At 37.2% G+C, this 57671-nt stretch carries 51 protein-coding genes (1 of these 51 running past the window's edge); 50 read left to right on the forward strand and 1 reads right to left on the reverse strand.

From position 1 onward, the window contains the following. The first annotated feature begins 181 nt into the window (after window positions 1–181). From ribH to M0Q46_03125, 21 genes are all read left to right on the forward strand, one after another. Complete coding sequence (gene ribH / locus M0Q46_03025) at window positions 182–628, forward strand: 6,7-dimethyl-8-ribityllumazine synthase (GenBank protein MCK9582581.1); 447 nt, start codon at window positions 182–184, stop codon at window positions 626–628. A gap of 543 nt (window positions 629–1171) precedes the next feature. Beyond that, entirely contained in the window at window positions 1172–3790 is a 2619-nt protein-coding gene (gene secA, locus M0Q46_03030; protein MCK9582582.1) for a preprotein translocase subunit SecA, read from the forward strand. Next, complete coding sequence (locus tag M0Q46_03035; GenBank protein ID MCK9582583.1) at window positions 3791–5050, forward strand: GAF domain-containing protein; 1260 nt, start codon at window positions 3791–3793, stop codon at window positions 5048–5050. Window positions 5051–5058: 8 nt separating this feature from the next. Continuing rightward, window positions 5059–6579 carry an apolipoprotein N-acyltransferase gene (gene lnt, locus M0Q46_03040; GenBank protein MCK9582584.1) on the forward strand — a complete coding sequence of 507 codons (1521 nt, stop codon included), beginning with the start codon at window positions 5059–5061 and terminating at the stop codon, window positions 6577–6579. 42 nt (window positions 6580–6621) lie between these two features. Continuing rightward, window positions 6622–7668: a peptide chain release factor 2 gene (gene prfB, locus M0Q46_03045; protein ID MCK9582585.1), complete on the forward strand. Its 1047-nt coding sequence runs from the start codon at window positions 6622–6624 to the stop codon at window positions 7666–7668. 136 nt (window positions 7669–7804) lie between these two features. Further along, window positions 7805–9256, forward strand: a complete 1452-nt coding sequence (lysS, locus tag M0Q46_03050) for a lysine--tRNA ligase (GenBank protein MCK9582586.1) — start codon at window positions 7805–7807, stop codon at window positions 9254–9256. A 1-nt stretch (window position 9257) separates the two neighbouring features. Beyond that, window positions 9258–10466: an ABC transporter permease gene (locus M0Q46_03055; protein MCK9582587.1), complete on the forward strand. Its 1209-nt coding sequence runs from the start codon at window positions 9258–9260 to the stop codon at window positions 10464–10466. A 1-nt stretch (window position 10467) separates the two neighbouring features. Next, on the forward strand, window positions 10468–11148 hold the full coding sequence (locus M0Q46_03060) for an ABC transporter ATP-binding protein (protein ID MCK9582588.1): 681 nt from the start codon (window positions 10468–10470) through the stop codon (window positions 11146–11148). A gap of 20 nt (window positions 11149–11168) precedes the next feature. Continuing rightward, the gene (gene ilvE, locus M0Q46_03065) at window positions 11169–12047 is read left to right on the forward strand and encodes a branched-chain-amino-acid transaminase (protein ID MCK9582589.1); all 879 of its coding nucleotides are present in this window, start codon (window positions 11169–11171) and stop codon (window positions 12045–12047) included. Between the two features lie 43 nt (window positions 12048–12090). Next, entirely contained in the window at window positions 12091–16719 is a 4629-nt protein-coding gene (locus M0Q46_03070) for a translocation/assembly module TamB domain-containing protein (protein ID MCK9582590.1), read from the forward strand. Between the two features lie 111 nt (window positions 16720–16830). Continuing rightward, on the forward strand, window positions 16831–19095 hold the full coding sequence (gene bamA, locus M0Q46_03075; protein MCK9582591.1) for an outer membrane protein assembly factor BamA: 2265 nt from the start codon (window positions 16831–16833) through the stop codon (window positions 19093–19095). Then, window positions 19095–19838 (forward strand): OmpH family outer membrane protein, encoded by a 744-nt coding sequence (locus M0Q46_03080; GenBank protein ID MCK9582592.1) that lies wholly within the window; start codon window positions 19095–19097, stop codon window positions 19836–19838. The genes bamA and M0Q46_03080 overlap by 1 nt, the downstream gene beginning before the upstream one ends. Window position 19839: 1 nt before the next feature. After that, window positions 19840–20850: a UDP-3-O-(3-hydroxymyristoyl)glucosamine N-acyltransferase gene (gene lpxD / locus M0Q46_03085; GenBank protein MCK9582593.1), complete on the forward strand. Its 1011-nt coding sequence runs from the start codon at window positions 19840–19842 to the stop codon at window positions 20848–20850. A 10-nt stretch (window positions 20851–20860) separates the two neighbouring features. Then, window positions 20861–21697, forward strand: a complete 837-nt coding sequence (gene lpxC, locus M0Q46_03090) for a UDP-3-O-acyl-N-acetylglucosamine deacetylase (GenBank protein ID MCK9582594.1) — start codon at window positions 20861–20863, stop codon at window positions 21695–21697. 25 nt (window positions 21698–21722) lie between these two features. After that, window positions 21723–22202 carry a 3-hydroxyacyl-ACP dehydratase FabZ gene (gene fabZ / locus M0Q46_03095; GenBank protein ID MCK9582595.1) on the forward strand — a complete coding sequence of 160 codons (480 nt, stop codon included), beginning with the start codon at window positions 21723–21725 and terminating at the stop codon, window positions 22200–22202. Beyond that, the gene (gene lpxA / locus M0Q46_03100; GenBank protein MCK9582596.1) at window positions 22202–22993 is read left to right on the forward strand and encodes an acyl-ACP--UDP-N-acetylglucosamine O-acyltransferase; all 792 of its coding nucleotides are present in this window, start codon (window positions 22202–22204) and stop codon (window positions 22991–22993) included. The genes fabZ and lpxA overlap by 1 nt, the downstream gene beginning before the upstream one ends. Before the next feature lies 1 nt (window position 22994). Continuing rightward, on the forward strand, window positions 22995–23795 hold the full coding sequence (gene lpxI / locus M0Q46_03105; protein ID MCK9582597.1) for a UDP-2,3-diacylglucosamine diphosphatase LpxI: 801 nt from the start codon (window positions 22995–22997) through the stop codon (window positions 23793–23795). Beyond that, window positions 23792–24721, forward strand: coding sequence for a Gfo/Idh/MocA family oxidoreductase (locus M0Q46_03110; GenBank protein MCK9582598.1), 930 nt, complete (start codon window positions 23792–23794; stop codon window positions 24719–24721). The genes lpxI and M0Q46_03110 overlap by 4 nt, the downstream gene beginning before the upstream one ends. A 17-nt stretch (window positions 24722–24738) precedes the next feature. Further along, window positions 24739–25848 (forward strand): lipid-A-disaccharide synthase, encoded by a 1110-nt coding sequence (gene lpxB, locus M0Q46_03115; protein ID MCK9582599.1) that lies wholly within the window; start codon window positions 24739–24741, stop codon window positions 25846–25848. Then, window positions 25849–27624 carry a lipid A export permease/ATP-binding protein MsbA gene (gene msbA / locus M0Q46_03120; protein ID MCK9582600.1) on the forward strand — a complete coding sequence of 592 codons (1776 nt, stop codon included), beginning with the start codon at window positions 25849–25851 and terminating at the stop codon, window positions 27622–27624. It abuts the gene before it with no gap. After that, window positions 27624–29072 carry a RelA/SpoT family protein gene (locus M0Q46_03125; protein ID MCK9582601.1) on the forward strand — a complete coding sequence of 483 codons (1449 nt, stop codon included), beginning with the start codon at window positions 27624–27626 and terminating at the stop codon, window positions 29070–29072. The genes msbA and M0Q46_03125 overlap by 1 nt, the downstream gene beginning before the upstream one ends. Before the next feature lie 5 nt (window positions 29073–29077). Here M0Q46_03125 and rpmB read toward each other — a convergent pair whose 3' ends face one another. Next, window positions 29078–29272, reverse strand: a complete 195-nt coding sequence (gene rpmB, locus M0Q46_03130; protein MCK9582602.1) for a 50S ribosomal protein L28 — start codon at window positions 29270–29272, stop codon at window positions 29078–29080. A gap of 70 nt (window positions 29273–29342) precedes the next feature. Between rpmB and recG the strand changes: the two genes are divergently transcribed. The 29 genes from recG to deoC all read left to right on the forward strand — a co-directional run. After that, a complete protein-coding gene (gene recG, locus M0Q46_03135) occupies window positions 29343–31436 on the forward strand; it encodes an ATP-dependent DNA helicase RecG (protein MCK9582603.1) in 2094 nt (697 codons plus the stop codon). A gap of 363 nt (window positions 31437–31799) precedes the next feature. Further along, on the forward strand, window positions 31800–32288 hold the full coding sequence (coaD, locus tag M0Q46_03140; protein MCK9582604.1) for a pantetheine-phosphate adenylyltransferase: 489 nt from the start codon (window positions 31800–31802) through the stop codon (window positions 32286–32288). Further along, complete coding sequence (locus M0Q46_03145) at window positions 32278–32481, forward strand: hypothetical protein (GenBank protein MCK9582605.1); 204 nt, start codon at window positions 32278–32280, stop codon at window positions 32479–32481. Before coaD ends, M0Q46_03145 begins: the two co-directional genes overlap by 11 nt. Window positions 32482–32507: 26 nt before the next feature. Then, a complete protein-coding gene (locus tag M0Q46_03150; GenBank protein ID MCK9582606.1) occupies window positions 32508–33170 on the forward strand; it encodes an A24 family peptidase in 663 nt (220 codons plus the stop codon). Next, a complete protein-coding gene (locus M0Q46_03155) occupies window positions 33167–33748 on the forward strand; it encodes a septation protein SpoVG family protein (GenBank protein MCK9582607.1) in 582 nt (193 codons plus the stop codon). The genes M0Q46_03150 and M0Q46_03155 overlap by 4 nt, the downstream gene beginning before the upstream one ends. Window positions 33749–33967: 219 nt before the next feature. Beyond that, window positions 33968–34285, forward strand: coding sequence for a DUF1805 domain-containing protein (locus tag M0Q46_03160; GenBank protein MCK9582608.1), 318 nt, complete (start codon window positions 33968–33970; stop codon window positions 34283–34285). Between the two features lie 38 nt (window positions 34286–34323). Continuing rightward, window positions 34324–36318, forward strand: a complete 1995-nt coding sequence (locus M0Q46_03165; protein ID MCK9582609.1) for a VacB/RNase II family 3'-5' exoribonuclease — start codon at window positions 34324–34326, stop codon at window positions 36316–36318. A gap of 17 nt (window positions 36319–36335) precedes the next feature. Continuing rightward, the gene (locus tag M0Q46_03170) at window positions 36336–37838 is read left to right on the forward strand and encodes an ATP-binding cassette domain-containing protein (protein ID MCK9582610.1); all 1503 of its coding nucleotides are present in this window, start codon (window positions 36336–36338) and stop codon (window positions 37836–37838) included. A 416-nt stretch (window positions 37839–38254) separates the two neighbouring features. Further along, window positions 38255–39613 (forward strand): helix-turn-helix domain-containing protein, encoded by a 1359-nt coding sequence (locus M0Q46_03175; GenBank protein MCK9582611.1) that lies wholly within the window; start codon window positions 38255–38257, stop codon window positions 39611–39613. 247 nt (window positions 39614–39860) lie between these two features. Next, the gene (locus tag M0Q46_03180; protein MCK9582612.1) at window positions 39861–40916 is read left to right on the forward strand and encodes a Fic family protein; all 1056 of its coding nucleotides are present in this window, start codon (window positions 39861–39863) and stop codon (window positions 40914–40916) included. A gap of 920 nt (window positions 40917–41836) precedes the next feature. Continuing rightward, a complete protein-coding gene (locus tag M0Q46_03185; protein ID MCK9582613.1) occupies window positions 41837–42655 on the forward strand; it encodes a TdeIII family type II restriction endonuclease in 819 nt (272 codons plus the stop codon). Window positions 42656–42658: 3 nt separating this feature from the next. Next, window positions 42659–43789, forward strand: a complete 1131-nt coding sequence (locus M0Q46_03190) for a DNA adenine methylase (GenBank protein ID MCK9582614.1) — start codon at window positions 42659–42661, stop codon at window positions 43787–43789. After that, complete coding sequence (locus M0Q46_03195; GenBank protein ID MCK9582615.1) at window positions 43783–44568, forward strand: site-specific DNA-methyltransferase; 786 nt, start codon at window positions 43783–43785, stop codon at window positions 44566–44568. Before M0Q46_03190 ends, M0Q46_03195 begins: the two co-directional genes overlap by 7 nt. Window positions 44569–44887: 319 nt before the next feature. Further along, a complete protein-coding gene (locus M0Q46_03200; protein MCK9582616.1) occupies window positions 44888–46915 on the forward strand; it encodes a histidinol-phosphatase in 2028 nt (675 codons plus the stop codon). Then, window positions 46893–47210: a hypothetical protein gene (locus M0Q46_03205; protein MCK9582617.1), complete on the forward strand. Its 318-nt coding sequence runs from the start codon at window positions 46893–46895 to the stop codon at window positions 47208–47210. Before M0Q46_03200 ends, M0Q46_03205 begins: the two co-directional genes overlap by 23 nt. A 45-nt stretch (window positions 47211–47255) precedes the next feature. Further along, on the forward strand, window positions 47256–47783 hold the full coding sequence (locus M0Q46_03210; protein ID MCK9582618.1) for a hypothetical protein: 528 nt from the start codon (window positions 47256–47258) through the stop codon (window positions 47781–47783). 23 nt (window positions 47784–47806) lie between these two features. Further along, window positions 47807–48037: a hypothetical protein gene (locus tag M0Q46_03215; protein ID MCK9582619.1), complete on the forward strand. Its 231-nt coding sequence runs from the start codon at window positions 47807–47809 to the stop codon at window positions 48035–48037. Window positions 48038–48243: 206 nt separating this feature from the next. Beyond that, window positions 48244–49551, forward strand: coding sequence for a DUF2130 domain-containing protein (locus tag M0Q46_03220; GenBank protein MCK9582620.1), 1308 nt, complete (start codon window positions 48244–48246; stop codon window positions 49549–49551). Window positions 49552–50204: 653 nt separating this feature from the next. Continuing rightward, entirely contained in the window at window positions 50205–51533 is a 1329-nt protein-coding gene (locus M0Q46_03225; protein ID MCK9582621.1) for an ATP-binding protein, read from the forward strand. A 244-nt stretch (window positions 51534–51777) separates the two neighbouring features. Further along, the gene (locus tag M0Q46_03230) at window positions 51778–52308 is read left to right on the forward strand and encodes a flavin reductase family protein (GenBank protein MCK9582622.1); all 531 of its coding nucleotides are present in this window, start codon (window positions 51778–51780) and stop codon (window positions 52306–52308) included. Between the two features lie 480 nt (window positions 52309–52788). Then, window positions 52789–53367, forward strand: a complete 579-nt coding sequence (locus M0Q46_03235) for a nucleotidyltransferase domain-containing protein (protein ID MCK9582623.1) — start codon at window positions 52789–52791, stop codon at window positions 53365–53367. Further along, the gene (locus M0Q46_03240; GenBank protein MCK9582624.1) at window positions 53348–53488 is read left to right on the forward strand and encodes a hypothetical protein; all 141 of its coding nucleotides are present in this window, start codon (window positions 53348–53350) and stop codon (window positions 53486–53488) included. Before M0Q46_03235 ends, M0Q46_03240 begins: the two co-directional genes overlap by 20 nt. Before the next feature lie 84 nt (window positions 53489–53572). Continuing rightward, complete coding sequence (locus tag M0Q46_03245) at window positions 53573–53923, forward strand: GIY-YIG nuclease family protein (GenBank protein ID MCK9582625.1); 351 nt, start codon at window positions 53573–53575, stop codon at window positions 53921–53923. 119 nt (window positions 53924–54042) lie between these two features. Continuing rightward, window positions 54043–55230, forward strand: a complete 1188-nt coding sequence (locus tag M0Q46_03250) for an AAA family ATPase (GenBank protein MCK9582626.1) — start codon at window positions 54043–54045, stop codon at window positions 55228–55230. Between the two features lie 154 nt (window positions 55231–55384). Further along, window positions 55385–56134: a triose-phosphate isomerase gene (gene tpiA, locus M0Q46_03255; GenBank protein MCK9582627.1), complete on the forward strand. Its 750-nt coding sequence runs from the start codon at window positions 55385–55387 to the stop codon at window positions 56132–56134. A gap of 2 nt (window positions 56135–56136) precedes the next feature. Further along, window positions 56137–56577 carry a ribose 5-phosphate isomerase B gene (gene rpiB / locus M0Q46_03260; protein ID MCK9582628.1) on the forward strand — a complete coding sequence of 147 codons (441 nt, stop codon included), beginning with the start codon at window positions 56137–56139 and terminating at the stop codon, window positions 56575–56577. Next, on the forward strand, window positions 56577–57026 hold the full coding sequence (locus tag M0Q46_03265; protein ID MCK9582629.1) for a tetratricopeptide repeat protein: 450 nt from the start codon (window positions 56577–56579) through the stop codon (window positions 57024–57026). The genes rpiB and M0Q46_03265 overlap by 1 nt, the downstream gene beginning before the upstream one ends. Continuing rightward, window positions 57023–57607, forward strand: coding sequence for a hypothetical protein (locus tag M0Q46_03270; protein MCK9582630.1), 585 nt, complete (start codon window positions 57023–57025; stop codon window positions 57605–57607). Before M0Q46_03265 ends, M0Q46_03270 begins: the two co-directional genes overlap by 4 nt. Next, a protein-coding gene (gene deoC / locus M0Q46_03275; protein MCK9582631.1) for a deoxyribose-phosphate aldolase crosses the window boundary here: on the forward strand, window positions 57604–57671 show its 5' end (the start). It continues 610 nt past the right edge of the window; the window shows 68 of its 678 coding nt (coding positions 1–68); its start codon is at window positions 57604–57606; its stop codon lies off the right edge, out of view. Before M0Q46_03270 ends, deoC begins: the two co-directional genes overlap by 4 nt.

Here is a 57671-nt window from a genome sequence, read left to right on the forward strand (position 1 = left end):
TTAGTTACTTAAAATGGTTTTGCTACTTCAAAACTATCAAAAATAGCAACACTTTTTGAGTATTATGCCCGCAATGACACGGTTTTAGTTTTTAGTTTACATTTAATTGAGTAACTGTAATAAATATATAAGAAAAAACTTAGCACAAATGGGAGGCAGTATGGTTAAAACAACTGTAGGTATGTTGGATGCAAAAGGTAAAAAGTTTGGTGTTGTAATATCTCGCTTTAATGAGTTTATTACATCCAAATTACTTGGTGGCGCAATAGATTCTTTTGTGCGTCATGGCGGTAATGAAAGTGATTTAGAGGTGTTCTGGGTTCCGGGGTCATTTGAAATTCCTGCAACTGCAAAAAAAGTTGCCGAAAGTAAAAGGTTCAATGCAGTTATCTGTCTTGGGTGTGTAATAAGAGGGGAAACCCCGCATTTTGATTATGTTTCCTCAGAGGTTGCAAAAGGTGTTGCACAAGTTGGTATGGAAAGCAGTGTTCCTGTTATTTTTGGTGTACTTACAACAGATAACCTTGAGCAGTCAATTGAAAGAGCAGGCACAAAGTCGGGCAATAAAGGCGCTGAAGCGGTTGAAAGTGCAATTGAACTTTCAGATCTTTATAACAAAATAAAATAATTAAAGTTACAGTGTTTTATAGACAATAATTTAGTTGACAGAATAAATTATTATTTTGTGTAAAAGCGTTGCAATGCAAAGGTGTTGCAGAATAATTGTCCATCAAATAAATGGATATAAAATGAGAAAAAGGTGACACCGTTGAGTTTGATATAATTGAATCAGATAAAGGCCCAAAAGCATCTAATGTAAAAAAAATATAATATTCAAAATATCAGCAAAAGGAAGCTGTGCATTGCATTATGCCCAGCTTCTTTTTTTATTTATTACCCACTTTGGCTGATAATGAATAAGTATTTTGTGGGGATTTCGGCGAGGGCATGTCCTTGAGTGTCGTGGTCAAGGATGTCTGACCACCAAGGCCGGTGGGGCAGGATAGCCCCGCGGTTTAAATAAATCTGGATTTCAGCTAATCCCGCCCGATGGTGGGATGGGAATGAAAAAATATGGCGTAGCGTCGGAGAGATATTTGCGCCAGTTATTATAATTTAGTAGAATAGGCAAAATTTTAACTCGTATTTTGCAAAAGGAAAAAGATTATTTATGTTTAAAAAAATTATTTATGCACTTTTTGGCTCACCCAATGATCGCGTTGTAAAAAAATTATATCCGATTGTGGGTCAGGTAAATGTTTTTGAAGAGCAAATTACTGCACTTTCCGACGAAGCTTTAAAAGCAAAAACACAGGAGTTTCGTGATCGTATAAAACAAGGCCAAAAACTTGATGATATTTATCCTGAGGTGTTTGCCTGCGTGCGTGAGGCATCAAAAAGAACTATTGGCTTAAGGCATTTTGACACACAGCTGATGGGTGGTTATGTTTTGCACACGGGTCGTATTGCGGAAATGCGTACAGGTGAAGGTAAAACACTTGTTGCTACACTTGCCGCGTATTTAAATGCTTTAGAGGGCAAAGGTGTTCACATTGTTACCGTTAATGATTACCTTGCAAACCGTGACCGCGCATGGATGGGCCCTGTTTTTGAGTTTTTAGGACTTAGTGTTGATTGTGTTGGGCACGATATGCGTGCTACAAGGCGTCGTGCTGCTTATGCCAGCGACATTACTTATGTAACCAACAATGAACTTGGTTTTGATTACCTTAGAGATAACATGGTTGTCACTTTAGATGAAAAAGTTTTGCGTGAGCTTAACTATGCAATCGTTGACGAAGTTGACTCAATTTTAATTGACGAGGCAAGAACCCCATTAATTATTTCAGGCCCTGCCGAAGAATCAACCGATAAATACTACATTTGTAACCGTCTTGTTCCAATGTTAAAAGGCAGAAAAATTACCGAGTCAGAAGAAATTGATGCAAAATATAAAGGCATTGAGCTTGGCGTTGGTTTTGATTACATAGTTGACGAAAAAAATCACACCGTAGTAATGACAGATCAAGGGGTAAGCAAAGCTGAAAAATTGCTTGGCGTGAAAAATATATACGACGATGTGCAAGCAGAGTGGGTGCACCATTTAACACAGGCGATAAGGGCACATAACCTTTACCAAAAAGATGTGCAATATGTTCTTAAAGACGGTGAAGTTATAATTGTAGATGAATTTACCGGGCGGCTTATGCCGGGTCGTCGTTGGTCGGAAGGTTTGCATCAGGCAGTTGAAGCAAAAGAAAATATGCGCATAGCAGAAGAAAACCAAACACTTGCAACCATCACTTTTCAAAATTTCTTTAAGATGTACAAAAAAATTTCCGGTATGACTGGTACCGCCGTAACTGAAGCGCAGGAATTTTGGCAAATTTACAAGCTTGCGGTTGTAGAAGTGCCAACTAATAAAAAGATGATTCGCGTTGACCATGTAGATATTATTTATCGCACGGAACGCGAGAAATACGAGGCTGTTGTTTGTGAAATTGAGAATTTGTGGAAAAAAGGTCAGCCGGTTTTGGTTGGTACGCGCTCTATAGAAAAGTCAGAAAGAGTTTCTGCAATTCTTAGGCGCAAAGGTATTCCTCATCAGGTGTTAAATGCCAAATATCACGAAATGGAAGCACAAATTATTTCGCAGGCCGGTAAAAAGGGTTCTGTAACAATAGCAACAAATATGGCCGGCCGCGGTACCGACATTGTTCTTGGTGGAACACCGCCGGTTGAAGGTGAGTCGCAGGAAGTAATAGCACTTGGTGGTTTGCATATTTTAGGTACAGAACGCCATGAGTCACGAAGAATTGATAATCAGCTCAGAGGGCGTTCTGGCAGGCAGGGTGACCCCGGGTCATCGCGTTTTTACCTTTCGCTTGAAGATGAATTAATGAGACTTTTTGGTTCAGAAAGAATTTCTACGGTTATGCAAAAACTTGGTATGAGAGATGGTGAAGATATTCAGCACCCATGGATTTCAAAAGCCATAGAAAATGCGCAAAAAAAAGTTGAAGGGATGAACTTTGACATAAGAAAACAACTGTTGGAATATGACAATGTTATGAACAAACAGCGCGAGGTTGTCTATCGCTTAAGAGCCAGTATATTGGCAGGGGAAGATATTAGCTCAATAGTGGCTGTCATGCTTGAGGAAGCCATTGATGAAAAAATTAATCAATGGGCCCCTGCAAAGCAATACCCCGAGCAATGGGAGTGGCTGAACTTAGAAACATGGCTTACAAAAACTTTTAATTGTAAGCTTGCTTTGGCACATGACGAAATGCTGCAATTGCGTCAAGAAGGTTTAAAAGCGCTTGTACAAGAAAAAATAAATACCAATTATACTTTGCGTACTAATTTAGTAAGTGCTGAACAGTTTAACGAGGTGCAAAGAAGAATTTTGCTTATGATTATTGATACCGCATGGAAAGAGCACCTTTACGACTTAGATCAGGTAAAAAAAGGTATTGGTCTTAGAGCTTATGGCAACAAAGATCCATTAATAGAATATCAAAAAGAGTCATTTGAGATGTTTGAACAAATGATGTGCCGTATCCGCGAAGCATCATTGGAATACATTTTTAATGTTGAACTTGTGCAAGAAAGAGCCGCTGTGCAAGTTGCCAAATCTGATGAAAATTTGCAGCGCCCAAAAGAAAAAAATAATCTTGGAATATTAGCTCAAAACTCACAAAAAGTTGACTTAAAAGATAAACTTGGCAGAAACGACCCTTGTCCATGTGGCAGCGGGAAAAAATATAAGAAGTGTTGTGGCAAATAAATGAAAACTAACAAAAAAAACAAACCAAAAAAACAAAGTTTAAAACCAACTCTGAAAATTTTACAAAGAGAAGTGGCTTTCCTGCATGGGGTAATTGATATACTCGGCAAAGCTGAAGACCTTGCCACATTGCTTCAACAGCTAAGTAAACTACTTGCTGATTTTATTAACGCAGACAGTTGCTTAATTTATTTGCTTTCAGATACAAAAACCGATCTTGTATTGCTTGGCGCATACCCGCCACATCCAAACCAGATTGGCAAAGTTCGCCTTGAAACCGGGCATGGAATTACGGGATGGGTGGCCGCGCACCGAGAGCCTGCTGTACTTTGCGGCAATGCCTATAAAGACCCTCGTTTTAAGTTTGTAAAAAATATTCCTGAAGATAAGTACGAAGCTCTTCTTTCAGTTCCAATTATGTTAGATTCAAACCCAAGCGGCGTTGTAAATATCTTCAATAAAAAAAGCACCAAGTTTACATCAAGCCATGTTGATATTCTAACCAACATTGCTGCTCATATTTCATCGGCAATTGAAAGAATGCGTTTAGAGCAGATTGCAAATAACAAAGAGAAACAAATTGAGGTTATTGCAAAGCTTTCTAACACAATAGTTTCGGGTATGTATTTAAAAGAGATACTACAACTAATTGTAACAATGAGTGCGCAGATGATGAACTCAAAAATATGTTCGCTTATGTTGCTTAACGAGAAAACGGGTGAACTTAAAATTGAAGCAACCCAATCACTTTCTGATGAATATAAAATGAAGCCGCCGATAAATATAGCCAAATCTGTGGCTGGGAAGTCCATAATAGAAAAACGCTCTATTGTAGTTGCTGATGTTACAAAAGATCCAAATTATACCTACCCTGAAATTGCAAAAAAAGAAGGTTTGCGCTCTATGTTGGCGGTTCCAATGATATTTAAAAATAAACCAATAGGTGTAATAAACTGTTACACAACGGTAGAACACGACTTTTCTTCTGACGAAATAAATCTGTTATCTACAATTGCAAACCAGGCAGCTGTTGCAATTGTGAACACTCGCCTTATTGAAGAGGCAAATGTCACAAAGGAAGCTCTTGAAACCAGAAAGCTTATTGACAGAGCAAAAGGTATACTTATGCGTTTGAAAAATATGAATGAAGAAGAGGCCTTTCGTTTCTTACAAAGGCAAGCTATGGATTTACGGCGCACTATGAGAGACATTGCCGAGGCAGTGCTTCTTAGTGAAGGCATTCGCAAAGCTAACCTATAAAATAAATTGTGAAACCCAACCTATTGGTAAAACATCTCTTAGCAATAACATCAGGGCTTTTACTGTTTCTGTCATTGCCTGCTCAAAATCTATTTTTTTTAGCATGGATTGCACTTGTGCCGGTACTGTTTGCAACCTATAAATCTAGTGCCAAAGAGGCATTTTATTATGGGCTATTAGCGGGTTTGGCTGCATATCTACCTGCGCTTTATTGGGTTTTCCCGACTGTCAATCTTGCCGGCGGAGGTGTGGCTCAGGCCATTGTATGTTTTTTGTTGTTAGCTATATATATGGCATTGTTTATTGCGCTATGGCTAATGTGTTCGCGTTTAAAAGCAATTGAGAATACGAAGGGTTATTGGGTAATTTTATTTCTTGCGTTTTTATGGGTAATAATTGAGTATTCGCGTTCTAATTTATTTACCGGTTTCCCGTGGCTTTTACTTGGACATTCACAGTGGAATTTTAATGAATTATTGCAAATTAGTGAATTTTGTGGAGTTGAGGGAATATCTTTTCTCCTGGTGTTTTTTAACCTGTCTCTTTGGTATGCAATAAAAGATAAAAAAGTTGGTTACCTATTTTTTGCATCTTCTGTTTTATTATTAGCTGTGTTTATTGGAACTAATTTAGATACAAAAAAGTGGCGCCTTGGAAACAGCGTTAACGTTGCCGTTGTTCAAACAAACATAAGCCAGAATGAAAAGTGGAACCCGGATTTTAAAAATGAAATATTGCAAAAATATTTAAGTTTGCTAAATGGTCTAACTAAAAGCACTAAACCTGAGCTTATTGTTTGGCCGGAAACTGCTTTGCCGGATGACTTATTTGCAAAAAACGAGTTTTTTTCATGGGCAAGTAAAAGTTTTGAGGCAAGTTCTGCATACAATGTTGTTGGCACTTTGGTTAGTGAAAATGGCGCGTATTTTAACGTTTCTGCTGTTTTTAATCCTGCTGGTGAGTTAGTAGGGGTGCATAAGAAAACGCATCTGGTGCCTTTTGGCGAATACATACCATTGCGTAAGTACATTCAGCCATTTTTTGCAATAGTTGGTGATATGGGTGATTACTCTAAGGGTTTTGAACATGAAAGCTTTTTCGCCGCAAAAACACTCATAGCTCCAACTATATGTTCTGAGAATTTTTTTGCGCAATCTATTGCGCGTTTTGTCACCAATGGGGCACAGGTTTTGCTTAACCAAACCAACGATGCGTGGTTTTATGACACATCTGCGTTAGAACAACATTTTGTATTAAATGTATTTCGTGCTGTAGAAAACCGCAGGCCGGTAGTTGTTGCAGGCAACGGTGGAATTTCCGGTTTTATTGATGAAAGAGGAAAAATAAATATAATTTTGCCAAAATTTAAAAATGCTACGCTCATGTACGAAGTATACCCATGTACCGGTTTAACTTTTTACACAAGGTTGCCAGGGTTGTTTAATAAAATTGCGCTTCTTGCGCTGTTGTTTTTAATTTATTTCAGAAAAAAAGGTTTAAAACCAAATTGCGATATTCAGGTTAAATAGGGGTAATTATGCTTGATGAATTAAAAGAAAAAATAATTTTGCTTGGGAGGTCTCTTTGAAATTGACCGTAAAAAAGAGACAATACTTGAGCTTGAAAGAGCAGCTTCAGCTATTGATTTTTGGAACAATCCTGAAAATGCAAAAGAGCAGATGGGCAAACTTAATGCCTTAAAAAAAGCTGTCAATGAATGGCAGGCATTAAACAAAGAAGTTGAAGAGTTAATTTCATTGCGTCAGATGTATGCTGAAGAAGGCGATGAAAGCATAGACACTGAAATTACTTTTGGTGTGCAAAGTTTAGCACAAAGAACGCTCGCCATTGAAACTATATTAAAGCTATCTGGCCCGCACGATAAAAGTAATGCCATAGTTTCGTTGCATGCAGGGGCTGGCGGAACTGAATCGTGCGATTGGGCTCAAATGCTTTATAGAATGTATTCCCGCTGGGCAGAAAAAAAAGGTTTCCAACTTGAACTTATAGATGCGCTTTCTGGTGATGAGGCGGGGTTAAAAAGTGCCACATTTTTGATAAAAGGCGAGTATGCTTATGGTTTTTTGCAATCGGAGCTTGGGGTTCACCGCCTTGTGCGTATATCGCCATTTGACGCAAATAAAAGGCGCCACACTTCTTTTGCTTCGCTTGATGTTATACCGGAAATTGACGATGATATTAACATTGTAATTGAAGAAAAAGATTTGAAAGTTGACACATATAAGGCATCTGGCGCTGGCGGCCAGCATGTAAACAAAACTGAGTCGGCAATTCGCATAACACATATTCCAAGTGGCATAATTGTTGCTTGTCAGACCGATAGATCTCAGCACAAAAACCGCTTAACGGCAATGAAGTTGCTTAAATCTAAACTATATGAAGCAGAACAAGACAAACTTAGAAAATCGGTAGAAAAGCATTATAACGAGAAAGGTTCAATAGAGTGGGGTAATCAAATAAGGTCGTATGTGTTTATGCCATATCAGCTTGTAAAAGATCACAGAACAGAGGCAGAAACTTCTCAGGTAGATGCCGTTATGGACGGAGATATTGATAAATTTATCTCTGCTTACCTGCAGTGGAAACTAACAAAATAGCTCTTACATATTTTAAAAAAGCTGTTTGACAATTTAATTGTAGTAACATTCCTGAAATATCAAAGTAAAACTCTTTTGACAACACTGAGCTAAAAAGGTAAAATTCCAACAAAATTTAATGTATTTTGAGGTATTTATGACAGAGATTTTAACCCCAATTGAACAGATTATTGATGTAAGAACACAAAAACTTAAAAAGCTTGAGTTGGCAGGGGTAAACCCATTTCCGGCTATAAGCCCGCAATCTACAAGCATTAAAATCATTTTAGATAAATTTTTAAGTTTGGAAATAGGAGCATCTTCCCCTGACAAATTTAGCGTTAATGGGCGGATAATTTCTATGCGCGATATGGGAAAGGCGTGTTTTATAAATATTAACGATGCCACAGGTAAAATACAGCTTTACATAAAAAAAGACCAGCTTGAAGGTGATTCATTTGTTTTATTTAAAGAAACCGTGGATATCGGTGATTTTATTAATGTTAGCGGTTTGCCGTTTAGAACAAGAACGGGCGAACTGACATTACAGGTTTTTAGCTGGCAGTTCCTTACTAAGGCAATAAGGCCATTGCCCGAAAAATGGCATGGGCTAAAAGATGTTGAAACTCGTTACCGTCAAAGATATTTAGACCTTATTGCAAACCCGGATGTTAAAGATGTGTTCGTTAAAAGAAGCTTAATTATATCAACTTTCAGAAATGTGCTTGAGCAAAAAGGTTTTTTAGAAGTTGAAACGCCGATAATGCAGTCAATACCAGGCGGTGCGGCAGCGCGGCCTTTTAAAACATTTCACAATGCGTTAAGTATAGAACTTTTTATGAGAATTGCTCCAGAACTTTATCTAAAAAGGCTTGTTGTTGGCGGCCTTGAAAAAGTTTATGAAATCGGACGCCAATTTAGAAATGAAGGAATAGATAGAACACATAACCCTGAGTTTACAATGCTAGAGTTGTATCAGGCATATGCCGACTACAACACAATGATGGACATTTGCGAAATTCTTATTTCGTCTGCTGCAAAAGCTGTTAACTTTGAAATAAAAACACCATTTAAACGAGTGCGCTTATTTGACCTTTTGCAGGAGTGCACAGGGCGCGATGTGCGTAGTGCTTTTGAAAGTGGGAAGTTAAAAGAGCTGGCAATTGAATTAAAACTTGATGTTGCGCCAGATGCCTCAGACAAAAAAATTATAGATGCCATATTTGACCAAAGAGCGCTTAACAAACTTATTGAGCCGACTTTTGTTTTAGATTATCCGTCAGTGCATTCGCCATTGGCAAAACCAAAAGCCAGTGACCCTGTTGTCGCTGAGCGTTTTGAGCTATACATAAACGGGCAAGAAATTGCCAATGCTTACTCAGAGCTTAACAACCCGATAATCCAAAGAGAGCGCTTTCTTGAGCAGGTTAGTAATAAAGCAAAAGGTGATGAGGAAGCCCAACCGTATGATGATGATTACATTATTGCCCTTGAGCATGGGTTGCCTCCAACAGGCGGGCTTGGCATAGGTATTGATAGATTGGTGATGTTCCTAACAAACACTGAGAGTATCAGAGAAGTTATCCTATTTCCGCTTCTAAGGCCATAAAATGCCAGTTGAACTATTTATAGCGATTCGTTACTTAAAAGCAAAAAGAAAGGGTTTTTACGCCATTATAACCACATTCATAGCGGTTGGGGGTGTTGCCCTTGGTGTTGCCGCGCTAATTATTACTCTTTCGGTTATGAGCGGCTTTCACGCTGATATAAAAGAAAAAATTCTTGGCTTACAACCACATATAATGATAACTTCATTTGACCAAAGTCCGCTTTATAATCCGCAAGATACAATGAATAAAATAAAAAGTTTTAAAGGTGTGCAAGGTGTTGCTCCATTTATTTTTGGGCAGGCTATTTTAAGAAGCAGGTTTGCAACTTCCGGCGCTGTTATAAAAGGTATTAATTGGGATAGTGAAAATACAATAGCAAAACTTTCAAAAAAAATTATTAAACCCGCAAGTGGAATTAGTATAATAGAAGATAATGGCGCTATACTTGGCAGCGAGCTTTCAAAAAACCTGGGTGTTTCTATTGGTGATAGTGTTGTTGCTATGGCCCCCGGAGAGCTTGGCTTTATGCCTCGCGTGGAAAAATTAAAAGTTTGCGCAATTATGCATTCAGGTATGTATGAATATGATTCAAATCTTTTTTATACCAATATCGCATCTGCCGGCCGCTTGTTTGGTGTTGGCGAAAATGCAGTTTCCGGTATTAGTGTGACATTATCAAACATAGGAAATAGTGCGGTTTTTTCAAAACTTTTAAGGGGTTCTTTGGGGCCTGCTTTTGCAGTGCGCTCATGGCAGGATTTAAACAGAAATTTATTCTCAGCATTAGAGTTAGAAAAAATAATGATGTTTATAATTCTTACCCTTATTGTATTGGTTGCGGCATTTAACACGGTTTCAAATTTACTGCTCTTAACTATGGAAAAATCAAAAGAAATAGGTATGCTGTGCGCTTTGGGTTTCAAAAGGGGAGCAATTGGCAGAATATTTTTTATTGAAGGTGTTATAATTGGTTCGCTTGGCACAGGTATTGGTTTAACAGTTGGAATTGGATTAAGTTTGTTGTTAAAAAAATATCAGTTTATACATTTGCCGGCTGAGGTTTATTATATAGATAAGCTTCCTGTTAAAATTGTTCCCGGCGATATAGCTCTTGTGGCTATTTGTGCATTTATTATTTCGGCTTTTGCAGCGCTTTACCCGGCTATAAAGGCATCTAAGTTAGACCCTATAGAGGCAATTAGATATTAATATGAACATTGTTCTTGAAAATATATCAAAAGAATATAATACTGGTTTTAGCCAAAATGTAATTGCATTAAAAAATGTTAGTTTAGTGCTGAATTCTGGTGATGCTGTATCGGTAATAGGGCCATCAGGCGCGGGTAAAAGCACTCTATTGCATATAATTGGCCTTATGGATACTCCATCAAGTGGCAATGTTGTTTTTGATGGTGTAAATGCAAGTGCAATGAGTAGTGCGCAAAAAGCATCTATACGAAAGAGCAAATTAGGTTTTCTTTTTCAATTTCACCATCTGCTTCCTGAGTTTACTGTACTTGAAAACATACTTTTGCCATCTTGGGAAACCAGAGCAGAAAAATTATCAACAGCGATAAATCTTTTAAAAGTTTTAGGAATAGAAAATAGAAGCCAGCATTTACCATCGCAGCTTTCAGGCGGGGAAGCCCAACGGGCGGCACTTGCAAGGGCACTAATAAACTCGCCAGATATAATATTGGCTGATGAGCCAACCGGTAATCTTGACAGAGAAACAGGTGTTTTAGTTGAAAATTTATTGTTTTCGCTATGTGAAGAAAAAAAAATATCGTTGGTACTTGTAACACACAATGAGGAAATAGCGCAGCGCACAAAACATACATTTCAAATGCGCGATGGAAAAATTGAAAATGTTAGGCAAAATATAAATTGATTAAGTTAAGGAGTTAATAAATGAAGATTTATCTTGATGGTAAGTTGCTTGAAAAAGAAGACGCAAAGGTTTCAGTATTTGATCATGGTTTGCTTTATGGTGATGGAGTATTTGAAGGTATTCGCGCTTATAATGGCAGGGTTTTCCGTCTGCGTGAGCATTTAGACCGCCTTTATAGCTCAGCGCATGTTATTAATTTGGTTATTGAAATGACTAAGGTCGGAATGGAAAATGCCATTCTTGATACATTGCGCGCCAATAAGTTAAAAGACGCTTATATTAGAGTGGTTGTTACAAGAGGTGTTGGCGATTTAGGGTTAGACCCTCGCAAATGTTCTCGTCCTACAATATTTATTATTGCCGATAAAATTAGACTTTATCCCGAAGAGTTTTATACAAATGGTCTAGATATTGTAACTGTTTCTACCAGAAGAAACATTCCTGATTCGCTTAACCCGTGCATAAAATCCTTAAATTATTTAAACAACATAATGGCCAAAATGCAGGCAAACCTTGCTGGTGTGGAAGAAGCAATTATGCTCGATTCCAACGGTTATGTGGCAGAGTGTACAGGTGATAATATTTTCATTGTAAAAAACAATGTTTTGTTTACTCCGCCGTCTTGGGTAGGGGCTCTTGAGGGGATAACGCGTGGTGCCGTTATAGAGCTTGCTCGTAACAAATTAAAACTTACTGTTCGTGAAGATGTATTTACAACTTACCATGTTTACACTGCAGATGAATGTTTTCTTACAGGTACAGGGGCAGAGATAATACCTGTTGTTAAGGTAGATGCTCGCGTAATCAATAATGGTAAACCAGGAAAACTTACACTTAAACTTATAAAAGAATTTAGGGAACTTACTAGCCTTACAGGTGTTCCAATTTATGAAAGATAGTGTGTTTAAACCCTATTGCAAAATATGGGTTGAAATGTGACAAATGCGAAAAAAAACTCTATTTTTACTTTTATTATTGCCATTAGTTTTGGCAATTATATTGTTTTTAGCCATTCGGCTAAAGTTTATTGAAGTACCTGTAACTTATGCTTTAGAGAATTATCTTGGCAATAGTGTAAAAATATCAAGTGTTGAATATAAACCACTTAATCGCCTTTCAATAAATGATTTGCAAGTTGGTAATTTTTTCAGTTGCAAAAAAGTTTATCTATTTTTAAACCCAATTAAGCTTATCTTTTCAAAAGATAAGCTCTCCGCAATTGCCTTTATTCACCTAAGCTCTCCACAGTTAAACTACACTCCTGAGTTTGATGCGTTGGTTAAAAAACTCAGCTCTTCAAAAGTGCAAAATAATAATATGGCAGATATTTCGCTTTCTTTTGAAGATGGTTCGGTGCTTTATCGCGGTACACAAATAAAAAATCTTAAAGGTAAATTGTATTTAAAACAACAAGAGATAAGCGCAAAGCTTTCTTTAGATATTAAAGGTTTCTCTATTAATGCCAACTTTTTAAAAGCGGCTCAAAATACATTTGATTTAGATATTCAGGCGAAAAGTGATAATGCTTCTGTGCTTTTGGCCTCTCATGGTGAGGTTACGAAAGATGGGCTAAATGCCCGGCTAAATTTACCGCTCATAAAAATATCTGATTTTGAGTTAAAAGACTCATCTGGAATGTTTGTGTTTTCAAATTCCAATGGATTAAGTTTTAACCTTATTTCTGCAAGTTCAATGAGTATGAACCTTTCAGGTGAGAACATTAAAAACTTAAACTTAATTTTTTTTCTCAACTTAGCTGGTCTAAATACTCAATCGTCCGGCAAAGTAGATTTTGCAGGATGGATAAAAGATGGTGTATTTACTTTTGATGGCAGTACAAAAGATGTTCGTATCAATAAAGCTCATATATCAGACTTGGTTTGCCGTATAGAAAGTGGCAAAAATGGCAATATAGCGCAATGTAATATTAGTGTTCCTGACAAAAAACTAACTTTTATATCTGAATTATCTACATCGGCATATTTTTCAGCCCGACTAATCAACAATGGCAAACTTTCCGCAGATGTAATTTCTACTACTGGGGTGGTAAATTTTAATATTTACGATATCAATTTATCTGCTTTACCGTTATATTTTGATGGCTACGAAAATCCATGTGGCGTTTTGGTTGCAAGTGGCAGTTATAGCGCGGGAAATGGCTTCGTTTACGGGTTGCTTAATAGTGCTTCGGTTAATGCATCAGAGCCGCTTTCGTTTAATTTTAGCTCAATAAAAAACGCAAACACAATTTTATTCTCATTGCTTAGCGCAAATAATGAACTTGCATTCAATTATTCACATAATGCAAATGGGGATATTTATAATGGTAAGTTTAAAAAAATTAGCATTAAAAAGTTATTGCCTATCTTCGTTAAAAGCTTAAGTAATTTAAGCGGCTATTTAAGTGGCAGTTTCGAATGTGAGCAAGATAAGGCAAAAGCTCAGTTATATGTTGGAGGTTTAAACACAGCTTCCAGTGGTTTTGATAGTGCCAAAATACTTGCGGAAATTAACCATAAAGAACTTGATGTTAAAGAACTTGCGCTTAGTTTAAATAATAAAAAAGTATTAGAAATGAATTTCGCGGCAAATTTAAAGAAAAAAAAGGAAAACTTTAACCTTGTTTCAAAAATAAGTGGTTTTAAAATAAACAACTTTGTTTTAAACACAAAACTTGCCACAAAAGGTAATTTAGATATTGATGCAAAAACTTTCAGAGGGAGTGTTTTGGCTAAAGATTTGTTATTAAATGGTTTTAAGAAAACTGAATTTAAGTCGGAAATTGTACTTTCAACTGCCGCGCTTAAGCTAAATGATTTTTTATTCAAGGGTTATGCTAGAGGGTCATTTAAGTATGATTTAATAGAAAATAAAGTAGAGGCAAATACACAATTTACTTTCTTACCGCTTAATTTGCTGCAAAAAGATTTGCAGGGCGCTTTAAGTGGCACCGCTTCAGTTTTTGGGTCTGTTAAAAATCCGATAGTTTCTGCTAAATTTCAAACGGTTTCTGCGCGGTATAAAAACCTTTCTTATGCAAGCTCTGGTTTGGCAAACTACCAAAACGGTGTTTTGTTTTTGAAAGATGCGAAATTAACTGCTAAAGATACCCAATTAAATTTTTCAGGGAGTTTTAGCAAAGATATTAACTTAGATGCTTGGTTTAATTTATCTTCAATTAGTGCTCTTAGGTCTATTGGTCTATATATTCCAAGTGATTGCAATGGGAAATTTAATGGTGAATTGAAAGTAGAAGGTTCCACAAGCTCATATATGTTATCGGGCAATCTATACGGCAAAGATGTTGCTTTTGGAAAAATAAAGCTTAATGAGTTAAACTCTGAATTTAAGTTTAACAAAGGCGTTCTTTATATAGATGCTTTATTGGCAAAAATTGCCGACAGTGAGTTTTCATTGTTGGAAGGGTCAAAATACAATATAAATACAGGTAAAATCAATATAGTTTCAAAGCTAAATAATTTGCACTTAGGACCAATAGATTTGTTTGGCAATATGGTGGTTGATGGTGCTTTGGTTGTAAAAAGCTCAAAACCTGTTGAATTTGTTGGCAGTGTCAGCACGAAAGATTTATGGTTAAACCAGTGTAAGCTTGAAAACTCAAAATTTGCCTTTAATTTGCAAAATAACAAAGTGCGTTTTAGTGAGGTTGCAAACTCACCTTTGAACATTGACGGGTCAATAGATTTTTCTATACCTGAAAGTTATGCCTTCAAAGCACTCTCAATATCTTGGAATAAGCAAAAATATGCTTCGCTTAACGGAATATTTTCTCTAAAGAATAGGTCTGAAATTGCGTTGAGTATGCGTTCTGTTGATGCAGAAGCTATCTCGGAATTGTTTAACTCTCCATTGCGTTTTAGTGGTTTGCTGGATACAAATATATTATTTAATGGGACATTAGAAAAACCAACGCTTGAGGGCAGTATAAATCTTTTTAATGGTGTGGTTGCCGCGATCCCTGCAGATAACTTCAATATTCAATTTGGTGTAAAAAATTCTATTTTAACAATCAGCAGTGTGAGGTTAATAAAGAAAGACGATTACATTGTTTCAGGTGGAGGCAGCGGCCCATTTTCCTTTACAAAAAGCGGTTACGAAAAGTTAAAGAATGAACCACTAAATTTTTCGTTAGGTATAGAAAATGGACGGCTTTCAATTTTAAAAGGGCTTAGCTATAAAATAAAAGAAGCCGATGGTAATTTAGATTTTAATGTCTCTCTTAGTGGTACAATCAATAATCCTGTGCTTAGTGGTATTTTATCTATTAGCGACGGTAAAGTTGCATTAAGTGAGTATGTTAAAGAGTTTAAAGATGTAAATGTTGAGTGCACGCTTTCAAATAATGAAGTATTAGTTAAAAATTTCTCTGCAAAAGCAGGTGAAGCCAAGTTGCGCATAGATGGAAAAATGTTGTTAAAAGATTTATTGCCAAATAGTTTTAATTTTGTTGTTTATACTGAGGGTAAAAAGGGTTTGCCTGTCTCTATTCCACAACTTCCTATACCTACACCATTAATAAAAAAAGATGGATGGAATGTTTTATCATCTCTTTCTAAAGGGGAACCAAGATTTAAAGTTTCTTTTTCAGGAACACTCGAGGCGCAGGAACTTAGCGGCTGGGTTGAGCTTGAAAATACAAACTTCACATATCCTTCCATATTAAAAAACACAGGTGGGCGAAGTGATGATTTGGATTTAATTAAAAATTTAACATGGAATTTAGATTTAAAAGCAGGAAAAAACACATGGTACGAAAATGAATTTGTAACTGTAAATGCAAAAGGCGCTTTGCATTTAAGTGGAAAGGACGCAAAACCTGTTACAAATGGTACTCTTGAGGCAATAAGGGGTGAAATTGTTTATTTGGGCAATGAGTTTAAAATAAGGCGCGCTCGTTTGGTAGTTGTAAATGACAAAGTATTTTTAGAGGGTGATGCTGATACAGAAATAACTTTGCCTTCAACAGGAGAAAGCTCCGTAGTTCAACTGTTTATTGATTATAATAATATTGATAGTATTAAACCTCGTTTTGTTTCAGTAAGTGACCCAACACTCACTTCTGAAAAGGCCCTTGCGCTTGCTACAGGCGTTGACCCGGATAAATTCACAATAGAAGATAGGGACTTCTTTATGCGCCAACAGCTCTTACGCATTTTTGATTCAACTCTTGCAACGCCGCTTGCAAAAAAACTTTTGCGCAAAACTGGTCTTGTAGATAGTTTTTCTGCTAAATATGACCCAACCAAAAAACAGACTCAAATACAAACACCTGGTAACCCGAGTATTCCAGAGTTGCTTTCAGGCACAAAATACTCTTTGGAAAAGTATCTCTCAGACAAGGTTCTTTTAGGATATTCTGTCACTTTTGACCAGGCGCAGAGTAAATTAGACCTCCGCCACGAACTTGATTTTTCATACCAATGGGTTAATAATATTTTTATAAAAGGTGTATACGAGCTCGGTAATAATAATCAACTTTCTCCAAAAGATAAAAGAATAACAGTTGAACAGCAGTGGCGTTTTGGCTGGCCAAAGAAAAAAAGTAATTAAACGAAACTTAAGTTCTGTTTTTTTTGTCAAAGCAACAAGGTAAACAATCCCTGTTTGCCTTGTTGTTAAATAATTGCCTTAATAGGCAATAAAAAGGTACAATTACTCATTATGAAAATTATGAAACTGGTCATTACAGCGGTGTTTGTGGTATTAGTTAGCTCAACCTTTGTTATTGCAAAAGATGATTTGAATCAACTTAAAATTACTTCTGTTGACATAACAGGTACAATTAACACAAAAGCTAAAAGTTTGAAAGGTGAACTGAAATCCAAGGTTGGCAGGGTTTTATCACAAGACGATGCAACGCAAGATGTACAAACGCTACTTGGGTCTGGGAGTTTTGAGTCGGCTGAAGTAAGCATTGATACCGAAACTAGCAGAGTTGTTTTTACAGTTAAAGAAAAGCCTTTTTTACAAAAAATTGTTATAAAAGGTAACAAAAAAGTATCAACCGGCAAAATTAAAGAAGAGATAACCATCAAAGAAAAGGAATACTTTGACGCATCTTTTTTAGAAGAGTCAAAGAGTAAAATATTAAAGCTATATTATGAAAAAGGTTATGCCGATGTTAAACTTGAAGTTTACCAGGCAACAGATGAAAAAACAAATAAACTTACAGTAACATTTCTTCTTACAGAGGGAAACCAAATACTAATAGGTGATGTGAAGCTGGAAGGAGTAAGGGTATATAAAGAAAAAAAGTTGCTAGGACTAATGAAAACGAAGAAAAAAAAGGTTTATAACATTGACACATTATTAGAAGACACTGCACAGATAACAAGTTTTTATAGAAACAATGGATACACACAGGCATCTGTAGGCGATCCATATATAACCTACAACTCTTCTCGCACGGCAATGTTCATCTCGCTTAAAGTAAGCGAAGGTATGCGTTATAAAGTTGGAGATATAACTTTTAGTGGTAACAATATGATTTCTACCGATGAGTTGAAAAAGTCAGTGACTTTAAAAAACGGGGAGATATACAAGGAAGAAAAATTTCAAGAAAGCCGTGGCGCAATAATGGAAATATATTCTGATAAGGGTTATTTACACTCTTTAATAAAACCAAATTTTATACCAGATGAAGAGACAGGTCGTATGAATATATCTTTTGATATTGAAGAAGGGGATGTTGTTTATCTTGGTAGAATTTATGTGGATGGCCTTACTCAAACGAAAGAAATTGTAATTTCTCGCGAGATGTTGCTAAAAGAGGGTGATGTTTTATCTGCATCAAAGGTAAGGCGTAGTGTTGAAAAAATTTACAATTTAGGTTTTATTGATTCAGTTGAGCCTGAAATTCAGCCTACAGAAAAACCAGATGTTATGGATTTATCACTTAATGTTGCTGAAGGCCGGCCAGGTATGCTTTCGGCAGGTGCCGGATATTCTTCAATTGATCAATTTGTAGGTACATTTCAGGTACAACATATGAACCTTTTGGGCAGGGCACAAAAACTTAATCTTTTATGGGAGTTTGGAGCAACGAAACAAAACTATGAAATCAGCTGGACAGAACCATGGTTTTTAAATAAACCAATGAGTTTGGGTCTTAGTATATTTAATACAGATAGGTTGCTCCCTTATGGAACTCTTACCGGTGCATACAGAGAAGGCAGAAAGGGTGGAAGCGTTGGTTTAGGACCGCGCTTAAATGACTATTTGGGTCTTCTATTCACTTATACTTACGAGGATGTTTCGGTTTTTGATGTAGACTCATCTATACTTGCTTCTGTAGCGCCAACGCGCGATATAACATCAAGTTTGACATCTCAAGTTAGCTATGACACCAGAGATAATTATTTTGATGCATCCAGAGGTTCAAGAAATTCATTATCTGTTCAGCTTGCAGGTGGTCCATTGGGTGGAAGTGTTAACTTTATAAAACCTACAATTAAAAGTTCATGGTTCTTCCCTACTTTTTGGAAGTTTGTTTTATCATTTAACGGAACTGTGTCTCTTGTAGAAAACTTTAGCCCCTCATTAGATGTGCCTATATATGAGCGTTTTTACATTGGTGGTGCCGATTCGGTGCGTGGTTATCAATACAGAACTGAAATTGGTCCGACCAATGGCGGCAAGTTATTATCGGCGTTTAATGTTGAATATAAGTTCCCGATTGTACAGGAAAAAAAGAAAACAATGCTTCAGGGAGTATTTTTTGCGGATATGGGCGGCTGTTGGGACAATCCGGGAGACTTTACCTTTAATATCGGCAGTGGTAATTTTGATATGAAAACCGGCGTTGGTTTTGGAATTCGTTTTACAACACCGGTATTTCCTCTTCGTCTTGACTGGGGTTACGGCTTAAACCATAAAACCGGTGAAGAGGTAAGCCAGTTTTACTTTACAATTGGAAATATTTTTTAATGATTAACTTTAAAAAATACATTTTTATTTTCGTTATTCTGCTGTTTTGCGCAAGTATGTCTTTTGCGCTAACTATAAATGTTGATGGGCAGACTCAGGTATTGGATAATTCAAAAGATGCAGATAAAAGTGCCGCTGTTTCATTGCCTAAAATTGCTTATGTTGATATGGAGAGGGCTTTTGTGGAACATCCGCTTAGCAGTCGCTCAAAAGAAGAATTTACCGTAGAGGTTGAAAAACGCAAAGATGAGTTGCTTGCCATGGAAAACGAGCTTTTAAAGTTACAGAGTAATTTGGTAGCTAAGGAAGCCGAAATAAAAGACGCACAAGACAAAATGAACCTATTAAGCACTGAATCGCCTGTAATAGAAAGCACATCTTCATTATCATCTATAAGAGCGAGTACATCAACAGCTTCTTCATTATCCTCAGAAAAAATGACTGAACTTCTCAAATCAACAGAGGAAGAAGTAAAAATAAAACAAAGTGAGTATAACGCAATTTCAATAAACATAGAAAAGAAAAGAGCAGAAATTGCCGATAAAAACAAAAAGAATAAAGATGAACTTTGCACACTTGAAGAGTGTAAAAGCGCAGAAGTTTTAAAAGATATTTTTCAAATAATAAATAAAGTTGCGCAAGATGAGGGAATTTCAATGATTATTGATAAAAATGATATTCTTTTTGCTCAACCATATCAAGATATAACTGATAAAGTATTAGACCGTATGAGAGGCCGTTAAAATGCGCTTAAGTTCACTTGAGGTATCACAAATTCTTGCGGGCGAACTAGTAGGTAATGCTAATGTTATTTTAACAGGGGCTGCGGGTTTAGAGCAAGCCGCGGCAAGCGATATATCGTTTGTTTCAAACCCCAAATATTTAAAGCTTCAACAAACAACTAAGGCAGGGCTTCTTTTAGTAAGCTTTAAACCCGATAGTATTAGCACCCCGTATGTGTTAGTTAAAAATACTTACCTTGCATTTGCCAAAATACTTTCTATTATTGAAAAAGAAAATAAAGTAAATCCACCGATTGGTGTGCATAATAGCGCGGTTGTTTATAACAATGTTACTTTAGACCCGTCTGCAAGCATTGGCCCAAATTGTGTTATTGAAAGTGGTGCCTTCGTTGGTGCAAATACAATTATTAAAGCAAATGTTTACATAGGTCAAAATGTAAAAATTGGTTCTGATTGTTTAATATATCCAAATGTTACAGTGCGAGAGAGAGTTACCTTAGGCAATAACGTTATAATTCATTGTGGCGCTGTGATTGGTTCCGACGGTTTTGGTTTTGTGCCTGGTGCTAAGGGGCACTTTAAAATTCCTCAAATCGGCACAGTTGAAATTGGGGACAATGTTTCAATTGGCGCAAATGTTACCATTGACCGCGCCACAACTGATAAAACAATTATTGGCAGTGGAACAAAGATAGATAATTTGGTGCAAATAGCTCACAATGTACAAATTGGGCAAAATTGTTTTATTGTAGCCCAGTCGGGCATTGCTGGTTCTACTAAAATTGGCAATGGGGTAACTGTGGCTGCACAAGCTGGAGTTGTTGGGCATATTAATATTGGCGATGGTGCTACAATAGCTGCACAAGCTGGCGTGATATCAGATGTTGCTTCAGGTGAAGTTGTTTCGGGTTTTCCGGCAAGGCCACATAGGGAAACTTTAAAAACATATGCAATAATGCGGAAATTGCCTGATATTTATGAAAAATTAAAAAAACTAATTAAAAATACGTAAAAAGGGAATAATGTTAAGGCAGCGAACAATTAAGAAAACGGTATCATTGAAAGGTATTGGCCTTCACACAGGCAACATAAGCAAAATAACATTTGTGCCTGCGAAGGAAAACTCAGGTATTAAATTTGTCAGAACCGATCTGCCCGGCGCTCCAAGTATTCAGGCGGATTTTAAAAATGTAACGGTTGCTGTAAGGGGCACTACAATCGCCAGTGGCGAGGCAAAAGTGCACACAGTTGAACATGTGCTTGCCGTTTGTAGCGCATTTGGAATAAACAATTTAGAAATTCACTTAACAAATAATGAACCGCCTGTAATGGATGGGAGCGCAAAACCATTTTGCGACCTGATATTAGCCGCCGGCATAGAAGAGTTTGCCACAGAACAAAATTACATTAAATTAACCGCTCCAATAAGCTATAAAAGCGGTGAAACGCTAATTACAGCTGAGCCATGCGATAAATTTATAATTGATTGTACAATAGGCTACAAACACCCTTTTCTTACTCACCAACAGGCATGTTTTGAAATAACTCAGGATACCTTTATTAAAGAACTTTCCAGCGCGCGTACATTTTGTTTTGACTACGAAATAGAGGCATTGCGTGCCAATGGGCTTGCCAAAGGCGGAGATTTAATGAATGCCATTGTTATTGGCTTTAACGGCATCCGTAATACCGATAAAACACTTAGGTTCCAAGATGAATTTGTGCGTCATAAAATTCTTGACCTAATTGGTGACTTGTCTTTATTGGCAAGGCCGCTTAAGGCAAAAATAACCGCAGTTAAATGTGGACACAACCACAATATAAACTTTGCCGCTGAAATTGCAAAAACATTGCGGTAGAAATCTTCAGGGAAAAAGGGGAAAAATGGAAAACACACAAGAAAAACAAAATTTAACTGGTGGAACAGTTTTAGATATAATTGCAATACAAAAAACTATTCCGCATCGTTACCCATTTTTAATGATTGATAAAGTTGTTATAGTTGAAGAAGTAAAAAGGGCAATAGGTTATAAATGTGTAAGCGGCAATGAAAATTTTTTTCAGGGGCACTTTCCTGGCCAGCCAATAATGCCTGGTGTATTGATTATTGAAGCAATGGCTCAAACTTCTTGTGTTCTTTTTCTTTCAAGGCCAGATTTAAAAAATAAACTGGCGTATTTTATGGCAATAGATGCGGTAAAGTTTAGACGGCCTGTAGTACCTGGTGATATGCTTGAACTAAGGGTTGAGGTTTTGCGTGCAAGAGACCGTGGCGGCAAAATTCGCGGCGAGGCGTATGTAAATGGAAACTTAACTACAGAAGCAGAATTTATGTTTGTCATAGTTGATAAAGAGGGCAAATAATGATTCATAAAACTGCAATAATACACCCAAATGCAAAAATTGAAGACGGAGTTGAAATAGGTCCGTACGCATTTATTGGTGATAGAACTGAAATAAAGAGAGGCACTGTAATTGGCGCGCACGCGTTTGTTGAGTCGGCAAAAATTGGCAATAATTGCAAAATATTCAACTCTGCCTCAGTTGGTTCGGCCCCTCAAGATTTGAAGTACAAAAATGAAGAGACCACCATAATTATTGGCGATAACACAACAGTGCGCGAATTTTGCACGCTTAACAGGGGTACAACAAGCAGTAATAAAACCGTTATCGGTTCAAATTGCCTTTTAATGGCATACACACATATAGCGCACGACTGCGTAGTTGGCAACGGGGTAATTTTTGCAAATTGTGCTACACTTGGCGGCCATGTTGAGGTTGGTGATAATGCAATTTTAGGTGGAATTGTTGCGGTGCATCAGTTTTGTAAAATTGGGAAATATGTAATGATTGGCGGCGGCTCAATGGTTGCGCAAGACATTATTCCATTTGCTCAGGCCAATGGTAATAGAGTCCACCTTATGGGGCTTAATCTTGTAGGGCTAAAAAGGCATGGTTTTTCAAAAGAAAGCATAGAAGAGATAAAATCGGCATATCGCACATTGTTTTCGTCTGGCTTAACACTAAACGAGGCGCTTGACCAAATTGAAGCTGGCTTTAGTGGAAACGAGGTAAAAGAAATTGTGTCATTTATAAAAAATTCAAAACGCGGCATTTGTCGCCCATCGCATTCTGAGCAGACAGAAGAGTTATAAAATGGATAGAGTTGGTATAATTGCCGGAAATGGCAGATTCCCTATTATTCTCGCAAAAGAAATAACTAAAAAAGGCGATATACCTGTTATTGCCGCCCTTAAAGAAGAAGCCGACCCACAGCTTGAAATTCTTTGCCAGTCGTTTCAATGGCTGGCGCTTGGCAAACTTCAACAAATAATCAATTACTTTAAAGCTGAAAATGTAACAAATGTTATAATGGCCGGGCAGGTAAAGCATCGCCAGCTTTTTGCGGGCCTGTCACTTGATTTACGCGCCATCAAACTTCTTGCAGGCCTTGTAAACAAAAAGGCCGACTCAATACTTTCCGCCGTTGCAAATGAACTTCAAAAAGACGGTATAACTCTTCTGCCATCACACACATATCTCCAGCAATTGCTTGCCACAAAAGGTCAACTTAGCGGCGAAAGAATATCAAAAGAAGAAATGATAGATGCTGAGTTTGGTTTTAATATTGCAAAACAGACAGGGGCCATTGATATTGGGCAGACTGTTGTTGTTAAAGATAAAACAATTGTGGCTGTAGAGGCCATGGAAGGCACCGATGAGTGCATAAAAAGAGCCGCATCATTAGCAGGTGAAGGATTCGTAGTTGTAAAAGTTTCCAAGCCCAATCAGGATATGCGTTTTGACATACCTGTAATAGGCATTAACACAATAAAAACTTTATCTGAGACAAAAGCAGGCATAATAGTCATAGAAGCAGGCGCAACACTTATGATAGACAAAGAAGAAGTTATTGCAATGGCTAATGAAAAAGGGATAAAAATTTACGCATTATGAAAATTAAAACAGCGGTAATAGGTGTTGGCTCGTTAGGTAAGCACCATGCCAGAATACTTTCAACGCACCCGATGTCTGAGCTAATAGGTGTTGTTGATGCAGATAAAAAACGCGCAGAGGCAATAGCTAAAGATTGTAATTGCGCGTACTATGAAAATTACTCGTCAATACTTTCAACTGCTCAAGCGGTTGTTATCGCAGTTCCAACGCCGTTTCACTATAAAATCGCTAAAGATTTAATATCCGCAGGAATTCACTGCCTTGTAGAAAAACCATTCACCGAAACTGTTGAAGAAGCTGAGGAGTTAATTACCTTGGCAAGAGACAAAAATATAGTTGTGCAAGTTGGCCTTGTGGAACGCTTTAACCCTGCAATTGCCGCGGCATTGCCATACATAACAAATCCTCGTTTTGTTGAAGTTAACCGCCTTGGGCCTTACGACCCAAGAACCTCTCACATAGGTGTTGTTTTGGACTTAATGATACACGACATAGACATATTATTGTATATGTTAAAAGATAAGGTTGTGGGTTTAGACGCTTATGGGGCAAAAGTTCTTTCCGATAATGAAGATATTGTAAAAGTGCGCTTAAAATTTTCAAAGGGCTGTGTTGCGGATATATCGGCAAGCAGGGTATCACTTGAAAGGTTTCGTAAAATAAGGGTTTTTCAAAATGACTCATATATCTCTGTTGATTATATTGGCAGAACATTAAAGATTTATAAAAAGAAAAAAGAAAAAATAACCTCGTTGTTGGATATAGATGTAATAAAGCCGAAAATAGAACAAGGCGAGCCGCTTTACTTTGAGCTTACAAACTTTTTGCAATCGGCAATTGAAGGCAAAAAACCATTGGTAACAGGTGAGCACGGCCGTGATGCTCTTGAAATTGCCTTGGAAATTAGAAAAAACATAAAGTTTTAATTTTCTTTACTCACAAAATGAAAAAAACATTTTTAATAATAGCAGGTGACCGTTCTGGTGATATGCATGCGGCAAACCTGGCGATCGCAATAAAAAAAAGCTCATCTCAAATTGATATTTTGGCTTTAGGCGGCGATAATTTAAAAGCTGTTTCTGATAAATTTCTTTACAATCTGGTTTCTATTGAAGGTTTTGGTTTCTCAAGTGCGTTGTTTAAATATTTTGCGCTTAGAAAAATATTTTTAAAGAATGTAGTTGCAAATTTGGATAGTGGTAATGTTGGCGCGGTTATTTTGGTGGATTATTATGGTTTTAATATATTTGTAGCGCGTGCCGCAAAAAAAAGAAATATACCGGTTTATTACTATATATGCCCTCAGGTTTGGGCAAGCCGCAAGGGCCGCATAAATCAGCTTAAAAAAAATGTCACAAAAATGCTACTTACATTGCCTTTTGAACGAGAACTTTATGCAAATGCAGGGATAAATTTTACTTTTGTAGGCCACCCCATTATAGATATATTGCCCAATGAAAACTATGCGAAGTTATCTGGGTGTGAGCCGGTTGTTATTGGTTTATTTCCTGGCAGCAGAAAAAACACTGTAATCAAGCACATCAAACTTCTTGAAAATGCAGCACAAGAAATTTCAAAACATATAAACGCAAAGTTTAAACTTTTTTTACCTGATGAACAGTGTTTATCTTTATTAAGCAAAAGCTCACTTTTAGAGCCGGTAATAGGTTCAGATTATAGTGCAAGAAAGGGTTTATCTGTTGCCTTGTCGGTTTCAGGTACCGTCTGCTTGGAAAATTCTTTACTTGGAATTCCATCGGTTATATTTTATAAGTTATCAAAGTTTAATTATCTGATAGCTAAAATGCTTGTAAAAACAAAATTTATTGCAATGCCAAACATACTTCTTGGCAGGCAGTTGCTGCCAGAACTGATACAAGAAAATGCAACAGTACACAACCTTAGCAAGGCCACATTGGATATGCTTGCAAATAAAGATAATTGGCAAAATATAAATAAAGCATTGCTTGGATTGCGCGGTATTCTTGGCAGCGGCGGTGTTGCAAAATATGCCGCGAAAGAAATTTTAAATGATGTGCTAAAGGGCAAATAAATGATTATAAAACAGATAAAATCTACTATTGAAACAATGAAGCAATTTGTTTCGTCATTAGCGCCATTTAAGCGTTTATTAGTTTATTTAAAACCATATAAGTCACGCTTTTTGACTGCCCTGCTTTGCATGATGGTTTTTTCTGCTCTAAATGGTGCTACTATGTGGCTTGTCAAATTGGTTGTAGATAAGATATTTGTCGGCCATAATTTACAAATGCTTTATATGATAGTTCTTGCAATACCCGCCATTTTCTTACTTAAAGGCATTGCAATGTATGGGCAAAATTATCTTATGTTTTATATAACCCAAAATGTAATGCTGAAAATAAGAAATAATTTATTTAGCCGAATAGTTTATTTGTCGCACGAATTTTATTCAAGAAACTCGTCCGCAAAGTTAATGTCGCGCCTTACAAACGATGTTAGTGTGTTGCAAAATGCTCTTTTTCAGGTTCCGCCAAGCATAATTAGAGACGGGCTCACAGTTATTGTAATGATTGGAGTGCTTTTTTATTTAAACTGGCAGTTTGCAATTATTGCCGTAATTATATTCCCTATTGCCGCAATACCACTTTCACAATTTGCAAAAAAAATGCGCAGCGCTTCGCGTGATAGTCAAAAACAAGTCGCGGAAATTTACGGCGTGCTTCAAGAAGCGTTAACGGGCATAGGCGTTATTAAAGCTTTTACCAATGAAAAATATGAAAAAGAACGCTACGCTGCTGAAAATGAAAAATATTACCATATGCAGCAGCGCTTTATTCGTGTAGATGCGCGCTCAAGCCCAATTATGGAGTTTCTCGGCGCCCTTGGAGTGGCGTTTATTATATGGTATGGCGCAAATGATGTAATAAAAGGTGTTTGGACTGCCGGTTCATTTTTTGCGTTTATGACGGCAGCTTTTTCTGTTTACCAGCCGCTTAAAAACTTTGCCCAATCAAACTCGCTAATTCAACAGGCCATTTCAGGTGCCGAAAGAATATTTGACCTGCTTGACCAAAAGCCGACCATAATAGACGCTGATAATGCCGTTGAACTTGACGGTTTTAAATCACAAATTAAGTACAGCGGGGTTTCTTTCTCTTACCCGGAAAAAGAGAGTACAATTGAAGATTTTAATTTAGAAATTAAATACGGAGAGGCAATCGCTCTTGTAGGCCCGTCGGGTTCTGGTAAAACTACAATTGCCAGCTTGTTGCTGCGTTTTTACGACCCATCAAAAGGCGAAATATCCATTGACGGCAAAAACATAAAAAACATCACGCTTAAGTCGCTTCGTGCGCAAATAGGGATAGTTACACAAGATGTGTTTTTATTTAACGACACCGTAAGGCACAACATTGCTTATGGCAAGCTTAGCGCAACTCAAGACGAGGTTGTTTCTGCCGCAAAAGCCGCCAATGCGCATACATTTATAGAAAACCTTCCTAATGGCTACGATACAATAATTGGTGAACGAGGTATGCGCCTTTCTGGCGGTGAGCGTCAAAGGTTGTCAATTGCCAGGGCTGTATTAAAAAATCCGCCTATTTTAGTGTTAGATGAGGCAACCAGCGCGTTAGACGCCGAATCGGAAAAGCTTGTGCAAGATGCTCTTGAACGCCTAATGCAAAATAGAACGGTAATAATAATTGCGCATCGTTTATCAACCGTTATAAAATCAGACAGAATTATTGTGCTTGATAAGGGCAAAATAATTGAAAGCGGCGCCCATAGTGAACTTTTGGCAAAAGACGGTATATACACAAAATTACACAACTTACAACTCCTTTAATGTTTGAAAAACTTTTACCACTCTTAAAAACTTACCTGTCAGAAACTGACATAGCAAAAATTAAAAAAGCATATGAGTTTTCCCAAAAAGCGCACCAGCACCAAATTAGGGCTTCAGGTGATGCTTTTTTTACGCATTGTGTCGCGGTTGCGCAATTAACTGTCGACATTAAATTAGACGCAGAAACAATAATTGCGGCGTTATTGCACGATGTGTTAGAGGACACTCAAACAAGCCACGATGTAATTGCAAACGAGTTTGGACATGAGGTGCTTTTAATAGTGGAAGGGGTAACAAAAATTGACTCATACCACTTCCCTGACCCTGTAAAAGCACAGGCAGAAAACTGGCGCAAAATGTTGCTTGCGATTACTAAAGATATTCGTGTTATTTTGGTAAAGCTCGCCGATAGATTGCATAATATGCGAACCATAAAACACCTGAGCGAAGAAAAACAAATTATAATTGCCGATGAATCAATAAATTTATATGCTCCGTTTGCGCACCGCCTTGGTATACATAAGTGGAAAAATGAGTTAGAAGATTTGTCATTTGAAGTGCTTCAGCCGCTTAAGTATGCGCAAATAAAAGAGCTTATGGCTCAGAGCAAAGAAGCCGATATAAAAAATTTAGAGCTCTGGAGAAACGAAATATTGCAAAAAATATCTCCAAGCCAAATTCCATTCACACTTACCGCAAGGCCAAAAAATATATATGGAATTTATGAGAAAATGGACCGCCAAAGCAAAAACTTTGATGAAATAAAAGACCTGATTGGTTTAAGATTAATAACAAATACCGTAGCCAACTGTTATGGATTGCTTGGGCTTGTTCAAACTCATTTTAAGCCGGTTGCCGGCTCATTTAATGACTACATAGCAAAACCAAAGGGGAATATGTATCAATCACTTCATATATCTGTGCAAGGCCCCAATGCCTCTGAGGCAGAGTTGCAAATACGCACCGAAGAAATGCACAACAGAGACGAGTACGGTATTGCGGCGCATTGGCGCTATAAAGAAAAATCAAAAGATGTCGCCTTAAGGGGTTCTTTGTATATTGAAGAAAAACTTGATTGGTTAAAGCAGATTATGGAGTGGCAGTTAGAGCTTAAAGACCCTCATGAGTTTATGAGCACATTAAAGCTTGAGTGTACATTTGAGCAGGTATTTGTATTTTCTCCAAAGGGTATGGTTATAAAACTTCCCGCTGGAGCAACACCGTTAGATTTTGCTTACGGTGTGCACAGCGAAATTGGAGACCATTGTTACGGGGCGAAAGTTGGTTTAAAGCTTGTACCGCTTTCTTACAAGCTTAAAAGTGGGGATATTTGCGAAATATTGACGAGAAAAAATAACTCGCCTAGCCCAGGATGGCTGGACTTGGCGGTTACTGCTAGAGCAAAATCAAAAATAAGAAAGTATTTAAGAGAAAATAAAAAGGTATGAGTTACTTAAGCAGGTCTTACAATTGTGCCGGGTTTTTTCAGGCATTTCATGCAAACCAACTCTCTTTTTGTTACTCCGTCAACAACGATTCTTTGTTTCTGTAAGTTTGGGTTAAAAACGCGGTTGGTTCTCATATTGGAATGGCTTACAGTTTTACCGGCTGAAGGGCCTTTACCACAAATGGTACACTTAAATGACATTTTTCCTCCAAAATCAATTAATTTCGCAGTGAGTTTACAAAATTTGTAATCATATTTCAAGCATAATAAAATGAACAATTTACAAACATCGGTTCGCTACATTAAAGGCATAGGCCCCAAACGGGAAAAACTGCTTGCAAAGCTCGGTCTTATTACCGTGCGAGACCTTTTGTTTTACTTACCTCGTCGTTACATAAACAGAACAATTATAATGTCAATTGCCAGTGTTTTGCCCCCATGTGAAGTTACTATAAAGGGCAAAGTGTTAGCAAGAGATGTGAAAAGATTAAGCAAATCGTTAACCCTTTTTAAAGCGGCAATATCTGACGGAACAGGTATTGCTTATTGCGTGTTTTTCAGAAAGGCCGGCCTGTATCAAAAACACAATCCATTTGACGGACTTTTAAAGGATTTTGAAGTAGGTCAAGATGTGCTTGTTTATGGCAGTTGTGGTTTTACTCAAGGCGAAAAACAGGTAAGCGTAATTGAATATGCCCCATGTATTGACCAGCAAAAACAAAAAGATTTTTTGGGCATAATTCCTGTGTATCCACTTAGCGATGGGGTTTCTTCAAAGTTAATGCGTGATGTTATAAAACAAATAACTCCCGCAGTTGCGAGCGTGCAAGAAACATTGCCGTCTAAAATATTAAACGAGAATTCGCTTATGGGAATAAAAGACGCATTACATCAAATACATTTTCCTGAAAGTGAATTAAATGCCGAAGATGCACGCAAACGCCTTGCCTTTGATGAAGTGTTATCAATGTTGCTGGCCCTTGGGCAATTTAAAAAGAATGTTGAAAGTGTACCTAAAATACATAATTATGAATTAAAGAAAACGCTTCTCACTAAATTTAAAGAAAAGTTGAAATTTAATTTTACCCTGGCGCAAAAAAAAGCAATAAACCAAATTTTCGCCGATATGCTTTCAAAGCGTCCAATGAACCGTTTGCTTGTGGGCGATGTTGGTTGTGGCAAAACAGTTGTAGCGCTTAGCGCAATGTTGTTGGCGATAGAAAATGGAAATAAGGCGGCATTGCTTGCCCCAACGGAAATACTTGCCCAGCAACACAAACTAACAATTGATTCAATGCTCAATGGGCTTGGTGTAAAAAGTGTGTTGCTAACCTCGGCAAGTTTAGGAAGCACAAAAAAAAGAGCCCAATTGATGGAAGAAATAAATTCTGGTGGTGCCGATATTATCATAGGTACCCATGCCATATTGGAAGGCAATGTTGAAATTCCAAAACTTTCTATGGCTGTTATAGATGAACAACATCGTTTTGGTGTAATGCAGCGTTCAACTATGCGCAAGAAAGGGTCAACAATTGATATGCTTGTAATGAGCGCCACCCCAATACCGCGCACAGTTGCTTTAACCCTCTATGCCGACTTGGATTTAACTATAATAGACCAAATGCCTCCCGGGCGAATACCAATTGCAACCTATAACCTAAACCCGCAAAGCGCGTATGAGGTTGTAATAAAAGAGCTTGCGGCTGGCCGTCAGGCATACATTGTATATCCCCTAATAGAAGAAACAGAAAAATTAGATTTAAAAGCCGCAATAAAAGAATATGAGAAACTTTCTAAAACACTATTCGTTAAATATAAAACAGCATTATTGCATGGGCAATTAAGCGCGGATGAAAAGCAAGCTGTTATGGATAGTTTTAAGGCAAATAAAACTCAATTACTATTTTGTACAACTGTTATAGAGGTTGGGATAGATGTTCCAAATGCCACTGTAATGGTAATTGAGCATGCCGAACGCTTTGGGCTTGCTACATTGCACCAACTGCGTGGCAGAGTTGGCAGGGGAAAAGATAAGTCGTACTGTCTGCTTATTTCAAAAGCGAAAACAGACGATGCAAGAAGAAGAATAAAAATTATGCTTTCAACCAATGATGGTTTTGTAATTGCTCAGGAAGATTTTAAGCTTCGCGGTTTTGGGGAACTTTTTGGCACATTACAGCACGGCTCACCTGTGTTTTCGGCATTAAACCCATTTACTGACAGCGCAATAATTGAGCTCGCAAAAAACATATCGGTTTCAATACTTATAAGCCAAAGTTGGGAGAGTGGCAAAGAGTATTCTGTATTAAGAAACAGGGTGTTTTCGCTTTATGCTCAAAAGCTTGAACTTCCCAAAATTGGTTGACACTATAACCTTAAACCCAAATTTTGCAAACCTATTGCAAAGTTTGGGTTAAAATGAGAAAATCATACAAAGTTAGTCATTCTCGTTCATCATTGCTTGTTATTGCAGTTCAGGTGTGTCCAGTTTTGGTAGCATGTTGCATTGATCGGTCATTTTTAGCTTTGAAAATGTTTTTGATGTCATTGCGGTGAAAACCGCAATCCAGTTTAACATTGATTTTTTCCTAGATACCGGCTGGAGTTTACCCTCGAATGCCTTCAGCCTAAGGCTAGATCTCGCCAAAGGCGGATAATCGGGGGCCGGTATGACGGCTAATTTGGACAGCTATGTCTACAAGCAGTTATAATACAGGAGCTAAACAAAATGGAAAAAACAATTGCTGTATATCCGGGTAGTTTTGACCCGCCAACAAATGGCCATTTGGATATAATTAAACGCGCTTTAAAATTGCATGCAAATGTAATTGTCGGAGTCACAAATAACCCTGATAAAAGTACAACATTCACAATTGAAAAAAGGGTACAGCTGCTAAAAGAAGCGCTTAAAGGCGTGAAGAATGTTACTGTTGAGCCATTTTCCGGGCTGCTTGTAAAGTATTTGCGCAAGAAAAAAGCATCTATAATTGTGCGTGGCATTAGAGCGGTATCCGATTTTGAGTATGAATTTCAAATGGCTTTAATGAATAGGCGCTTAGATAGAGAAATTGAAACAGTGTTTTTAATGCCCGATGAGGCGTATACATATTTATCGGCAAGTATGGTAAAACAGGTGGCAAAGCTTGGCGGCAATGTCTCTGGCCTTGTGCCAAAATGTGTTGAAAAGTTTATGAGGAATCTAAAAAATGAAAAATGACCATATATCAAACAAACAAAAAAAGTTTAATTCGGCATTTACACTTGTTGAGCTGCTTATAGTGGTAATTTTTATAATTGTTCTTGCGCTAATTGCAATACCAAAATATGTTGATATGTCTAAAAGTAAGGTAATAAAAGCACCGATATATGAAGCCCCAGTATCTACACAAACTATTGTTCCGGTTGCCTAAAGTTATAAAAATAAAGGAAATTAAAGTTGCATATAACTAAATTATTAATTCCTATTCCTTTTTTATTTGTTTTTTCTTTCATTACACAAAAGCTTGCTATCTATTACAAATGTAAAATTAATTATGGATTTATTTGCAGCATACTTCTCTGCTCACTTGTAGTATTGCACTTTCAAGGTCTAAGTTTGTATTGCCAAATCGCATATCTTTTGTTTTTTAGCATATTGGTTGTTGGTGCTATTGTTGATTACGAACATAGAATTTTGCCTAATCAACTAAACACCCTCTTAGCGCTTTTGGCTTTGTTGTATGGTGTGTTCAATTACTTTTTACCTGCTTATTTTACACAGTCATTTGTATGGACATTAGCAGGCGGAGTTTTTGGTTTCCTTGTTGCCTTATTGCTCTATAAGCTTGGCCATATTTTGTTTAAAAAAGAAGCATTTGGTATGGGTGATGTGAAGCTGTTTTTTGCCGTAGGTGCGCTGTTGGGTGTTAAAAGTGTGTTACCGGTATTGCTTTTTGCATCTGTAATTGGGGTGATTGTTCATTTATTTAAGCAATGTTTCTTTACCAATAAAAAAAGCACTTATGAGCCAAACACCATGGCATTTGTTCCGTACATCTATGCCGCAATGCTTATATATATGTCTTTTAAAAAATCAATAGATGTTTATATGTTTACATGAAAAAAAATATAATATCAGTAATTACTCTGTCATTATTTCTTTTAACAATTGGTTTTGCCAGTTGCCTCGCAAGTGAGCTTGCCGTAACTAATGTGCGCTCGTCAAGCGGCTCATACAGCGTTACATTTAACAATTCACTTACAGTTAAATCATTAAAGCTAAAAAAAGTTGGCGATAACTACTTTGTTGTGTTGCCTGAGTATGTGGCAAAAAATAAAAGAGTGTACCCGCAAGCAAGAGTGCTTACAAAAGAGGCAAATGTTGCGTTAATAGATGCAATGCTTAATGGCAAAACTTCAACTAACACAGCTTTAAAATTAGAATATGCGGTTAAAAAAATATCTCAGTACCAAAAAAAATCTAACCTGAAGGCATTTGTAACGATAGTATTTAATGAGGCATTGGAGCTTGAGTTTAAATTGATAAGTACACGCAATGGGCTTTGGCTGGCTCCTGCGTCTATAAAAACAGGTGATAAATACAAACAAATAGTTGATATACTTGACAAAGATTTAAGTGATTCAATAGAAAGAGAAGTTATAGATAAATACAATAAAATTGTTAATGACGAGTATTGAAAAGGTTGTTTACGGTTGTCATTCCCGTCCGCCCTGGGCGGATTAGCGGGAATCCAGATTTTGCGATAAAATATTTTGTAATTCCAACGAGCAACCCTATGTTGTCATCTCGATAACATTTTACTCTGTGTCATCTCGACGAACGAAGTGAGGAGAGATCTTCTCCAGATGCACAAATGAAAAACAAGATACCTCATCCTGCCACAAGCGGGATTCGGTATGACAAAGAAAATTAAGGGGCTGATAATGCAAACTAAAGAAATCAAAGTAAATGGCGGAGTGGCAGAGGGTATAGAAATATCTTTGCAAAATAATGGAGCGCTTGTGCTTATCAATGCCGCAAAAGGTTTTATTATGTGCGGTTATTTAGATATTTCGGTCGCAAATAAGTTTGGTAATTGTGCCGCAATTGTAAAAGGCGTAAAAACCGTAGATGAAATGCTGCAAAAGGCCGTTGTCAGCGTATCTGATAACGCAAGTAAGCTTGGAATAAAAGAAGGTATGAGTGGCATGCAGGCACTTATGCTTTTAGTTTAATGGTTCAATAATCTGCACAATATAACAAAGGAAGGAAATTGAAAAGAAAATTTAACAAAAATCACGGTCAAGATAATTTCAGAGGCTGCGGAAAAAAACAAAGGCACGACGACTTGCGTGAGGGCAAAGTAGAGCATCACGGCCGTTTTGCTTTTTTAGTTTCACAAGATCAGTCATACAGCGATGTATTTTTGCGTGGCCCAAGCTTAAACCTTGCAATGGATGGCGACATTGTTGTAGCGCGCACATATAAAGAATTTGATGGCCGTTTTAGCGGGGAAATTATAGAAGTTTTAAAACATGCCAAAACAACAATGGTTGGTGTTTTAAAAGAGTTTCCGCACGGCTGGGTAATATTTCCGGAAAGCGGCAACTCTCAAATGGTTCAGGTAAATAGCTTCGCGCCAAACATAATTCCCAAAAATGGTATTTTGGCGGTAGTAGAGGTAAGCAAATGGCCTACGCAAACAAGCGGTGCCGCTGGAGTAGTAACTGAGCTGCTTGGTGACCCAAACAATTTAGATGTTCGCATAACTAAATTGCTGCGTGCAAGAGCAATAAATGAGTTTTTCCCGAAAAATGTTCTTGAACAAAGTAAATTATTCCCAGATAAATTAACTCCAGAGCTCTGGGCTGGCAGAGAAGAACTTTTCAATATAAAGATATTTACAATAGATGGCGCGGACGCTAGAGATTTTGACGATGCCGTCTCACTTGAGCAACTTGATGGTGGTTTAGTGCGGCTTGGCGTTCATATAGCCGATGTGGCGCATTATGTAAAACCAGGAAGCGCAATAGACAAAGAGGCATACCTGAGAGGTACAAGCGTTTACCTGCCTGACCGTGTTGTGCCAATGCTTCCAGAATCATTGTCTAACGGTTTGTGCAGTTTGGTGCCTCATCAAGAGCGGCTTACAATGTCGGTTTTTATGGACATTGACTTGCACGGCAAAGTAATACACCGCCGCATAGCAAACACTGTTATCCATTCAGTCCACCGTTTTACTTATGACGAAGTTGAAGAAATATTAAACGGCAAAAAACCTCACGCGTTGCCAAGCGGCCTTGCGGAAATAATAAATAAAATGGGTGAGCTTTCAAGTATTTTATATAAACATCGTGTCACCCGCGGCGCTTTAGATTTTGATTTGGCTGAGTATAAGGTAGAAACAGACAAAAATGGCAAGCCAACTCGTGTGGTTTTGCGCCCTCGTCTTAAAAGCAATCGTTTAATAGAAGAGTTTATGCTGCTTGCAAACGAAGCTATAGCCACAGAGCTTATGGCGGCAAAATATCCATTTTTACACCGCCGCCACGATGAGCCCGACCCGCAAAAGATTAAAATACTTGCGAAAACTTTAGGCGATATGGACTTATCCGCAGGCCATCTTATAGGTGCTAAAAGCATAAGCAAAGTATTGCAAGATATACTAAGGCAAGCCGAAAATCACCCGCTTTCAGAAATAATAAACTCACTAATTGTTCGCAGTATGAAGCAAGCGGTTTACTCACCTGAATCATTGGGGCACTTTGGTATAGCTACAAAGGCGTACGCGCACTTTACATCGCCAATCCGTCGCTATCCCGACCTTATGGCGCACCGTGCAATAAAAGCTATGTTGCTTAAAGTAAAAGAAAACCACGGCGCACTTTCCCTAAACGAAGCAGGTTTGCACTGTTCACAAAGGGAGCGAACTGCCGCGGAGGCGGAGTACAAAGCCATTGATTTAATGCGTGCGGAGCTATTTAAAGAGCAAATAGGCGTAGAAATGGATGCTATAGTCACAAATTCTATAGAGACCGGTTCCTTTGTGTTCTGTGAGCAAAACGGAGCAGAAGGAATGCTGAGATACACAACTTTAAAACCGGGCACCAAAATTAGAGTGGTGGTGGACTCAGTCAACATTGCTGAGGGTAAAATAGATTTTAGGCTTGCTCAAAAACAGCAAATGCCGCCCCAGATAACCATAGTAGAAAAAACCTCCCGCATAAAACACCCCAGAAAACACGGCAGAAGCAAAAGAAGAAAATAATTCAATAGGAATAGTAAATGATTAAGGTTTTTGAAGTATCTAAATCATACGGCGACCAGGTTTTGTTTGATGAATTAAGTTTTAATGTAAACAAAGGCGAAAAAATTGGACTTGTCGGCAGAAACGGGCACGGTAAAAGTACCATTTTTCAAATGATATTGGGCAATGTTGAACCCGATAGTGGAAGCATTACGGCGCCTAAAAATTACCGCATAGGCCACCTTGAACAACACATACACTTTACTCAACCGACTGCTTTAGAAGAAGGCGCTCTTGGTTTGCCGCATGGCGAAGAGTACGACACATGGAAAGTTGAAAAAATACTTTTCGGGCTCGGTTTTACCGAAGAGGATATGGATAAAAACCCAAATGAATTTTCTGGCGGGTACCAAATCCGCCTAAATCTGGCAAAGCTGCTTGTTTCTAACCCTGATATGTTAATGCTTGATGAACCAAACAACTATTTAGACATTGTTGCCATTCGTTGGTTAGAAGAGTTTTTAAAAAGTTGGCGTGGCGAGGCAATACTAATAACCCACGATAGAAGTTTTATGGACAGGGTTGTAACTCATACAGTAGCCATACACCGCACTAAAGCAAAAAAAATTGAAGGCGATACAGAAAAGCTTTATACACAAATAAACCAGGAAGAAGAAATATACGAAAAAACCCGTTTAAACGAACAAAAAAAGCGCCGTCAGGTGGAATTGTTTATAGCCAAATTTAAAGCAAAAGCAAGTTTTGCAAGCCGTGCCAACTCAAGGGTAAAAATGCTTGAAAAACAAGGGGAAATGAAAGAGCTTGAAACTATTAAAGACCTTGATTTGTACTTTAACAGCGCGCATTTCGCGGCAGACCAGATGATGTCGGCAAACGAAATTTCATTCTCATACAACGGCAAAGAACCTTACCTAATAAAAGATTTCTCTTTAGTAATAGAAAAAAAAGACCGTATATGCATAATTGGTAAAAACGGTAAAGGTAAATCAACACTTTTAAAGTTGCTTGCCGGCGAGCTAACCCCAATTAGCGGAATTATAAAAAAACACTCGTTATTGCAAGAGGGATATTTTGGACAAACAAATAAATTAGACCTCAATAATGATTACACAGTCCTTGAAGAAATAAAAAGCACCGATAAAAAGTGCCTTGAAAGCACTGCCCGCTCAATAGCCGGCGGGTTAATGTTCCCTGGTGACGATGCCCTTAAAAAAATAAGGGTTTTATCAGGCGGCGAAAAGAGCAGGGTCTTGCTCGGTAAAATACTTGTTAAGCCAACTCACCTGCTGTTTTTAGACGAACCAACAAACCACTTAGATATGCAATCGTGCGATTCTTTAATAGAGGCAATAGATGATTTTGAAGGTTCTGTTGTAATGGTAACCCATAACGAAATGCATTTAAGAAGCGTAGCCACAAAACTTGTTATATTTGATAACGATAAAGTAACCATATACAAAGGCGGTTATGACGACTTCCTCAGAGACATCGGCTGGTCAGATGAAGCCAATAATGCATAATATTATGGTTTGTGTCATCCAGAATCTGATTTAATTGTCATCTCGATTAGCGAAGCGAATCAGTCCTTGGCTAGACCTCGCCAAAGGCGGGGAGAGATCTTTCAGTTTTTGTCTGTCATTCCCGCGAAAGCGGGAATCTATTAAAATATTGGTTGATGATTAGAATGTTTTATAGGTAAAATCAACCCGAATTTATTTGTTTGTCATCTCGAATCTCGCCAAAGGCGGAGAGAGATCTTTCAGTAATTCCGAATCGAAATCAGTATGTCGGGAATTCCGACACACTGGTTCTGACAATATAAAGTACGATGTTAAATACTACAGTCCATTGAATTGTAAGATGGAATCCATAAAGCCGTTTAATAAATAAGTATAATGCATACTGAAATTACGATGTAAAGAAATGAGGAAAGATTATGAAAACAACTGATTTGCAATTACTTATTGCCGAAGGCGAAGGGTTAACTATAGAATTTAAAGAAAAATATACCTCAAAAATTGACAGAGATATTGTTGCTTTGGCAAATAGCAAAGGTGGTTCTGTTCTTCTTGGAGTTAATGATTCATGTAAAATCACTGGTGAAAAACTTACCAATCAAATGAAAGCCGAAATATTGTCCCTTGCCAGAAACTGTGACCCTCATATCACAATCCCAAGAATTTACAATATTGACAATGTTGTAGTGATAGAAGTTCCTGAGGGTGAAGAGAAACCATACAGTTGCTCTTCAGGGTATTTTCGCAGGCTCGATGCGGCAACTCAGAAAATGACACAGAAGGAAGTCGGTCTTTATTTTAAAAACTCTAATATGGTTTCATACGAAGAACAATTCTGCCGCGATATTACATGGGACGACATCTCAATAGAGAAAATTCAAACATATTTCCATGAAGCAGGGATAAACGCCGAAAAAATTAACCCACATGATATTCTCATAAGCCTTAACCTTGCTACAAAAGCCAGCATAAAGAATGCAGGTGTACTTTTCTTTGCGCAAAAACCCCGTCGTTATATCATTCAGTGTGAAACAATTCTTGTATCCTTTAAAGGCACGAATCGTGTAGATATCATTGATCGCAAAGATGTACAAGATGATCTGTGGACACAATACCAAGAAGCAATGATATTCTTAAAAAGACATTTGAGTATCAGAACGGAAATCAAAGGTATGGATAGAAAAGATTATTACGAGATTCCACTTGAAGCACTCCGCGAAGCAGTGGCAAATGCTCTCATTCATCGTGACTACAGTGTACGAGGAACAAGTATAATGGTTGAAGTTCACGAAGATCGTGTTATAATAAAAAACCCTGGTGGTTTCCCAAATGGAATGAGCAAGGAGAAATTAGGTTCTCTTTCAGTCAGACGCAACGAACTTATCGCTGATATATTTGCCCGTATGCACAGAGTTGAGCGTATGGGTTCAGGGTTCAAACGCATTAAGGAAAGTATGGAAAAGGCTGGACTTCCGTTCCCAAAGATTTCAAGTGATGAATTTTTTATTATAGAGTTTGAACGACCTAAAAAGACTGTTGAATTTGTTACAAAAAGTACCCAGAAAAGTACCCAGAAAAGTACCCAGAAAATACTTGAAATAATCCGAAACAATAGTTTTGTTACTAGAACAAAACTCGCTCAACAAATAGGTTTAAGCGAAAGTGGTGTCAAAAAACAATTAAGTAAATTACAGAAAGAAAATATTTTAAAAAGAGTCGGTCCAGACAAAGGCGGGCACTGGGAACTTGTGGAATTAAAACCTGACACCAAAAGATAATGAGTTGGTTACAAAATGTAACCAACTGAAATTAGTGTTTTTATCATTCCCGAGTGTCTTTATCGGGAATCTATTAAAATCGTATCAAAAAGCAATATGCAAATAATACATATTGCAAATTCATAGCTGAGCTTAATCAAAAATTAACTGTTGCAAAAATGCAATAGTTCAAACTGATGTAAAATAAAAGTTACAAAAAAATCAGTATGTGCAAAATTTGCACATACTGTTCCAAAGAGGTTCTAAAATGAAAACAAAATTTAATCCAAAATTCACCATAACGCCAAAGATTAATAAAACACTTATAGAAATTGAACGAGTTCGTGGTTTTCTTGATGCAGTAAAACTCAAAGAGGACTGGGTCACCGATATGCAGCAAAAAGCGTTGATTCTTGAATCCCATCATTCAACACATATTGAGGGTACAGCACTAAGTATTGAACAGTCTCAAAACATTTTAGAAGGTAAAAAAGTAAATGATGTTAATCGTGACGATAAAAATGAGCTACTAAATTACAAGCAAGCAATGGATTTTATTTCACGCTATTTAGGAAAAGACGACTCTTTTAGTGAAGGATTGATAAGGGAAATTCATAAGCTACTTGTAAAAAATGTGCGTGGCGGATATGCTGACCCTGGAAACTACCGCAAAATACAGAACTATGTTGTAAATTCTCAAACCAAAGAAGTGGTATATACTCCGCCGAATCCATTTGATGTGCCAATGTTAATGAAAGAATTTGTTGACTGGGTAAATATGTCTGGAGAAATTTCACCAATCCTCATTGCGGGTATCGTTCAGTTTCAGTTTGTTCATATCCATCCATTTATTGATGGCAATGGGCGAACTGCTCGTCTATTATCAACACTTGTCCTTTATAAAACCGGATACGATTTTAAGCGACTTTTTACTATTTCAGAATATTACGATAGAGACCGCCCTCTATATTACAAGGCAATTCAATCTGTGCGAAACAACAACATGAATATGACATATTGGCTCGAATACTTTGTTGCGGGTTTGCATTCTCAAATGGAAGAGATTAGACAAAAAGGTGCACAGTTGATAAAGATGGATACTTCTCTACAAAAGATAAAGAAACTTGGGTTGAACGAACGACAGGAAAAAGCAGTAAAATATATTCTGAAAACTGGTAAAATCAGTGTCAATGAATATCGGAAAATGGCTTCATGTGTTCGTAGAACAGCACAGCGTGATATTGATGACTTAATAAATAAAAAGATAGCAAAAGCTGTTAGAAAAACTCTGACCGATCCAACAAAACACATTGTTTTACTGTGACACACTACTGTGACATTTTACTGTGACATCGGTTCAAAATATTTGGTATATTAACCAGATAAAAATTGGTTGTAAAAAGTGGTGATAAATTTACCATACATAAAACGATTCAACCAATGTTGTATGGTAAGAGCAGTGCTGTCATTCCCGCGAAAGCGGGAATCCATAAAGTCGTGCTGGGGAATAAGTAAAGCTGCGTCCTCCAAAGCTATTTATCCTTCCGTAGCGTTCCGCGAAGGAGGAGCGTCGGAGGATAAGTTGTAAACCTCGCCAATGTTTCACTGGCGGGCCTGACACCAGAATCTTGGTGGGTAATCTGTCTCTGTGTCATCTCGAATCTCGCCAAAGGCGGAAGAGATCTTTCAGTTTTTGTTTGTCCTTAAGGTCTGTCATTCCCGCGAAAGCGGGAATCCATAAAGTCGTGCTGGGGAATAAGTAAAGCTGCGTCCTCCAAAGCTATTTCATCAATACAGCGAATAGCTGTGTTTATTGATGAAATGTCAGCGCAGGAGGGCAAGTAAAGCCTGACACCAAAATAAAGCAGTAATAAGTAAAGCAAGTAAAGCCTGACACCAGAATACTTTAAAAGAATATCTGATGTGTTAAAAGGTTTTAACAAATTCGGAGTGTCTAGGATGTCGTAACATCTGCCATTCTGTAGCTTTAGCGTAGGATGGCCTGTCCCGCAAACGGCGGGATAATCGGGAATTCATAAAAAATTACAAATATAAATATAATATTTGAACAGATTTTGTGTGAAAATAGTATAATCAATTGTCAAAGTTACTTGCCATGCCCATGATTGCTAAATATAGTTGTTAAAATTAAAAAGGAGGTAATAATTACATAAGAACACTAACCAAAATTGCCACGGTTTTTGAGGTTTGTGTTAAGAATTTAATACAGTAATTAAATAATTTATGACACAAAACACATTAAATAAAAAGGAAGCGATAAAATCAATTGTCCATGCTTCAGTTGAATCGTTTGCCGTAGGTTTCCAAGGCAGGCATGAGGGTGAATTACAGGATCCCGAAGGTACCTTGAATATGAAAATTCACAATGTCTTTATTGCTGTTCTTGGACCAGAAATACAATACTACACTGCTCTTGTGCGTTCGCTTGATAGCTCATTGGGTAATATGTTAGAAAAAATGGCAATTAATATTGCGAAATTATTTTATGATGTTAAGCAAAATGTTGAAGGACCTCTTAGTCTTAAACAAACTCAAGATATGGCGGAATTGTTAGAAAAATACAAACGCAGAGAAATAACTCCACCAACAGCAAATGATTATCAATTTTTGCGTGTAAAACCTACTGAACAATCCCTTGTAACCAAAAGACATGACAGTGACTATTATTTAATTGACAGATTAACTGGTGAAAATTTCTTGATTGAGTTAAAAATAGGCGGTGATCTTGACAATAAAAAAGCTCGATCAGAAAAAGAAGCTCTATTAGAGCAATTTGCAATTCTGTCAAACACTTTGCCAAAAGGAATGAGAATAAAGATATTTTTTGCAACCGCTTATAATCGTTTTGGTGAGGGTAAACCATGGCGACAAGAGCGTGTCCGTCAGTTTTTTGCAGATGATGAACTTTTGATTGGAAAGGATTTTTGGGATTTTGTATGCAAGGCTGATGATGGATACAACATTGTTCTTGAGGCCTATAAAGAAAAAGCTGACTTTATTAAAAGCGCGCTAGATTCAATTAAAAAGACTTATCTAGGATAATTTATGCACCCACTCATTAAATGGCCTGGCGGAAAATCAAAAGAGTATGAACAGATAAAAAGTCTCATACCAAATTTTTCTCGTTACATCGAACCATTTTTTGGTGGTGGTGCTATTTTTTTCAATCTCAAATCAGACAAAGCAGTCATCAATGATATTTGTGAAGAATTAATTGAGTTCTATCGTTTTATCAAAGGTGAAAATAATAAAACAGAATTTAAGCAGTGTTTGTATGATTATGTAGATAATTGGGAAAAGATACCAAGGTATTTAAAAATATTTGAGAATGATTTATTTAATCTTTACGGTGAATATAAGGCAGATAAAAGGACAGAGCAAGGAGTAAAGGAAATTATTACGCACAAACTAAAAGCCAAGGAAGATCAATTCAATGGTCTATTTTCAAAATATTTTGCCCTTGACCCGAATAATTTGTTCGAAGAAATTATAAAAAATTTAATTTCGAAAATGAAACGAACAAAACAAATTGAAAAAGAACGAGGAGCATTGCCAAAAGGCGATTTGCATAAAAATATAGAAACTGCATTTAGGAGTGGTTTTTATATGCATTTCCGAGATGTTATGAATAAAAATGGAACGAAATATAAAACCTCGCTTGCAAAAAAAATAGCAAATTACTATTTCATACGAGAGTTCTGTTACGGCGCAATGTTTAGGTTTAGCTATAGGGGGTATTTTAATATACCTTATGGTGGGATTGCATATAACCAAAAAGATTTTAGAAAAAAAGTTGATTATATTTTCAGTGATGAAGTTGAAAAAGTATTCAAGAATACAAAAATTCTAAATAGTGATTTTGAAGAGATACTTACCAATAAAAATTTGACAGGAAAAGATTTTATTTTTCTTGACCCACCATATGACACTGATTTCAGCAATTATGAAAAGAAAGATTTTGATAAAAAAGATCAAGAACGATTAGCAAATTGTTTGTATAAAACTAAGGCAAAGTTTATCTTGATTATTAAAAAAACGCCATTTATTCATGATCTTTATTCAAAAAGAGTGGGAATAATAATTGATAGTTTTGAAAAAAAATATCTTTACAATATGAAAGGTCGTAACGATAGAAATGTTGAACATCTTATTATTTATAATTACAAATTATGCTAGAAAATGAGAATAAAATTATTCATGGTGATTCCATTGACGAGTTAAAGAAATTCCCGGATAGTACTTTTGATCTCATTTTTGCTGATCCACCATACTATTTACAATTACCAAAAGGGAAAAGACTAAAACGAGCTGATGGTTCAGAAATTATACCTGTTGACGATGAGTGGGATAGTTTTGAGAGTTATGAAGAATATGATATTTTTACCCTAAATTGGCTTAAAGAATGCCAAAGAGTCCTAAAACCAACAGGGACAATTTGGGTTATTGGAATGTATCACAATATTTTTCGTGTTGGAAAAATTATGCAAGACCTTGGCATTTGGTTTTTGAATGATGTCATTTGGGTAAAAATTGGGGCATTGCCGAACCTTAATTGTCGGAGATTTACAAATAATCATGAAACTTTGATTTGGGCTGTTAAAGATAAAAAATCCAAAGGATATACTTTTAATTATCAGCTTTTAAAAAAACTAAATGGAAACAAACAGATGAAAGATACTGATTGGACTTTTTCTATTTGTCGCGGAAATGAGAGAGAACGAAATGAAAGTGGTGTAAAGTCACACCCTACACAAAAACCACTTAAACTTATTCAGCAGGTATTATTGTCTGCAAGCAACAAAGGTGATTTGATCCTCGATCCTTTTATGGGAAGTGGAACAACGGCAGTTGTTGCCACTGCCCTAGGTCGTAGGTGGATTGGAATTGAGAAAGAATGGAAATATATTAGAGTTGCCGAAAAGAGATTAAAAGACTATATACAAAGTAAAAAATAATTATGATTATTACAGAATCACAACTCGAAACATGGTCGCACAAGGTGCAATTACCACCGCCAATCCAATAGCTGAGTTCCGCATCAGTCCCGCGACCTGGCACAACACTATATGTATACACCAATTATCGAACAATAAGCCATTGTCGAACGAATTGATAAACTTATAGCTATCATAGGCGAACTGGAAAAACAGGTTACCGAAAGAAAAGATCAATCAGAAATGCTGATGCAATCAGTATTGCAGGAAGCATTCAGTCTACAGGATATAAGATGATAAGGAAATAGGTTTATGTTTAACTACATAGAATGGAGTGGTTGTGAAGAAAATTGATTTGCATATTCATACAAAATCAACAAGTAGTGATTCGGCATTTATATTCAATATAGATCGTTTGAAAGAATATATCTCGAACACTCATCTTGATGCAATTGCGGTTACAAATCATAATGTGTTTGATATCGAGCAGTACAAGCTTATTAGAGATTCAATTGGTATTCCTGTTTTTCCTGGAATAGAGATAGATTTAGATGATGGGCATCTTTTGCTGATTGCAGATATAAGCGAATTGAATGATTTTAATTCCCGTTGTTCAGTGGTAACCACCAAAAATATTGGGCCCCAAAAATCAATTTCTTTGCCTGAACTGATTGAAATTTATCATGATTTATCAAAGTACATTTTAATCCCACATTACTTTAAAGACCCAGCAATTAATGATAGAGTGTTGCAAGAATTGAGAAACTATATATCAGCTGGTGAAGTTAATAATCCTAAAAAATTCATGTACTGCAAGAAGACTGAAAACAGTTTGGTGCCTGTATATTTTAGTGATTGTAGAATTTGCTCGGAATTTCCAGGAAATTCTATCCATCAAACATATATAAATTGTGGAGAAATATCATTTGGGTCAATCAAGGGATGTCTGCGTGATAAGAATAAGGTTTCCCTGTCTTTGCAAGAAGGTCATTCATTGTTTCAAGTTTTTGATAATGGGCAAGAACTTTCTTCAGGACTTAATGTTATTGTAGGAGAAAGATCAACAGGAAAATCATATACCTTGGATCTCATAAATAATGAATTCCCAAATATTAAATACATAAAGCAGTTTGATTTGGTCGAAAAGAATAGCGAAAAAGATAAGGAAAATTTTAATAAGCTTTTAAGTCAGAATCATAGTTTTGTAACTCAAGAGTATTTGAAAGAGTTTGCGCCTGCTGTTAATGATGTGATGCATATTAACCTTGAGGAAAATGCTAATTCTGTGTCCGACTATTTAGAATCACTTGTTAAGCACGCCAAAGAATCCGAAAGGCGAGATGCATTCGCAAGTACAAAATTGTTTACAGAAGAAAAGTTTCAGATTTCAAATCTAGATGGCTTAAAGGAATTAATAGCTTCAGTGCGGCATTTAATAGAGAATGATGAGTATAGGGATATTATAAATAAGCATGTGTCATCTTTGGATTTAAGAAGGTTAATTGTTGAGCTAATGGGGAAGTATCAAGAAAAAGAAGAAGAAAGATTAAAGAAATATTGGTTGAATGACCTGATTGATGAAATCAAAAATAATCTCCACATGCGTTCAGCTGCAACAAAAATTGAGGAAGTGGATTTGTATAGAATTGCATTAGAAAATGAAAAGATTAAAAGATTTAATGTTATTGTTGCTATGATTCGTAAAGAGCGTCAGATAGTAAATAAAGATGTTCAGGGATTTAAGATTGTCGCTAGAATTAAAGAGTTTGATAGTGCCAGTGACCTAAAGACCCAAAGTGGTCAAAAGAAATCTTTTAGTGATGCGTTTAAAACGTATCAACGTCCATATGAGTATCTTAAAAAATTGAGAGATATTGATGGATTGCCTGAAGCAGAATATTTTCGATACTTCGCTAAAATTGAGTATCGTATACTAAATAAAGATGGCTGCGAAGTCTCTGGTGGTGAAAGGTCTGAATTTAATCTGTTGCGCGAAATAAGTGATGCACAACAGTATGATATGCTGTTGATTGACGAGCCAGAATCATCGTTTGATAATTTATTTCTTAAAAAAGGAGTAAATAATATCATCAAAGAAATATCCAAAAACACACCAGTTGTGCTAGTGACACATAATAGCACGATCGGAGCATCCATAAAACCAGATTATTTACTATATACAGAAAAGATTATTGTTGACGATAAACCTGTGTATCGTGTTTATTCGGGATTTCCAAATGATAAAGAGTTAAAATCATTAGATGGAAAGAGTATTGCAAATATTGATGTTACTTTGGATTGTCTTGAGGCAGGAAAGTCGGCATATGATGAGAGGAGGAGAATTTATGCAGATCTTGAAAATCCATGAGGCCAAGGGGTTCTTTAGTCTTGATGGTCAACAGTGGAAATCCATAGAAGAAATAGGTAAAGATGACTTATTGAAAATTGTTAATCTTGTTCTAGAACCAACTATGAAAATTGAAATGGATGAATTCAGTGAAACGGTGCTTGCCAATCAGGCGCATCAAATTATTTATAAGAGCATTTACAATAAACTTATATCGTTGCAAAAAGAAAAAAATAGATTTACAGATGAAAGTCATAGATTGTACTTGGAAGCGATAAAAAAGTATGGAGAAGATAATGCTGTTCAATCGAAATGAAAAAAGCATAAGCTAAGTAGAAAAAATAATGGGAGGGTTAAGAGTATGAGTCAGAAATTCGACTATAGATTAATGGACGAGAGAACGCGGGCTTTGATGTTGGAAGAAATTGATCTTGCACAACAACAGAAACAAGTGTACTTTAGCACCAGATTTAATGAAATCGGGAATCAAAATTGGCTGGGATGGTTACAGACAGCTGCAAAACAGTACGATGAACATTGGCTTGCCTTTCAGATAGAAGCGGCAGGAGCAATGAGGGATTTTGAAGATCGTGCAAAACCTAAAGGTGGATACACAACTGCACATATCCCAAACATAGCTTGCGAAACTCTGGCTGACGGTCAGTTTAACAGATTCTATATGGCTGCTATCTGCCGAAGAACGCTGGAAGACAAAAGAAATACCGTTACAATTTATCGGGCAAAACAGCGTGGCGAACCTCGTCCTGAATCACGGCAGTTGGAAGGGGAAGCGCGGGATGCTGCGACTTTGTTGAATGAATTGCGAACAATTAGCACATCGTTTCGTTGTGATTTATTGAAGCCCAATTCTGGCTTATCCATTGAATAATATTAGAAGGAGGAGGAAATAGTATGGCTATTTACAAGAATTTAAGCGGTAATTCAGGAGTTGTCTCATATGAAATTAAACAAGAGGCAATTGTTGTGGAATTCAAAGATGGGCGCTACCAAAATTATCAATATGATTATCTAAGTGCAGGCAGGCTGAACATTGAAGAAATGAAAAGACTGGCATTAATAGGTCAAGGCTTAAATACCTATATAATGAATAATGTCAGAAAAGGATATTCATCAAAATGGTGATGCTTGATTACCATTATGAACTTTGTACGAGTGGGACGTTGTCAAGAAGTCAATTTACGAAAGAACAGTATCATAAAAATATTCAAGAATTCCAGTGACACAATACTTATTGTTAAACAAACCTGGAGGTTTTCATGTCCCAAGACACAATCAAATGTCCTAAATGCGGGGAAATAATTAAACTCTCAGAAGCCATATCCCATGATATGGAAATTTCCATTAAAACAAAGTTTGAAAAGGAATATGAGAGTAAGCTTGTGGATGAGCGGAAGCAATTGCTGGATAAGGCAAAAAAAGAGGCCGTAGATTCAGTTAAAGTGGAGTTGTCAGATTTAAAAGAACAAGTAGCAGAGAAAAGTAAAAAGCTTGAAGAAAGCCAGAAGCAAGAACTTGATCTGCGCAAAAGAGAAAGAATGTTGGCTGAGAAAGAAGAGCTTGCCAAAAAGGAGTATGAAGACAAAGAGAAGCAATTACAAGCTAAGTTTCTAACTGAAAGAAAACAGATTGAAGATAAGGTTAAGAAGGAAGTTGAAAGTAGCCAAAGCGTTCTTCTTGCCGATTTGAAAGAACAACTGGATGAAAAGAATAAAGTTTTAGAGAGTGCCCAGCAATTGGAACTGGAACTTCGCAAGCAGCAGCGTAAACTGGAAGATGATAAGAAGTCATTTGAGCTTGAAATGGTTCGTAAGCTTGATGGGGAAAGAAAGGCCATAGCTGAAAAGATCAGTAATGACATAGCAGACGAGCATAGGCTTAAGGATGCAGAAAAAGACAAACAAATGACGGATATGTTAAAGCAAATTGAGGACTTGAAGCGGAAAGCGGAGCAAGGGTCACAGCAGGCCCAGGGAGAGGTTCTTGAGCTTGAAATAGAACATATTCTTAAAGAGAACTTCCCATTTGATGAAATCATTCCTGTTTCAAAAGGTGTCAAAGGTGGGGATGTTATTCATACAGTCAAAACACAATCCGGACGCGTATGCGGGAAGATTCTATGGGAAACAAAAAGAACAAAAGTTTGGAGTGATGGCTGGATTATAAAGCTTAAAGATGACCAGCGTGAAGCAAAAGCTGATTTGTCAGTGATAGTTTCAGAAATTTTACCTAAGGGATTGCATCATTTCAGACAAATAGATGATGTGTGGGTTACTGATATTCCATCAACATTAAGCCTTGCATTTGCTTTAAGGGTTGTATTGACTCAAGTTGCAAAAACACAAGAAGTTCAAACCGGAAAGGAAGAAAAGAAAGAAATAGTTTATAATTATTTAACTGGAATAGAATTTAGAAATCGTGTACAAGCAATAATTGAATCCTTTGTTACGATGAAAGGTGATCTTGATTCAGAAAAAAGAGCAATGGCAAAAATATGGGCACAAAGAGAAAAACAGATAGAAAAAATTACTCTAAATATTGCTGGAATGCACGGCGACTTAGAAGGAATAGTAGGTGCTTCGTTACCAGCCGTGAAAATACTAGAACTGTCTGCCAATAATGAAGACGGCAAAGTATGAATCGGTGTCAGGCTTCACTTGCCTACTTATATCATGGTGTCAGGCCCGCCAACAATGAGTTGGCGAGGTCTAGCCTCGGGCTGACTTTACTTGCCCTCCGACGCTAACATTTCATCAATAATCACAGCTATTCGCTGTATTGATGAAATAGCTTTGGAGGACGCAGTTCATACTGCGGTGTCAGGCTTCACTTGCTTCACTAATTCCAAATACTGCCTAGAACAACGGAGAGGCAAATCATGAAAATGTACTGCGGTGTCAGGCTTTACTTGCTTTACTTATCCTCCTGCGCTGACATTTCATCAATACCCACAGCTATTCGCTGTATTGATGAAATAGCTTTGGAGGACGCAGTTCATTTATTTATTAAGAACATTTAGATTCCCGATAGATCATGGTGTCAGGCTTTACTTGCCCTCCTGCGCTGACATTTCATCAATAAACACAGCTATTCGCTGTATTGATGAAATAGCTTTGGAGGACGCAGCTTTACTTATTCAAATTGTCCGTCCAATGCTGTTCATCCTCGAGCTGACTTTACTGATTCCAAATAGTGTCACTAAATAGAGTTTAGAGCACTAGCAACCTTGCAAAATAGCCAAATTTAGTGTAAAATAACCCCATACAATAGCCATATTGAATAGGGAGCCATCATGAAGAGAGATATTGAAAAAGAACTAATTAATTGGAAAAATCAAAGTGAAAGATTGCCTCTATTGCTTCGCGGAGCGCGACAGGTTGGGAAAAGTTATATTGTTGAAGATTTTGGAAAAAAAGCCTTTGAAAATGTAGTGGTTGTGAACTTTGAATTTCAACCTGAACTAAAGCAATGTTTTGTTACACTAAAACCCATCGAAATTATTAATAAGTTGCAAATGCTGATGGGTGTAGCTATTGAAGCTGGAAAAACTTTGTTATTTCTTGATGAGATACAGGAGTGTCCTAATGCAATAATGTCACTACGCTATTTCAAAGAGCAATATGACAAACTTGCAGTTATTGGTGCTGGTTCGCTAATGGAGTTTGCACTTAGTAGCCCTGCTTTTCGTATGCCTGTGGGAAGGGTTCAATTTATGTATCTTGAGCCACTTTCATTTGGTGAGTTCCTAAGTGCATCTGGTAATGAGAAGTTACGGAGCTACATGGCAGGAATACATTTTAACAGCACAATAGACGATGCAATACATAATAAACTTATGGATTTGTTGCGAGTATATCTTATAGTTGGTGGTATGCCTGCGGTAGTTAAAGAATATATAAATAGCAAAAATTATTTAAATTGTCAGCGACTACAGAATTCTTTACTTCAAACATATCGGAGTGATTTTGGAAAATATGCGAAAAATTCCGAACACAAAAATCTACAAAAAGTGTTTGATGAAGCACCGCGTCTCGTAGGTAGCCGTGTCAAGTATTCAAATATTGATCCTGAAGCTAAGTCGCGGGATATAAAAAAAGCTTTAACCCTGCTAAAATTATCTGGGATAATCCATCCGATATACTCCACCGCTGCATCAGGGCTTCCATTAGGTGCTCAAATTAATGAAGCAAAATTCAAGCTTAATTTTCTTGATGTAGGTTTAATGCAAAATGCTTGTGGTTTGCAAAAACAACTTTCGGTAACTAACGATTTTGTTCAGGTTAATGCCGGTGCTGTAGCAGAACAATTTATTGGTCAGGAGCTTAGCGCATATTTTGACAGTTATTTGGAACATAATTTGTTTTTCTGGGCACGCGACAAAAAAAACAGTTCTGCTGAAGTGGATTATGTTATCGTTATAGATTCTTTAATATTTCCGATAGAAGTAAAAGCTGGCAAAACTGGCACACTCAAATCTCTCAGATTATTTCTTGAAGAGAAACAATCACATTTTGGTATTCGCTTCTCACAAGAGAAACTATCATATTTTGATAATGTTCTAACATTGCCGTTATATATGGCTGAACAGCTGCAAAGAATTGTAAGAGAAATCAGAAATTAGGACGAAAGTAGGTGCGAAGTTAGAAAATTAGATAATTCTGGTGTCAGGCCCGCCAATACTGAATTGGCGAGGTCTAGACATGGGCTGACTTCACCCGCCAATACGACATGGCGAGGTTTACAACTTGCCCTCCTGCGCTGACATTTCATCAATAAACACAGCTATTCGCTGTATTGATGAAATAGCTTCGGAAGGGCGCAGCTTTACTTACCGAGAATGAACAACGGAGAGGCAAACCATGAAAATGAAACCATTTCTACTATCAGAAGTTTACAGATTAATTGAACCAGGGCCGGTTGTTATGGTAACTACCGCGCATAAGGGAAATAAAGATGTGATGACTATGTCGTGGCATACCATGATGGATTTCAATCCGCCGCTGATAGGATGTGTAATCAGCGATCGTGGTTATACTTTCAATATCCTTAAAGCATCCAAAGAATGCGTTATCGCCATTCCTGCCGTGAAACTTGCGGCAAAAGTAGTGCGTGTTGGTAATACTTCTGGCAGAAAAATTGATAAATTTAAAACCTTAGGGTTCACTGAGGTTCCTGCATCGCATGTTAAAGCGTCGCTTATAGGTGAGTGTTACGCCAATCTTGAATGTAAGGTTGTTGATTCAACAATGAGTAACAAATACAATCTTTTCATGCTTAAGGTGGTTAAAGCATGGATTGACCCTGCCCAAAAACATCCGCAAACTATTCACCATCTTGGAAAAGGCGTTTTTATGGTTGCTGGAAAAACAATTAACTTCCCATCAAAAATGAAATAAATGAACCTCCGCCCAGCTTGCTGGGCGGTATCAATGGTGCTAATTCTTCTTCCTCTCCCTCGATGGGAGAGGATTGAGGTGAGGGTGGACATTCGATAACAGGTCTCATTTGACCCCCTCATCCCGTAAAGGGACGTGGTCCCCAACGGGACTTTACGTCCTAACCTTCTTCCCCAGACTTCACGGGGTCCAGAAACTTACCCGCCAAAAGGGGAGAAGGAATTATCAAGTTAATTTTGGAACACAATACGACCGGGTTTTTATTTAAAATACTAACTAATTATGATGTCAGTACTCTCTAACCTCATATTTAACTTCAAATTCTGCAGCTTCATAGTCCATATACTTGACATATAAAAAATGATGATGTAAAATCTACAACAAATGATGTAAATATAACAACAGTGTTTAACATCTGGGTTGTTTTTATGTTGTAGTCATTTTAACGATTGTGTAGCAATTTTTAGAGTAAGGCGGGTTATGATGTTTTTATTAAGAAGTACAAAACTAAGAAAGAAGTTGCTTGCCTATGCGTTTTCGCACATTGATGATACCTATTATGTGCGAGAGCTTGCCTCTTTAATTAATGGAGATCCGGGGAATTTGTCGCGCGAATTGAAAGCCCTTGAAGAAGAGGGGCTTTTTAGCTCCAAAGTACGCGGCAAGATAAAGCTTTTCACACTTCAAAAAACATACCCTCTGTTTAACGACCTAAAAGCTTTTATGTCAAAAACTGAAGGTGTTGAGGGGAGTTTACGCTCATTGATTTCAGAAATTAAAGGAATTGAGCTTGCTTTTATTTACGGCTCTTATGCCAAAAACAAAGAGCACAGGCTTTCAGATATTGATTTAGTTGCTGTTGGTAATTTTTCCGAGAGAGAGCTTACATTAAGGGTTCATTTACTTGAAAAAAAGCTTAACAGAGAAATAAATTTTACTACCTACTCATCTGAAGAGTTTATAAATGAAATAAAAAAGCCAGGTGGTTTTTTAAACCTTGTACTAAAAGAAAAAACAATTTTACTTAAAGGAAGTATAAATGACTATCACACTATTTAAAAAACTTGAGAGCGCAGGGAAATTAAGGAAGCAGGAAGTTGGTATTTCCCAAGTTGAAGGGCTTATTCGCCAAGCAATGTTGGATCTTAATGAGGCACAGAAAATTCATAAAATTGCCTAGAGGGCTACTTATATTCTTGCCTATATGGCAATGCTAAAAGCTGGGCGAGCTTTGCTTAATCTCTAAATTCTCAGGAATTTAACAATGATAGACAGAAAAGAAGTGATACGAGATTATAAAGCACGAATTCCGGAGAAAGGAATCTTCGTTATCCGTAATGTTACCAACAACAAAGTATTTCTTGGGAGTACTTTGAGTATATATGGGAAATTTAACCGTGAACGCTTTACCTTGAACCTCGGAACTCATCAGAATGCAGAGCTTCAGAAAGATTGGAAGGCATTTGGGGAAGATAAATTTTCTTTTGAGGTTTTAGAAACACTTAAACTGAAAGATGAGCCGGGTTACAATTATGAAGAAGATTTACAAATTCTTGAAATGATTTGGATTGAAAAATACCGCCCCTTTGAAAAGAACTGCTACAACACCAACTAACGCATCCGTTATGGCATAATCCCTAAACATTTTTTTGATTTGTATCTTAACTTTTGAACACTATATTGACATTTACTCAGTGTGTTGAGTATAATTACTCACAATCGGAGGTGGATTCCATGTATAAAAGACCAATTTATCCATTGTTGTTAAAAAGAATTAAAGAGCAGCGGCGTTTTATTCAGGTTTTGGCAGGTCCAAGGCAGACCGGAAAAACAACGCTTGCACGACAGTTAATGGAAGAAAAAGGAGTTCAATGCCATTATGCAACGGCAGATGAGGCAGTGCCTAAGGCGTCGGTATGGATAGAGCAGCAATGGGAAACTGCCAGATTGAAAATGAGAGGTTCAAAACAGAGATTTATTTTAATACTTGATGAAATACAAAAAATTTCACACTGGTCAGAGGCTATAAAGAAATTGTGGGATGAAGATAGCAATTTAAAACTACCCTTGCATGTTATATTGCTAGGGTCATCACCTCTTTTAGTTCAGAAAGGTCTTACGGAAAGTTTAGCTGGAAGGTTTGAAATAATTCCGATTACCCATTGGTCTTTTGTAGAAATGGAAGCTGCTTTTGGGTGGGATATTAACCAATATATATTTTATGGGGGATATCCGGGAAGCGCTGCACTAATTAATGAGCCACACCGTTGGTCAAGTTACATAATGGATTCATTAATAGAAACATCCATATCAAAGGATATTTTACTGATGACTCGTGTTGATAAACCTGCTCTTTTAAGGAGATTGTTTGAGCTCGGCTGCATTTATTCCAGTCAGATTCTTTCGTATCAAAAGATGTTGGGGCAATTACAGGATGCTGGCAATACTGTAACGCTTGCCCATTATTTAAAATTATTAGATTTAGCAGGTTTGCTAACAGGCCTTTCAAAATATGCTGGACAAAAGGTTAGGCAGCGTTCTTCAAGCCCCAAATTTCAAGTTCAAAACAATGCCTTACTTTCAGCTCAACTTCATTTAACTTTTGACGAAGCATTTAAAGAAAAGGAAAGATGGGGTCATCTTGTTGAGTCAGCTGTTGGTTCGGCTCTCATAAATGGTTCAAAAGGTAAGGGTATAGAAGTGTTTTATTGGCTTCATCACAATCGGGAAGTGGATTATGTTTTGGCTAGGGGAAAACAAGTAATAGCCATTGAAGTAAAAAGTGGAAGAAAAAAACCTTTTCTATCTGGTATGGAAAAATTTGGGGAAGAATTTAATGTTCAAAGGAAGTTGTTGATTGGGGATGCAGGTATCCCTCTAAAGGAGTTTCTAAAGATACCTGTTGAAGAATTGTTTATCTGAAAATTATGAATTTATATAAATACAAGTTAAAAATAGATAGTTTAATTATTTAAATCTACACAACCATCTGCATTCTTGCTTTTAGGGTGTTAAAACTTGTAAAATCAACAAAATTCAGTAAATAAAACTAAAAAAAATAATAAGGAGTTTTTGTATGCGTACGCCGTTACTTGCCGGAAACTGGAAGATGTTTAAAAATGTTAAGGAAAGTGTTGAGCTTGTTAATGGTTTAAAAACCGCTCTTGCTGATGTGAAAAATAGAGAAATTCTTGTTTGCCCGTCATTTACCGCTCTTACCTCAGTTTTTGATGTTATAAAAAACTCAAATATAAAACTTGGCGCACAGAACCTTTTTTGGGAAAGCAAAGGTGCATTTACCGGTGAAGTTTCACCCGGTATGATTGCTGAAGTTGGTTGTTCTTATGTGCTTATCGGGCATTCTGAAAGAAGGCAGTTTTTTGGCGAAACAGATGCGACAGTTAACAAAAAAATATTCGCGGTTTTTGCGCTTGGGCTTAAACCAATTGTTTGTGTTGGTGAAACATTGCAGGAAAGAGAATCAGATAAAACACTTGAAGTTTTAAAAAGACAGTTAACAAATGGCCTTGCAGGCCTTTCTGCCGAGCAGGCAAAGATGATTGTTGTTGCGTACGAGCCGGTTTGGGCAATTGGCACAGGTAAAACAGCAACAACTCAGCAGGCACAAGACGCGCATGCATTTATTAGAAAAGTTTATGAAGAAATGTATGGCAAAGATGCCGCCGCGCTAACACGCATTCTTTATGGTGGCTCTGTAAAGCCCGATAACATTGCCGAACTTATGAAACAGCCGGATGTTGACGGCGGACTTGTCGGCGGTGCCAGCTTAGATGTTAATTCATTTACAAAAATAGTTAAATACTAATTATGAAAATAGCATTTGCTAATGACCATGCCGCATACGAAGTGCGCCAAGCTTTAATTGACTTTCTTAAAGGTCTGGGGCATAGTGTTACAGATTTTGGATGGGCACAAAAAACAAGTTGCGACTACCCCGATTTTGCAATTCCTGCTTCAATTTCTGTGTCTAAAGGGGAAAGTGATTTTGGTATTCTTCTTTGCGGCTCTGGTATTGGTATGTCTATTGTGGCAAACAGGTTTAATAATGTTCGTGCGGCACTTTGTTGGAATGAGGAAGTTGCAAAGCTTTCTCGCCAGCATAATAATGCAAACATATTGTGCCTTCCATCAAGGGTTTTACAGCTTGAAGAGTTAAAAAAAGTTATTGCTGTTTGGCTTTCTACACCATTTTGCAATGAAGAGCGCCACCAAAACAGAATTAATAAAATTCCCAAAGGAATTATTTAATGAAATTATTAACTATGCTTTATGTTGCGGTTTTTTTTCTTGCTTCCTGTGCTTGTTTAAGTTGTGCCAGTCAGAACGATATGCAAGAGATAATGTTTTTGCTTAATTCCGGCAGAACCTCCGAGGCAGTTGCGTATCTTTCCGCTGAGGTAGATAAAGACCCATCTAATGCCGATAAACAGATTGCGCTTGGTTTTGCATGTTTGCAGAATAATGATTATGCGCAAGCTCAGTCGCATTTAAATGCCGGCGCTTCCTTAAAACCAAATTCTGTTGCATCGTATTACGGCCTTGCTATGCTGGCTGAAAGCAGAAGGGATGACTATGGCGCAATTAACAACTGGCGCAGTGTTTTGAACTATTCATCCGATATAAACTTGAAACATTTGGCTGAAAAACATATTAGATATGCCGAAAGACATATTGAACATTCAGAGAGGCCGCGATGAGAGTAATTATTGCTTTATTTCTAAGTGCTTTTCTGCTTGCATCTTGTGCTTCGTCCAGGGTTGCTTTTAAAAAAGATTATAACTTTGCAAAAATAAACTCCATTAAAATTGGCCAGTTTTCACCTGCTTCTGGCTATCCAAACTCTTCATCGGTAGTCGTAAATGAGTTTATAAGACAGCTGTTGGCTATGGGCTACACGGTAAAAACTGACCCGTCAGATAAAGCCGATGTGGAGCTGTTTGGCAGTGTAACCCAGTTTAACCCAAATCGCAAATATTTAATGCAGGCATCAAACACAACAAATACGACAGGGCAAAATATAGTAATTAACAATACCCAGCCTATGGAAATAAATGGCTCTCAGGTTTATACATTGGGCACCTCTCTTGGGCCCGATGCAAATTTAAGCATTATTGCAACAAATGCTAACTGCGGCATAGCCGCATATTTGAAAGATTTGAGCACAGGGGATGTTGTTTGGTCAACAACCTATTCGTATGAATCGTTAGACCTTGCTGCTGCGGCAGAAAATACTGTGCGTTACATACTTTCAGATCTTCCGCCAGAAAAGAATAAGTGAACAAAGAAAATTTAACTTTTAAAGTTGCGTCAAGTTTGGACTCAACACTTTTGCGTGCAACCGC

It is taken from the genome of Endomicrobiales bacterium (genome assembly GCA_023228045.1).
Classification (GTDB): Bacteria; Elusimicrobiota; Endomicrobiia; order Endomicrobiales; family JALOBY01; genus JALOBY01.

What these genes read in the sequence shown, in the direction of transcription:
- M0Q46_03195 (MCK9582615.1), top strand. Translation starts at nt 43,783, where the DNA reads ATGCTAGAAAATGAGAATAAAATTATTCATGGTGATTCCATTGACGAG.
- M0Q46_03055 (MCK9582587.1), top strand. Translation starts at nt 9,258, where the DNA reads ATGCCAGTTGAACTATTTATAGCGATTCGTTACTTAAAAGCAAAAAGA.
- rpiB (MCK9582628.1), top strand. Translation starts at nt 56,137, where the DNA reads ATGAAAATAGCATTTGCTAATGACCATGCCGCATACGAAGTGCGCCAA.
- M0Q46_03205 (MCK9582617.1), top strand. Translation starts at nt 46,893, where the DNA reads ATGCAGATCTTGAAAATCCATGAGGCCAAGGGGTTCTTTAGTCTTGAT.
- M0Q46_03155 (MCK9582607.1), top strand. Translation starts at nt 33,167, where the DNA reads ATGAAAAAAAATATAATATCAGTAATTACTCTGTCATTATTTCTTTTA.
- M0Q46_03185 (MCK9582613.1), top strand. Translation starts at nt 41,837, where the DNA reads ATGACACAAAACACATTAAATAAAAAGGAAGCGATAAAATCAATTGTC.
- M0Q46_03160 (MCK9582608.1), top strand. Translation starts at nt 33,968, where the DNA reads ATGACAAAGAAAATTAAGGGGCTGATAATGCAAACTAAAGAAATCAAA.
- M0Q46_03215 (MCK9582619.1), top strand. Translation starts at nt 47,807, where the DNA reads ATGGCTATTTACAAGAATTTAAGCGGTAATTCAGGAGTTGTCTCATAT.
- M0Q46_03145 (MCK9582605.1), top strand. Translation starts at nt 32,278, where the DNA reads ATGAAAAATGACCATATATCAAACAAACAAAAAAAGTTTAATTCGGCA.
- M0Q46_03060 (MCK9582588.1), top strand. Translation starts at nt 10,468, where the DNA reads ATGAACATTGTTCTTGAAAATATATCAAAAGAATATAATACTGGTTTT.
- M0Q46_03225 (MCK9582621.1), top strand. Translation starts at nt 50,205, where the DNA reads ATGAAGAGAGATATTGAAAAAGAACTAATTAATTGGAAAAATCAAAGT.
- recG (MCK9582603.1), top strand. Translation starts at nt 29,343, where the DNA reads ATGAACAATTTACAAACATCGGTTCGCTACATTAAAGGCATAGGCCCC.
- M0Q46_03270 (MCK9582630.1), top strand. Translation starts at nt 57,023, where the DNA reads ATGAGAGTAATTATTGCTTTATTTCTAAGTGCTTTTCTGCTTGCATCT.
- M0Q46_03190 (MCK9582614.1), top strand. Translation starts at nt 42,659, where the DNA reads ATGCACCCACTCATTAAATGGCCTGGCGGAAAATCAAAAGAGTATGAA.
- msbA (MCK9582600.1), top strand. Translation starts at nt 25,849, where the DNA reads ATGATTATAAAACAGATAAAATCTACTATTGAAACAATGAAGCAATTT.
- M0Q46_03110 (MCK9582598.1), top strand. Translation starts at nt 23,792, where the DNA reads ATGAAAATTAAAACAGCGGTAATAGGTGTTGGCTCGTTAGGTAAGCAC.
- lpxI (MCK9582597.1), top strand. Translation starts at nt 22,995, where the DNA reads ATGGATAGAGTTGGTATAATTGCCGGAAATGGCAGATTCCCTATTATT.
- M0Q46_03235 (MCK9582623.1), top strand. Translation starts at nt 52,789, where the DNA reads ATGATGTTTTTATTAAGAAGTACAAAACTAAGAAAGAAGTTGCTTGCC.
- ribH (MCK9582581.1), top strand. Translation starts at nt 182, where the DNA reads ATGTTGGATGCAAAAGGTAAAAAGTTTGGTGTTGTAATATCTCGCTTT.
- M0Q46_03210 (MCK9582618.1), top strand. Translation starts at nt 47,256, where the DNA reads ATGAGTCAGAAATTCGACTATAGATTAATGGACGAGAGAACGCGGGCT.
- M0Q46_03265 (MCK9582629.1), top strand. Translation starts at nt 56,577, where the DNA reads ATGAAATTATTAACTATGCTTTATGTTGCGGTTTTTTTTCTTGCTTCC.
- lpxC (MCK9582594.1), top strand. Translation starts at nt 20,861, where the DNA reads ATGTTAAGGCAGCGAACAATTAAGAAAACGGTATCATTGAAAGGTATT.
- M0Q46_03080 (MCK9582592.1), top strand. Translation starts at nt 19,095, where the DNA reads ATGATTAACTTTAAAAAATACATTTTTATTTTCGTTATTCTGCTGTTT.
- coaD (MCK9582604.1), top strand. Translation starts at nt 31,800, where the DNA reads ATGGAAAAAACAATTGCTGTATATCCGGGTAGTTTTGACCCGCCAACA.
- M0Q46_03240 (MCK9582624.1), top strand. Translation starts at nt 53,348, where the DNA reads ATGACTATCACACTATTTAAAAAACTTGAGAGCGCAGGGAAATTAAGG.
- M0Q46_03035 (MCK9582583.1), top strand. Translation starts at nt 3,791, where the DNA reads ATGAAAACTAACAAAAAAAACAAACCAAAAAAACAAAGTTTAAAACCA.
- M0Q46_03230 (MCK9582622.1), top strand. Translation starts at nt 51,778, where the DNA reads ATGAAACCATTTCTACTATCAGAAGTTTACAGATTAATTGAACCAGGG.
- bamA (MCK9582591.1), top strand. Translation starts at nt 16,831, where the DNA reads ATGAAAATTATGAAACTGGTCATTACAGCGGTGTTTGTGGTATTAGTT.
- lpxA (MCK9582596.1), top strand. Translation starts at nt 22,202, where the DNA reads ATGATTCATAAAACTGCAATAATACACCCAAATGCAAAAATTGAAGAC.
- fabZ (MCK9582595.1), top strand. Translation starts at nt 21,723, where the DNA reads ATGGAAAACACACAAGAAAAACAAAATTTAACTGGTGGAACAGTTTTA.
- M0Q46_03180 (MCK9582612.1), top strand. Translation starts at nt 39,861, where the DNA reads ATGAAAACAAAATTTAATCCAAAATTCACCATAACGCCAAAGATTAAT.
- lpxB (MCK9582599.1), top strand. Translation starts at nt 24,739, where the DNA reads ATGAAAAAAACATTTTTAATAATAGCAGGTGACCGTTCTGGTGATATG.
- secA (MCK9582582.1), top strand. Translation starts at nt 1,172, where the DNA reads ATGTTTAAAAAAATTATTTATGCACTTTTTGGCTCACCCAATGATCGC.
- M0Q46_03175 (MCK9582611.1), top strand. Translation starts at nt 38,255, where the DNA reads ATGAAAACAACTGATTTGCAATTACTTATTGCCGAAGGCGAAGGGTTA.
- M0Q46_03170 (MCK9582610.1), top strand. Translation starts at nt 36,336, where the DNA reads ATGATTAAGGTTTTTGAAGTATCTAAATCATACGGCGACCAGGTTTTG.
- ilvE (MCK9582589.1), top strand. Translation starts at nt 11,169, where the DNA reads ATGAAGATTTATCTTGATGGTAAGTTGCTTGAAAAAGAAGACGCAAAG.
- M0Q46_03125 (MCK9582601.1), top strand. Translation starts at nt 27,624, where the DNA reads ATGTTTGAAAAACTTTTACCACTCTTAAAAACTTACCTGTCAGAAACT.
- M0Q46_03250 (MCK9582626.1), top strand. Translation starts at nt 54,043, where the DNA reads ATGTATAAAAGACCAATTTATCCATTGTTGTTAAAAAGAATTAAAGAG.
- tpiA (MCK9582627.1), top strand. Translation starts at nt 55,385, where the DNA reads ATGCGTACGCCGTTACTTGCCGGAAACTGGAAGATGTTTAAAAATGTT.
- M0Q46_03070 (MCK9582590.1), top strand. Translation starts at nt 12,091, where the DNA reads ATGCGAAAAAAAACTCTATTTTTACTTTTATTATTGCCATTAGTTTTG.
- M0Q46_03220 (MCK9582620.1), top strand. Translation starts at nt 48,244, where the DNA reads ATGGAAATTTCCATTAAAACAAAGTTTGAAAAGGAATATGAGAGTAAG.
- lysS (MCK9582586.1), top strand. Translation starts at nt 7,805, where the DNA reads ATGACAGAGATTTTAACCCCAATTGAACAGATTATTGATGTAAGAACA.
- rpmB (MCK9582602.1), bottom strand. Translation starts at nt 29,272, where the DNA reads ATGTCATTTAAGTGTACCATTTGTGGTAAAGGCCCTTCAGCCGGTAAA.
- M0Q46_03245 (MCK9582625.1), top strand. Translation starts at nt 53,573, where the DNA reads ATGATAGACAGAAAAGAAGTGATACGAGATTATAAAGCACGAATTCCG.
- lpxD (MCK9582593.1), top strand. Translation starts at nt 19,840, where the DNA reads ATGCGCTTAAGTTCACTTGAGGTATCACAAATTCTTGCGGGCGAACTA.